Annotated in this window: 41 protein-coding genes (1 of these 41 only partly in view); 31 read left to right on the top strand and 10 right to left on the bottom strand. The window is 38.5% G+C overall.

Annotated features, from left to right (window positions below):
• Nucleotides 1–236 precede the first annotated feature (236 nt).
• The 6 genes from IPU53_RS09930 (at nucleotide 237) to IPU53_RS09905 (ending at nucleotide 9,258) form a co-directional block, all read left to right on the top strand.
• The gene (locus IPU53_RS09930) at nucleotides 237–1,004 is read left to right on the top strand and encodes a GntR family transcriptional regulator (RefSeq protein WP_207450317.1); all 768 of its coding nucleotides are present in this window, start codon (nucleotides 237–239) and stop codon (nucleotides 1,002–1,004) included.
• A 174-nt stretch (nucleotides 1,005–1,178) separates the two neighbouring features.
• The gene (locus IPU53_RS09925) at nucleotides 1,179–3,107 is read left to right on the top strand and encodes a CehA/McbA family metallohydrolase (RefSeq protein WP_207450315.1); all 1,929 of its coding nucleotides are present in this window, start codon (nucleotides 1,179–1,181) and stop codon (nucleotides 3,105–3,107) included.
• Nucleotides 3,108–3,251: 144 nt separating this feature from the next.
• Complete coding sequence (locus IPU53_RS09920; protein ID WP_207450313.1) at nucleotides 3,252–4,874, top strand: extracellular solute-binding protein; 1,623 nt, start codon at nucleotides 3,252–3,254, stop codon at nucleotides 4,872–4,874.
• A 763-nt stretch (nucleotides 4,875–5,637) separates the two neighbouring features.
• Nucleotides 5,638–6,435, top strand: a complete 798-nt coding sequence (locus IPU53_RS09915; protein WP_207450311.1) for an ABC transporter ATP-binding protein — start codon at nucleotides 5,638–5,640, stop codon at nucleotides 6,433–6,435.
• Nucleotides 6,436–6,494: 59 nt separating this feature from the next.
• Nucleotides 6,495–7,892 (top strand): protoporphyrinogen oxidase, encoded by a 1,398-nt coding sequence (hemG, locus tag IPU53_RS09910; protein ID WP_207450309.1) that lies wholly within the window; start codon nucleotides 6,495–6,497, stop codon nucleotides 7,890–7,892.
• A gap of 175 nt (nucleotides 7,893–8,067) precedes the next feature.
• Entirely contained in the window at nucleotides 8,068–9,258 is a 1,191-nt protein-coding gene (locus IPU53_RS09905) for an MFS transporter (RefSeq protein WP_207450307.1), read from the top strand.
• A gap of 278 nt (nucleotides 9,259–9,536) precedes the next feature.
• Here IPU53_RS09905 and IPU53_RS09900 read toward each other — a convergent pair whose 3' ends face one another.
• Both IPU53_RS09900 and IPU53_RS09895 read right to left on the bottom strand, forming a co-directional pair.
• Complete coding sequence (locus IPU53_RS09900) at nucleotides 9,537–11,021, bottom strand: cellulase family glycosylhydrolase (protein ID WP_207450306.1); 1,485 nt, start codon at nucleotides 11,019–11,021, stop codon at nucleotides 9,537–9,539.
• Nucleotides 11,022–11,100: 79 nt separating this feature from the next.
• Complete coding sequence (locus IPU53_RS09895) at nucleotides 11,101–11,718, bottom strand: YktB family protein (RefSeq protein ID WP_207450419.1); 618 nt, start codon at nucleotides 11,716–11,718, stop codon at nucleotides 11,101–11,103.
• A gap of 193 nt (nucleotides 11,719–11,911) precedes the next feature.
• Between IPU53_RS09895 and IPU53_RS09890 the strand changes: the two genes are divergently transcribed.
• Nucleotides 11,912–13,420: a DUF1846 domain-containing protein gene (locus IPU53_RS09890; RefSeq protein WP_207450303.1), complete on the top strand. Its 1,509-nt coding sequence runs from the start codon at nucleotides 11,912–11,914 to the stop codon at nucleotides 13,418–13,420.
• Nucleotides 13,421–13,860: 440 nt separating this feature from the next.
• On the opposite strand, the gene IPU53_RS09885 is transcribed toward IPU53_RS09890, so the two are convergent.
• A complete protein-coding gene (locus IPU53_RS09885; protein ID WP_207450301.1) occupies nucleotides 13,861–14,013 on the bottom strand; it encodes a hypothetical protein in 153 nt (50 codons plus the stop codon).
• 510 nt (nucleotides 14,014–14,523) lie between these two features.
• On the opposite strand from IPU53_RS09885, the gene IPU53_RS09880 reads away from it, so the two are divergent.
• The 11 genes from IPU53_RS09880 to IPU53_RS09830 all read left to right on the top strand — a co-directional run bounded on the left by IPU53_RS09880 (nucleotide 14,524) and on the right by IPU53_RS09830 (nucleotide 30,545).
• Nucleotides 14,524–15,489, top strand: a complete 966-nt coding sequence (locus tag IPU53_RS09880) for a 2-hydroxyacid dehydrogenase (protein WP_207450299.1) — start codon at nucleotides 14,524–14,526, stop codon at nucleotides 15,487–15,489.
• 44 nt (nucleotides 15,490–15,533) lie between these two features.
• The gene (locus IPU53_RS09875; RefSeq protein WP_207450297.1) at nucleotides 15,534–17,786 is read left to right on the top strand and encodes a helix-turn-helix domain-containing protein; all 2,253 of its coding nucleotides are present in this window, start codon (nucleotides 15,534–15,536) and stop codon (nucleotides 17,784–17,786) included.
• Between the two features lie 301 nt (nucleotides 17,787–18,087).
• Nucleotides 18,088–19,053 carry an ABC transporter permease gene (locus IPU53_RS09870; protein ID WP_207450295.1) on the top strand — a complete coding sequence of 322 codons (966 nt, stop codon included), beginning with the start codon at nucleotides 18,088–18,090 and terminating at the stop codon, nucleotides 19,051–19,053.
• Nucleotides 19,054–19,069: 16 nt separating this feature from the next.
• A complete protein-coding gene (locus IPU53_RS09865) occupies nucleotides 19,070–19,966 on the top strand; it encodes a carbohydrate ABC transporter permease (protein WP_207450293.1) in 897 nt (298 codons plus the stop codon).
• A 41-nt stretch (nucleotides 19,967–20,007) separates the two neighbouring features.
• Nucleotides 20,008–21,558 (top strand): extracellular solute-binding protein, encoded by a 1,551-nt coding sequence (locus IPU53_RS09860; RefSeq protein ID WP_207450291.1) that lies wholly within the window; start codon nucleotides 20,008–20,010, stop codon nucleotides 21,556–21,558.
• A gap of 202 nt (nucleotides 21,559–21,760) precedes the next feature.
• Nucleotides 21,761–23,245, top strand: coding sequence for a LamG-like jellyroll fold domain-containing protein (locus IPU53_RS09855; RefSeq protein ID WP_207450289.1), 1,485 nt, complete (start codon nucleotides 21,761–21,763; stop codon nucleotides 23,243–23,245).
• Between the two features lie 37 nt (nucleotides 23,246–23,282).
• Nucleotides 23,283–24,797, top strand: a complete 1,515-nt coding sequence (locus IPU53_RS09850; protein ID WP_207450287.1) for a sulfatase family protein — start codon at nucleotides 23,283–23,285, stop codon at nucleotides 24,795–24,797.
• A 59-nt stretch (nucleotides 24,798–24,856) separates the two neighbouring features.
• The gene (locus IPU53_RS09845) at nucleotides 24,857–26,323 is read left to right on the top strand and encodes an arylsulfatase (RefSeq protein WP_207450285.1); all 1,467 of its coding nucleotides are present in this window, start codon (nucleotides 24,857–24,859) and stop codon (nucleotides 26,321–26,323) included.
• A gap of 149 nt (nucleotides 26,324–26,472) precedes the next feature.
• Nucleotides 26,473–27,864: a sulfatase family protein gene (locus IPU53_RS09840; RefSeq protein WP_207450283.1), complete on the top strand. Its 1,392-nt coding sequence runs from the start codon at nucleotides 26,473–26,475 to the stop codon at nucleotides 27,862–27,864.
• A gap of 129 nt (nucleotides 27,865–27,993) precedes the next feature.
• Nucleotides 27,994–29,394 (top strand): sulfatase-like hydrolase/transferase, encoded by a 1,401-nt coding sequence (locus IPU53_RS09835; protein ID WP_207450281.1) that lies wholly within the window; start codon nucleotides 27,994–27,996, stop codon nucleotides 29,392–29,394.
• A gap of 53 nt (nucleotides 29,395–29,447) precedes the next feature.
• Nucleotides 29,448–30,545, top strand: coding sequence for a mandelate racemase/muconate lactonizing enzyme family protein (locus IPU53_RS09830; RefSeq protein WP_207450279.1), 1,098 nt, complete (start codon nucleotides 29,448–29,450; stop codon nucleotides 30,543–30,545).
• A 192-nt stretch (nucleotides 30,546–30,737) separates the two neighbouring features.
• Here the strand turns inward: IPU53_RS09830 and IPU53_RS09825 are convergent, their stop codons facing one another.
• Nucleotides 30,738–31,508 (bottom strand): YibE/F family protein, encoded by a 771-nt coding sequence (locus IPU53_RS09825; protein WP_207450278.1) that lies wholly within the window; start codon nucleotides 31,506–31,508, stop codon nucleotides 30,738–30,740.
• Complete coding sequence (locus IPU53_RS09820) at nucleotides 31,505–32,641, bottom strand: YibE/F family protein (RefSeq protein ID WP_207450277.1); 1,137 nt, start codon at nucleotides 32,639–32,641, stop codon at nucleotides 31,505–31,507. Before IPU53_RS09820 ends, IPU53_RS09825 begins: the two co-directional genes overlap by 4 nt.
• 272 nt (nucleotides 32,642–32,913) lie before the next feature.
• Between IPU53_RS09820 and IPU53_RS09815 the strand changes: the two genes are divergently transcribed.
• The 4 genes from IPU53_RS09815 (at nucleotide 32,914) to IPU53_RS09800 (ending at nucleotide 38,505) form a co-directional block, all read left to right on the top strand.
• Nucleotides 32,914–35,010 (top strand): phosphodiester glycosidase family protein, encoded by a 2,097-nt coding sequence (locus IPU53_RS09815; protein ID WP_207450276.1) that lies wholly within the window; start codon nucleotides 32,914–32,916, stop codon nucleotides 35,008–35,010.
• A 33-nt stretch (nucleotides 35,011–35,043) separates the two neighbouring features.
• On the top strand, nucleotides 35,044–35,865 hold the full coding sequence (locus tag IPU53_RS09810; RefSeq protein WP_207450275.1) for an amidohydrolase family protein: 822 nt from the start codon (nucleotides 35,044–35,046) through the stop codon (nucleotides 35,863–35,865).
• 313 nt (nucleotides 35,866–36,178) lie between these two features.
• The gene (locus IPU53_RS09805) at nucleotides 36,179–37,477 is read left to right on the top strand and encodes an ABC transporter substrate-binding protein (protein ID WP_207450274.1); all 1,299 of its coding nucleotides are present in this window, start codon (nucleotides 36,179–36,181) and stop codon (nucleotides 37,475–37,477) included.
• Between the two features lie 848 nt (nucleotides 37,478–38,325).
• Nucleotides 38,326–38,505 (top strand): hypothetical protein, encoded by a 180-nt coding sequence (locus IPU53_RS09800; RefSeq protein ID WP_207450273.1) that lies wholly within the window; start codon nucleotides 38,326–38,328, stop codon nucleotides 38,503–38,505.
• Between the two features lie 1,295 nt (nucleotides 38,506–39,800).
• Here the strand turns inward: IPU53_RS09800 and betB are convergent.
• The 3 genes from betB to IPU53_RS09785 form a co-directional block, all read right to left on the bottom strand.
• On the bottom strand, nucleotides 39,801–41,273 hold the full coding sequence (betB, locus tag IPU53_RS09795; RefSeq protein WP_207450271.1) for a betaine-aldehyde dehydrogenase: 1,473 nt from the start codon (nucleotides 41,271–41,273) through the stop codon (nucleotides 39,801–39,803).
• Nucleotides 41,274–41,324: 51 nt separating this feature from the next.
• Nucleotides 41,325–42,986, bottom strand: a complete 1,662-nt coding sequence (gene betA / locus IPU53_RS09790) for a choline dehydrogenase (RefSeq protein ID WP_207450269.1) — start codon at nucleotides 42,984–42,986, stop codon at nucleotides 41,325–41,327.
• A gap of 71 nt (nucleotides 42,987–43,057) precedes the next feature.
• The gene (locus IPU53_RS09785) at nucleotides 43,058–43,237 is read right to left on the bottom strand and encodes a hypothetical protein (protein ID WP_207450267.1); all 180 of its coding nucleotides are present in this window, start codon (nucleotides 43,235–43,237) and stop codon (nucleotides 43,058–43,060) included.
• A gap of 660 nt (nucleotides 43,238–43,897) precedes the next feature.
• Between IPU53_RS09785 and IPU53_RS09780 the strand changes: the two genes are divergently transcribed.
• The 7 genes from IPU53_RS09780 to cudC all read left to right on the top strand — a co-directional run bounded on the left by IPU53_RS09780 (nucleotide 43,898) and on the right by cudC (nucleotide 51,509).
• On the top strand, nucleotides 43,898–44,656 hold the full coding sequence (locus tag IPU53_RS09780; protein WP_207450264.1) for an HAD family hydrolase: 759 nt from the start codon (nucleotides 43,898–43,900) through the stop codon (nucleotides 44,654–44,656).
• 21 nt (nucleotides 44,657–44,677) lie between these two features.
• The gene (locus IPU53_RS09775) at nucleotides 44,678–45,763 is read left to right on the top strand and encodes an ABC transporter ATP-binding protein (protein ID WP_207450262.1); all 1,086 of its coding nucleotides are present in this window, start codon (nucleotides 44,678–44,680) and stop codon (nucleotides 45,761–45,763) included.
• Complete coding sequence (locus tag IPU53_RS09770; RefSeq protein WP_207450260.1) at nucleotides 45,760–46,632, top strand: carbohydrate ABC transporter permease; 873 nt, start codon at nucleotides 45,760–45,762, stop codon at nucleotides 46,630–46,632. Before IPU53_RS09775 ends, IPU53_RS09770 begins: the two co-directional genes overlap by 4 nt.
• A 16-nt stretch (nucleotides 46,633–46,648) precedes the next feature.
• A complete protein-coding gene (locus IPU53_RS09765; protein ID WP_313886472.1) occupies nucleotides 46,649–47,488 on the top strand; it encodes a carbohydrate ABC transporter permease in 840 nt (279 codons plus the stop codon).
• A gap of 65 nt (nucleotides 47,489–47,553) precedes the next feature.
• On the top strand, nucleotides 47,554–48,879 hold the full coding sequence (locus IPU53_RS09760; RefSeq protein ID WP_207450258.1) for an ABC transporter substrate-binding protein: 1,326 nt from the start codon (nucleotides 47,554–47,556) through the stop codon (nucleotides 48,877–48,879).
• A gap of 311 nt (nucleotides 48,880–49,190) precedes the next feature.
• On the top strand, nucleotides 49,191–50,642 hold the full coding sequence (locus IPU53_RS09755) for a CehA/McbA family metallohydrolase (protein WP_207450256.1): 1,452 nt from the start codon (nucleotides 49,191–49,193) through the stop codon (nucleotides 50,640–50,642).
• Nucleotides 50,643–50,933: 291 nt separating this feature from the next.
• Nucleotides 50,934–51,509 carry a choline uptake/conversion transcriptional regulator CudC gene (gene cudC / locus IPU53_RS09750; protein ID WP_207450254.1) on the top strand — a complete coding sequence of 192 codons (576 nt, stop codon included), beginning with the start codon at nucleotides 50,934–50,936 and terminating at the stop codon, nucleotides 51,507–51,509.
• Nucleotides 51,510–51,940: 431 nt separating this feature from the next.
• Here cudC and IPU53_RS09745 read toward each other — a convergent pair whose 3' ends face one another.
• A complete protein-coding gene (locus IPU53_RS09745) occupies nucleotides 51,941–52,957 on the bottom strand; it encodes a LacI family DNA-binding transcriptional regulator (protein WP_207450252.1) in 1,017 nt (338 codons plus the stop codon).
• 494 nt (nucleotides 52,958–53,451) lie between these two features.
• On the opposite strand from IPU53_RS09745, the gene IPU53_RS09740 reads away from it, so the two are divergent.
• Entirely contained in the window at nucleotides 53,452–54,810 is a 1,359-nt protein-coding gene (locus IPU53_RS09740; protein ID WP_207450250.1) for an ABC transporter substrate-binding protein, read from the top strand.
• Nucleotides 54,811–55,210: 400 nt separating this feature from the next.
• Nucleotides 55,211–56,029, top strand: coding sequence for a helix-turn-helix domain-containing protein (locus IPU53_RS09735; RefSeq protein ID WP_207450248.1), 819 nt, complete (start codon nucleotides 55,211–55,213; stop codon nucleotides 56,027–56,029).
• Between the two features lie 350 nt (nucleotides 56,030–56,379).
• On the opposite strand, the gene IPU53_RS09730 is transcribed toward IPU53_RS09735, so the two are convergent.
• Nucleotides 56,380–57,671 carry the 3' portion of an extracellular solute-binding protein gene (locus tag IPU53_RS09730; protein WP_207450246.1) on the bottom strand. It continues 22 nt past the right edge of the window, so 1,292 of the gene's 1,314 nt are visible here — the last part of the coding sequence; the start codon falls outside the window, past its right edge; its stop codon occupies nucleotides 56,380–56,382.

Here is a 57,671-nt window from a genome sequence, read left to right as displayed (position 1 = left end):
TGGGCGAAGGTTGAAAAACGCAAGGGTGTCCTGTCGACCTCTATGCACCCGTTTTAGAATTACTTGAAGATTTCGTTCTTCTTGATCTTTCTACATGCTGACAATTTTTTGAAAATTATATATTGACTTTCCTGTTATTATAATATAATGTTATAACCACTAAGAGAGATATTTATTTAACATGTAAAAATCCCCATACTGTCAAAAAGAAAATGATTATTTCTGGAGGAATAAACGTGCTAGATGATACTTTACCGGTTAGTTTGCAATATCAATTGCGAAATAAATTACTTGAGAAAATCACGGAAGGAATTTGGCCACCAAGCACCCAAATTCCGAGTGAAAGGGAATTGTGTGAGGAATACGGTGTTAGCCGTATGACTGTACGAGAGGTTCTAAAGGACTTAGCTCAAGAAGGCTATTTAATACGGAAACGAGGAAAAGGTACATTTGTAGCGTTGCCTGAATTTAAACATGAGTTGACAAGTACTTATAGCTTGTCTGAGGAAATAGAGAAGGAGGGCCTAGAGTCAAAATTTCAAATTCTGAGTTTCCGCTTACTTAATTCCACCACATTTTTACAACAAAATTTTGGAATATCTGCTAATGAAAAAGCTTATGAGCTTATCCGTCTGCGATTTATTGATGATGAATTGTTTGCTTGGGAGCGTGCTTATATCCCCTATTCCATTATGGAGGATACAACGGAAGAACAGATTGAGAAAGAGGGTTTATATCCTACCATTTTCCGACATTCGGGATTAATCGCTGAAAATGCAGAAGTCGAAGCAACTGCTATAAATTGTCCCGATGAAATTGCAGAGCTGCTTCACTTACAGAAAAATGCTGCCGTCTTTTACCTTACTAGGTTAACTATGGCAAAAAATCGCTGTATTGAATACTGTGAAAGTTATATTCGCAGTGAGAAATATAAATATAAATACAAGCAAACCTTGAAAAAGAAAGCAAATTTTGAGCGTGTAAAACAGGATACAATGAGTTAGGAATGCTGAGTACCTTAGTTAGGTTATAAGTGAGTGCTTCCTTGTTGAAATGGAAAAAATTTCTGAGGAAGTATATTTTACACGCGGAATGTAAACGGTTACTAAGAGGGGCTGGATCACAGAATCATATGATCCGTGTTTCTAATAAACAATTTTTAAAAAGGGTGTGAACAAATGATTAGTAATGACCAAAATAAAGTTTTGCAAGAACTCGTTTTGGTGAGCGAAGGAAAAAGAGCAACTGCAGAGGCACAAATGGCTGGTTTTGAAGCGGGAAAGGCGATTGATGGCAGAAGCGATACTTGCTGGGCAGCCACCCCTTATTATAAATGGTGGAAGATTGATTTATTACAAACTTGCCAGATTAGCAGAATGACTATTTGTACTAGTACAGAGATTAATAGTTATACTCACTATTTTATCGAGTACAGCCAAGATAATCTGAATTGGCAGACGGTTGCTGAAAAAATGGATGACACTGTAATTGTCAGTGGAGAAGAATATGAAGTATTATTTAAAGCCCGCTATATTCGGGTAACAATTACGTATTGCTCGTCCGGGGAGTCTGCACAAATTTATGATTTTAAGGTTTTTGGTCAAGAAGTGAGTGAATCAAAGTTCGTTCCTAGTAAAGTATCTCCTCATAAAATTCCAGCAATGGCTTATGATGAAGTATTTGGATTTTCTGAGATCGAAGTCTCCGATTTGGAGTCAGGCCAAACCGAACAAGTGCTGATAGGCGGGAGTGTTGAAAGCTATATAGTTTATCGTGGGATTGATTTTACCAAGGATGGTGTGGATCAGCTCCGCGGGTATTTTGGTTTTACCGATTCAGACAAAAGCAAGCGGATCACTATGGAAGTAAGAGTAGATGATGCGCATGGTGAAAAAGTCGGGGAAATCGTTCTCTTTAGACAATGGAAAGCTTGGTCAATCTTAGGTGGTCAGCTTGAACATTCAGATGCATCATTATTGACTGGAGTCCATGATGTCTACCTTATTATCAAGGAATCTGAACCTTCACAAAGATTAATGATTCACTGGTTAGCGTTTGTAAGAAAATCAGCATTACCGCCAGCAAAACCAAGATCAAAAGCTTTACGAGCACCGCTTAAAAGGGAGTATAAAATCTATTTTGGCAACTTACATAGTCATACCGATTTTTCGGATGGGGAAGGGGTCCCTGAGCATGCGTTTGATTATGCGAGGTATACGGCCGGTCTGGATTTCTTGGCAATTACCGAACACAGCAATCTTTATGATCATTATCTTGATTGGGACAAAAGCAGGAAATGGAAGGATATCCAGCTGATGGCCCAAAAGAAGACCGAAGAAGGAGCTTTTCTTGCACTAGTTGGTGCAGAAACGACTTGGTACAATCAGTTCGGTCATATGAATACCTTTAATCTAGAATTCTTCATCAATGCATATGAAACGAAATATAATGAAATTCCAGTTTACTACGAAGCGATAAAGCAATATCCTGATTCAATTCATCAATGGAATCATCCGTGGTCGAGCGGAAATCGACATTTGGATGGTTTTGAGCCATATGATGCAGAACTGGATGAAGTCCTTCATTTATTAGAGGTCAATCCGATCATCTCAAAGGAAAATGGGGGTCTCTATTATTATGTAATGGCTCTTGATAAGGGATGGCATTTGTCTCCTGCAGGTAATCAAGACAATCATCATGGACAGTGGGGTACTGCGAATACCCTTCGAACAGCGGTATTAGTTGACCAGCTGACACAAACAGATTTCTTTGACGCAGTGAGGCATCAACGAGTTTATTTTACTTCTGCCCTTCATTTGAAAGTTTGGTTTAAGATTAATGGCTCGATTATGGGTTCTAAAATAAAACGCTCAGAGACCTTAGAGTTTAACATGAAGGCTTTATATGGAATGGACACTGGGCATCGTTTGGTTAAGGCAGAAATATACGGGGAGCATGGGCGTGTTCTTCATACTATTCACATTGATAGGCAGGAATGGGAAGATACTTTTTCCCTCCCATGTAAGGAGCGCTATTACTTTGTGAAGATTTATCAGGATGACGGAGAATTTGCCGTTACCTCACCAATTTGGATCGAGGGGGAATAAACCATCTCGGATCATTTGAATGTGATGTGAGAAAGATCAGTATGGAAGGAGGTGATCCATACAGCATTCGTGGATAAACCAATCGAAATCAGGTTGTACTGACGCAGTTTCACATTATATTTTACTAAATAAGGAGGGGCAATATTGAAATATAAAAAAATAATCTTATTGTTACTGACGTCCTTTATATTAGTTTTAGCTGCATGTAATGGAAAGCAAGCATCCGAACCGCAAACATCTGAAGGGGATGATGAAGGATTAGAGAATTTCAATGAATCTGGCATGCCAGTTGTGAATGAGCCGATTACGCTTAAATTTATGGCAGGAAAAGGGAGCAAAAATGCGGACGATTATAATGAAACTTTGCTCTGGAAAACCTATGAAGAAATGACAAATATCCATATTGATTGGGAATTGGTTGCCGCTGACGGTCGGGAAGAAAAAAGAAATCTTGCTTTGGCTGGCGGGACACTACCTGATGTGTTTTATGCAATGGCCATCCCCAATGATGATTTATTAAAATATGGACAACAAGAAGTCTTTGTAAAGTTGAATGATCTGATTGAAGAATACATGCCCAATTTAACAGCGCTGTTGGAACAATACCCGGATATTCGTAAAGGTGCCACCTTTCCTGATGGCAATATATATTCAATTCCAACCATTTATGATCCTGAGTTTACTTCAGTGATCATGGGGCATAAGTTATGGATTAGACAGGATTGGTTAGACCAATTAGAGATGAAAATGCCTGAAACGATCGATGATTTTTATGCTTATTTAAAGGCAGTGAAGGAAACAGATTTGAACGGGAATGGAAAACAGGATGAAATTCCTTATGGTGCAGGCAATATTACCGGTTTAAGAGATGCTCTGAAAGGGGCATTTGGTGTTGGCAACAGGGGATATAAGCATTCTTATCTTGATCAAGATCCTGATACTGGAGAACTACGGTTTTATCCTATTTCGGATGGTTTTAAAGAAGAATTGACATTTTTAAATAAGCTCTACTCCGAAGGACTTATCCAGAAAAATATTTTTACGATTGACGCAAACCAAAGCTATGCCCTAGGGGCTGAAGGGGTATACGGTAGTACCGTTTTTACTAGTACTGAAAGTGTTTATGGAGAAATGGGTAAAAAATTTGTTGGCGCTTCTGCTCTTGAGGGACCAGGTGGCAAGGCATTTAATCGAGCAACATCTCCACTTGCTCATATGGGTGGCTTTGTGGTCACCAATGAAAACGAAAATATCCCGGCGACATTAAGATGGTTGGACTATTTCTACAGTGAGGAGGGCGCGACATTATTTTTTATGGGGGTCGAGGGCAAAACCTATGAAGTAGATGAAAATGGAGATTTGCAGTACTTAGATAAGATTACAAACAGTGCTGATGGTTTAACAATGGAACAAGAATTAGCCAAATATATTACCTATCTTGGTGGAGGATATCCGGGTCTTGTAAAAGAGGCGACATTTAAAGGGGCAGAAAGCTTACCATCCTCTATAGAAGCGGCTCAAAAGCTCGAACCATTTATGCCGGAAGAAATTTGGCCGGATTTTACGTATACTATTGAAGAAAACAATAAACTTTCTGCTTTACAGGCGGATATCCATAAATATGTCGATGAAATGCAGGATAAATTTATAACAGGTACTGAACCATTATCAAAATGGGATGATTACGTAAAAGAAGTAGAAAAGATGAAGCTAGATGAATACATGGAAATTCAAAAGGCGGCTTATGAACGATATAAAAATAACTAATTCTTCATTATCCAAATGAAGATGGTCATATGAACTATTCTCCTCTATATAAGATTGATTAGGAAATCAATAACATTTAGGGGAGATTTTTTATGAGGGATTAAGAATAATTCGCCTTTATAGAGGGCCAGTAATAAGAGTAACGGAGAAATTCCGAGTTCTTAGCGACTCTCAAGGACACCCTTTCCGTTAAGTACGTAGCATCATTCTCCGAACCACTTTCCAAGGATACGAGTGAAGTTTGAATGCGTAGAAGCGTTTATGAACCACTTTTCGAGATTTCGAGTGAATTATGAGTACGTAAAAGCATCTATGAACCATTTCGAAGAATACGAGTGAATTATAAGTGCATAGAAGCATCTATGAACCACTTTTTCAAGAATTTGAGTGAATGATGAGTGCGTAGAAGCATCTATGAACCACTTTCCAAGAATACGAGTGAGTTTTGAATGCGTAGAAGCGTTTATGAACCACTTTTCGAGATTTCGAGTGAATTATGAGTACGTAAAAGCATCTATGAACCATTTTCCAAGAATTCAAGTGAATTTCGTGTACGTAGCAACTTCTCCTGATCCCACCTTCCCTTCCGTAAGAGCCCAAGAATTGCCGCATTCTCTAACTTAATAATGTTGAAGCACAGATTCCTTTCGTTGCTCCGCAGCCAAGCTGATGATATCAACAGGTTTTTCTTCAAATAACTTAGTAAATTCGCTATAATGAGAACTATTACGTAATAGCTTGGTCAATGAAAGGGAGTTTTAAGATGGAAAATACATTGGTTTCTTTAAAAGATGTTTCCTGGCGTAGAGAAGGCAGGAAAATTTTAAATCAAATTGATTGGGAGATAAAAGCAGGGGAGCATTGGGCTGTTTTAGGTTTAAATGGGTCAGGTAAAACTTCCTTGTTAAATATTTTAGCAGGTTATCAATTTCCAACGACTGGTGATGTGAACGTTCTTGGGTACGAATTCGGCAATTCGTACATTCCTAACTTACGTAATGAATTAGGGATATTCAGCAGTTCACTCGAAAGATTTTCGGAAACACTAGATTTTGAAACGATTGAAGAAATTGTGGTGAGTGGTGAATTTGCTTCGATTGGATTGTATCAAGAAGTTCCGCTAGAAGTCTGGGAAAAAGCGGATGCGCTCATCTCAAAGTTCCGTCTAGATTACTTAAAAGGGAAGGAGTATCGCTACTTATCCCATGGAGAAAAACGAAGAGTGTTAATCGCAAGAGCCTTAATCAATGATCCAAAACTGTTGATTATCGATGAGCCGTGTTCGGGTCTCGACATTTTATCAAGGGAAGAGATTTTAATGTTGATCAAAGAGATCACCCAACAACAATGTCATGTTGTGTATGTCACACATCATATAGAGGAATTGACCGAAGAAATCACGCATGTATTACTCTTACGAGAAGGAGAGATCGTCGGAAAGGGGCCGAAAAAATCGGTATTAACAGATGAGCTATTATCTCAAACCTTTAAGTTAGGTTTGAATGTTCATTGGGCAGAGGGCCGTCCTTGGGTTTCCGTTAAAAAACCGTTAAATATCTGATTTCATCGATGAATATGGTACACTGATAGCAGAAAATCAACGCTAATGAGGTGTACGAGATGAAGACGGTTGTGATTATGGGTGGCGGTATAACAGGCTTATCTGCCGCATATTCTTTACATAAATGGAAAAAGGCTTCGCGGGCAAGGGTTCGATTGATTGTAGTGGAAGCGGAAGAGTCCTTGGGAGGAAAAATTCGTACGAGAATAGATCATAATTTCATTATGGAAACAGGGGCAGATTCAATTGTGACCCGTAAAATGGCGGAAATGGATTGGATTGATGAGCTTGGTTTAAAGGATGAAGTGGTCTATAACGCAACAGGCCAATCTTTTATTTATGTGGATGGTCAATTAGGGGCGATTCCGGCTGATTCTGTTTTCGGGATACCAGCTACCATAGAATCTTTGGCGAATAGTTCCTTAGTATCTGCTGCTGGAAAAGTGGAGGCGTTAAAGGATTTTTACTTACAAGATCGTACTTTCACAAAAGATGATTCCATAGGTGATTTTCTGCGTTATTATCTAGGGGATGAAATGGTGGAAAAGCAAGTTTCTCCTGTTTTATCAGGCGTTTACTCCGGAAAATTGGAGGATTTGTCAATTGCTTCTACCTTGCCGTATTTACTTGATTATAAAGAAAAATATGGCAGTATTATGAAGGGGCTTGAAGTTCATCGTGAAAACTTTAAGAGTAGTGGGGAGAAAAAATTCCTTTCTTTCCAAAATGGCCTAGGTACTTTTATAGAAGCGATATGGCAGTCATTGGAGGATGTAGAGATTCTTACTTCCTTTCAAGCCGAGCAGATTGAAAAGCAAGGCAAACGCTATCGAATTGCTTTCACCAATCATGAGGAAATTGAGGCAGATTATATCATTTCAGCTATTCCGGCTTCTGCTTCGCAGGCTTTATTTAGCGAAACCGACATTGGGCAAGAATTTGCTTCATTTAAAACCAGCTCCCTAATCAGTGTGTATATGGGGTATGATTTACCGGATGATCTTTTACCAGAAGAGGGAACAGGCTTTATTACAGCGAATAATAAGGAACTATCTTGTAATGCTTGTACGTGGACCAGTCGGAAATGGGATCATACCTCTCGACAAGGAAATTTACTTGTACGATTATTTTACAAGAGCAGTCATCCCGCCTTTTCAACAATAAAAAATTTATCCGGAACAGAGCTGATTGAAGTCGCTCAATTAGATATTCAAAAAAGCTTGCAGATTACAGCAACCCCTGTCACCTCGAATGTGACAAAATGGATGGGAAATATGCCGACCTATCAGATTGATCATCAACAAACTGTTGAGCGAGTTGAAAAGATTTTGGCTGCTACTTATCCGAACATTAAGCTTGCGGGCTGTTCTTATTTTGGGGTGGGAATTCCAGATTGTATAAATAGTGGGATTGAAACAGCCGAAAACGTCGTCCAGCAGCTGGAGGCACAGATATAAGCTGGGACATAAGTGTTTTACCAATGAAAAAATGAACGGCTAGGAGGGATATACTCTCGCTCCACGGGAGTCTCCTCAGTCTTTTGCCAAACTCTTACTGAGCTTAACGTCTTAATTATGTTCCGCCCCGAGCACTGTGTGTCAATTCTTATGGAAGAGAAGAAAAGGTGAGTCCATGAAAATTTTTAAAGATTTCCGTCATTTCTTGAAAATACAAGGAGCATGGTATTTAATCTTAGGGATTTTTCTTTATGGCATTGGTACAGGGATCCTATCGCCGATGAACGCGATTTATATGAGTGAAGGGATTGGGCTGTCGAAAGGGGAAATCGCAACTGTTTTCTCAGTTTCTGTTTTGTTAAATATGCTGATCACCATTTTGGTAGGGATGATGAGCGATAAGATGAAACAGAAAAAGCCATTACCCCTAATCGCTTTACTGCTTTGCATGACAGGTCTAATGATCTATATGCAAGCGGATACTTTTACCCAAGCCTTAATTGGCATGATTATTACTGTTGCACCATCAGGACTGATTATGGGGCAAATCTTTGCGATGGCTCGTAATCATTTTATCAAACTAGCGCCCGAGATCTTTGAAATTGCTCAGATCTGGTTAAGAGCAATGATGAGTGTTGGCTTTTTTACGGGATTATTGATTGGAGCCAATCTATATATATTTGCTGATTTTAAAGGTGTGTTGATTGGCAATCTATCAGGTTATTTGTTTTTATTTCTATTGCTTTTATTCTATAAGGAATATAAGCATGGTGAGGGAGAAGGGACCCAAACGACAAAAGGTGAGCGTTTTTCACTTATTATGCTTCTTGCTCTACTATTATTTGGGTGCGCCGACTCTTTAAGAGGATTATACCTGCCACTTGTGATCGTTGATTTATTCGAAAAACCTTATCTAATGTCTTATTTATGGAGTATTCAAGCGGTTTTTGAATTATTGTTTATGACCTTTGCGGGCTATTGGGCGATGAAATTTGGCAGTAGACGAGTGTTTGTGCTTGGTGGGGTTTGTGCGGCGATTACGTATACGATTTATAGCTCAAGTCCGCCTCTATTTGTATTTTTCCTCGTCCAACCGTTGTATTCCTTTTTTGTCTCTGTGCTTTATGGGGTAGCAATGGGGTATGTACAAAGGATGTTCCATACAAAGATTGGTTTTGGCTCAAGTCTATACGTTTTTTTATTCCAAATGGCTTCGTTAGTTGGTTATGTCTTACCTGTTTGGATTCAAGGGTATACACCAAAGATTTTTATGATTCCAGCGATTTTAGTGGGCACAGGGATCCTCTTAATGGTAAGCTATATGTTTTTCATCCGCTCGAAAAAAGAGCTTGTCACAATGGGATGATGTTATAATGAAGAGGCTGGAATAATGGTATTTTCATAAAGAAAAAAACGAACTAGTAGGTGTCTATACTCCGCTTCGGAAATATTCTTCGCTTTCCGCGGGTGAGTGGCAAGTCTCCTCAGGCTTCGCCTTCCGGGGTCTTGCCGAGCTCTCACTTCCCGCAGGACAGGAGTCTCCGAATATTTCCTCCGCTAAGATAATGAATGGTCGTCCTTGGGGCTTAACGTTTTCAAGGTGTCTCAGCCTCTATTTGAATGCGTTTCCCTATATTAATTTACTTATCCTTTCGTGATTACTAAATGACGAATTGTGTTCCCTGTAGCAGGAATTTCCAAATACCCTGCTGGCGAATCCGCTAATCGATGGATCAGGAAATTTGAACCGACTGGTGATAAAGAAACAGTTGCTTGTTCTACTTCTTGGATATTTGGGAAATAAAGGATCGTAGGTTTACTCAAGCTTTCTTTCCACCTCATTTGAAAGCTTCCTAATTCTTCCTCATGGCGATATTGATATAAGCTTCCAGAAACAGCCATCGGATAAGCACGTCTTACACTTGAAAATGGGGCATATTGATCCATATCTGCTGTATAGTCCCAATACGTATCACTACATAAATGGCGTTCTATTAATCGTTTTATGTGTAAAGCGATATGCGCCATATGATTCTGATTGTAAAAAGCTCCCCACTCTCCTAGAATCATGGGCACTCCCAAACGCTGTTTCGTCTGTTCATGTCTTTTAAAAATAAACTCTAAACGACGATCATTGGCTGTATGAGCGAGATCGGTATCAACGACTAGATCATAGGCATGGGGGGCGTATGCCTGTTGACTCTCTTTCTTTCCATTTTGACTCATTAAAGGTTGAATCATGCTACTCATACCCAAATTTGAAAAATAATTAGTTTCCAAAAATAAGATTCTCTGTGAATCAATTGTGCGAATGGCATCTGCTGCTTTTTGATAAAAAGACGATAAAATATCTTGTTCAAATCTCTGTACAATCGCGGCAGGGGCATCGATGACTTGTTGAAAAGCTTCAACATCCTCTAGAAAATAAAAGTAATCTTCTTTTGGATCGGGATCGATAAAGGCAGCCAAGATTTCTTTTTGTTCGATGCTTCCATTTTGAGATTGATAGATTTCTACATATTGATTCATCATTTTTTCCATTACATCAGTTGCAGCTTGACCAATAAAAGGCTCATTAATCAAGTCGTAACCGATTACATTCGGTTCAACATGTAGTTTCAGGACGAGATATTTCCATGCATCGATAAAATGGTCCTGAATCCCTTTGCCAATGGGGCCAGCAGTGTTATGCCAAAAATGGTCAAAAGCAGTTTGAACAGCTTTATTAAATAGATAAGCATCACTCCAAGTCGTGCCAGGCTCGTATTTTTCTCCATCTGTTAAAGTGGCCCAAGCCGGAGCGCCATCTCCGAATCTAGAGCTAAATAAATCCTGATGCATATCCAAAAATACCCAAATATCTTGCTGATGTGCTAAATGAATGAAATGACGAAGGTTTTCAATATACTCATCATGATATACATTTGGCTCAGGCTCTAGACCATCCCAAATTACGCCTAAGCGAATTACATTTAAGCCCCAGCTCTTTAAGTGCTTAAAATCCTGCTCGCTCCAATCGCCAATATAATGAGATTTCTTATCTTTGCAAACCATATTAACCCCGTGAAGCAAAATTTCTCTTCCATCTGCATCAACAAATCGATGACCCTGTGCTTTGATTTTGTTCATTTTGGTCATTCTCCTATTATTTTATTTTTACTCTTTGTAATCAGTGGGAGATAAAGCCCCCACTGATTGAAGTCCTGCTTTACTTAAAAGCCAATTGGTATAGTGGCACAAGTGATTTGAAAGTCTCTTTAACGTATTCTAAAAAGCGATCACCATCTTTGAGAAGTGGATCATTTGGAGCAAGATGCTGACCAATTAAAAATTCTGCCTTTTTCACGTCACGAAAACGAGTCAGTATTTTTTCTAAATCCAGCTCACGCAAGGGAAGCGCATCCTTTTTCATATGATCTTGGGAAATCATATAATCATTAGGGATTGTTTTCTTGACCTTATTCAGATGATCTAAGAAATTTTGCGCCATTTTATCTTTATTCGGTAATTCATAAATAAAAGCTAGCCAGATAAAAACATGATCATCAAACAATCCTACTTGAAAATGCGGATGTTTTTTATACCCCCGCTTATTGTCTGCGATCGCAAGCCATGTATCTTGAGGAGGGTTAACGGTTCTTCTAGCATGCCTAGCAATATGTAAAAACATTTCAGAACCAATCATTGCTGATAAGTCAGTTGCCAGAATCTCCCCTACCTCTTTAAATTTTGGTTGGATCCGTTCTTGGATGGCTGCCATCCGTTCATCAAGGCTATCAATCAAAAAGGTATCGAAGTCTTGTTGCTCAAATCCGTTAAATGCCATTTGACATGCTCCTTTCTTTACTCTCATTTGTTTTTAGCCTGCTCTGTGATTGCGCTTCTTAAACTTGGCACTTATACTATTATCAGTATACATGATCTAACTTTTATAGGAAAAGATTTCATTTAATTGTAGAACGGACGTAAGAAAGGTAAAATAGGCTTATTAGAAACATCGAAAGCAGGCTGAAGGAAAAATGAAAAAAATCGGATTTGATTCGGAGAAATATTTACAAGAACAATCATCTTATATCTTAGAACGGGTACAGCACTTTGATAAGCTGTATATGGAGTTCGGCGGAAAATTAATCGGCGATAAACATGCCAAGCGTGTTTTGCCGGGCTTTGATGAAGATGCAAAAATGAAATTGCTGGCTACACTGAAAGAGAAAGCAGAGATTATTATCTGTGTGTACGCCAGAGACATCGAGCAGAATAAAGTACGTGAAGATTATGGCATTACATATGACCAGGATGTCTTACGCTTAATTGATGAATATCGGGGATACGGCATTTCTGTTAACAGTGTATTGGTCACACGCTATCAAGAACAGCCAAATGCCAAAGTATTCATGGCAAAGCTGGAGCGGAATGGAGTTAATGTTTATACTCATCGTGCTATTGCAGGGTATCCAACAAATGTAGAAGCGGTCGTCGGCAAGAATGGTTTTGCCAAGAATCCCTATATTGAAACGACTAAGCCGATTGTAGTGGTGACAGCACCTGGTCCAGCAAGCGGAAAGCTCGCGACCTGTCTAAATCAGATGTACCACGAACATGAACGTGGAAAGAAAACAGGCTATGCCAAGTTCGAAACTTTCCCAGTTTGGAATTTACCATTGAAGCATCCGATAAATATTGCATATGAAGCTGCCACTGTTGATTTAAAAGATGTGAATATGATTGATAATTATCATTATGAAGCGCACGGAGAAGTGGCAATTAATTATAATCGTGATATTGAGACCTTTCCTGTTATTAAACGGATCATTGAAAAAATTACCGGTAGAGAATCAGTCTACAGTTCGCCTACTGATATGGGTGTCAATCGTCTTAAAACGGCTATAATTGATGACCAGGTCGTCCAAGAGGCCGCAAAACAGGAAATCATCCGGCGAAGTTTCGCCGTAGAAAATGATTATAAAAAAGGACTGGCCGACGAAGAGACTCTTCGCCGTATGGAAGTGATCTTAGAAGAAATCGACTTGAAAAAAGAGGATCGAGTCCCTGTATTGCATGCTCGCAACTATGCAAAAACAGTTGAGGAAAGGGGAGGTAGCACGAACCCGCAAGCGGTGATTGCCATCGAACTTCTGAATGGTGAGATCATCACCGGGCGAACCACATCTCTAATGGATGCTTCGGCAGCTGCGATTCTAAATGGATTGAAGTCACTGGCAAATATTGCCGACGAAATTGACCTATTAGCACCTATGATTTTAAAAACTATTCAGAGTCTAAAAACAGAAGGATTAAACAGCAGAATCCCGATATTAAGTGCTAATGAATTATTGATTGCATTAGCAATTAGTGCTGTCACCAATCCCACTGCTCAACTGGCTTATCACCAACTGGCGAATTTACAAGGCACACAAGCTCATTCAACGGTTATTTTGAACAGAGAAAACGAGCAAACCTTGAAAAAGCTTGGAATTGATATTACGAATGATCCAGTATACCCAACAGAGAATTTATATTACAATTAATGAACTGAAATTTTGCCATTAAGCATATCCAGGGATTCTTTATCGACCTGGAAGTTTCCATGGAGCTCTTCTGTTGGCTATTTAAGTCTGTATAGCCAACAAGAAGAGTCTGCAATGTGCAGTGACATTAATTGAAATAGACTCTCGGAATTTCAAGATGTAAATCCGCCGAATGACCAAAAGCTTACTGGGAATCGAGGCCCTTTTCAAAAAAAGCCATGCCAAAGAAGTGTCACAAGTGTATTTTTTAAAAAAAGAATGTTTTTGTAAACATCGTCTACCAAGATAGTGCGTGGTTGATTTCCGCTACAGTTGCTCGCTTTCCGCGGGGCGGGCGGTGAGCCTCCTCGGCGTAACGCCTGTGGGGTCTCACCTGTCCCGCTGATCCCGCAGGAGTCTCGCACTTTCGCTCCAATCAACCTTTACCAGATTTTGTTTTTCTAAGCAACAATCCCTTGGGGTTCATTAAAAAGAGTAGCTATTGAAGAGAAAATATGGCCTTCTAGGAATCCCAGTTTCTCTTCTTGATGTGCATACCAAGCATCGATATGCTTACACATCATGATTCCAAATATCCTGACGTACCACATCATGTTAAACACCTCAATCACCGTTCGTAAGGAAATAAATCCCTTCACCGGCGATTATTGTGGTGTTTTCAAAAAGTCAAGTGTTTTCGACAAATATGGGAACAAAATTTCATTGTGTATAAGATCTTAAGAATCAAAAGGGAAGATCGTGTAGAATATGGTATTGTCAGACTGACTTCCGTGAGCAAGAGAATATCTCAGTGATTGGAGTGGAAGGTGGCGACTCCTGGGGGATTAGCATGACAGGTGAGATCCCGCAGGAGCGTAGCGACGAGGAAGCTCACCGCATGCCCCCCGGAAAGCGTCCGCCTGGAACGGAAATCACCGTTGACAAGTAGACTCGCCATTTGTAGATGATGATCTTCTCAATAAAGAATGGACGTTCTACAAAAAAGTGAAATATCCCCTAAAAAATTTAGGAGGAGAATTAAAAAAATAGTACAAGACAAGAAAACTTTGTACCATCTAACTCGGTGAATGCCGGGAGTCTATTGAAAGAATAGGAGGCTAATAATGAAACCAAATATTTATTTAAGTCAATCTGTTTCAGAAAAAGTCAGGGAATATTTAAAGGAATATTGTGAAGTGAGAGAATGGCGTGGAGAAGATCGCATTCCACGGGAAACACTTTTGCAAGAAATCGCAAATGTAGAAGGTTTATTAACGGCTTGGCACAAAATAGATGAAGAATTACTAACAGCCGCGCCAAATTTAAAAGTTGTAAGTAATGTTTCTGTCGGCTATAACAATTTTGATATGCACGCTTTAAAAGAACGAAATGTAATCGGAACCAATACCCCATATGTTTTAGACGACACAGTGGCAGACCTGACGTTGGCCCTTATGTTGGCGACAGCAAGAAGGATTGCCGAACTTGATCATTATGTGAAAGAAAAGCAATGGGAGCCTGTGAAGGATGAAGATCAGTTCTTTGGATTGGATGTTCATCATGCGACAATCGGTATTATTGGGATGGGCCGAATTGGAGAAGCGGTTGCTCAACGTGCAAAGTTCGGATTTAATATGAATGTCTTATATCACAATCGGAGCCGAAAACTTGAAGCAGAGAAAAAATATGATGCGGAGTATTGTACATTGCCAAATCTTTTACAACGGGCTGACTTTGTTGTGATGCTTACACCTTTAACGCCAGAAACGCATCATTTGATTGGTGAACAAGAATTCAAACAAATGAAAAAGTCTGCTATTTTTGTAAACGTATCTCGTGGGCAAACGGTGGATGAACAAGCATTAATAACGGCTTTACAAAATGGTGAGATTCATGGAGCGGGGCTTGATGTCTTTCAAAAAGAGCCAGTGGAAACAGATAATCCATTACTGAGCATGCGGAATGTTGTAACGCTTCCTCATATTGGCTCTGCTACAGCTAAAACGCGTGAGGAGATGGCGATGCGTGCAGCTCAAAATATAGTTGCGGTGCTAGCCGGAAAAGGCGCTATTGATCCTGTAACAGACTAACCTTAGAGAATGCAGATGATGACAAAGTGGGAGGGGGGAGGTACTTGAAAAAAAGGCGTATAAGAATTCCGCTCAGTCTTCAATTTTTATCTTTTTATATCCTAATTTTAATTGTCCCAGTGCTTTTTCTTGGCTCGATTATTCATTTCTATTTACTTGCGAATATAAAGGGACAGGTAATGGAGTCGAATGAAAAAAAGCTGATCCAAATGAAGGATATCCTTGACACAAAATTATCGGAGTTTCATAGGATTTCGTTACAAGTATCCTCTCAGCATGAATTAACGCCTTATTATGTGAACAACTTTTTTGACGTCTTTAAAGCAAAAAAAATATTAAACTATAAGGTTGGTAATGATTCAATCTATGAGCTGTTTTATTATATTAGGGGCAATGATTATTTATTTTCTAGTGATTCCAGCTATTCGTTTCCTTCCTTTACAGATAGTTATTTTCAATTTGAAAATTGGTCATACGAAGATTTTTATCAGACCTTAAATGAAAGTCAAAAGCCTTTTCTACGGAATCCGGAAAAGGTAAGAATATTTAATGGTAAAACAGTTGATATGATTACGTACGGTGTACCAGTTCCTTTCAATAGTAAGCACCCTTATGGCACATTGCTTTTTTTTATTGATGAAAAAATGATCCAAGATATGTTGAAAAATGTGGTCAACACTTCGGCAGGAAATGCCTTTATTTTAGATGAGCAGTATCAGGTTGTGGCAGGATTGTATCATCGTCAACCCGAATTAAATGCTTTCATTAAGCAAGTCAATCAAGATGGAGTGGATGAGGTTAAAAGCATCATCATAGATCATGAAACATATTATGTATCTCATGTAAAATCCGAATTTCAAGATTGGAGTTTTTTTACTCTAACGCCTGAGTCAGAATTAATGAAAGATGTTAATAGCGTAAAGCATAATGTGTTGATAGCTTATGGGATCGTACTATTTATTGGAATCTTGTTGATCTATATTGGCATGCAAATAAATTATAAACCTCTAGGAAATTTGATCCGGCGAGTGGAGGAAAAATGGTCACGTGTAATCCAACAGCATCATGGTTTAGAAAAAATTTCGGAAGTAATGCATTATTCTGAGTTGAAGAACCAACACTTGAGTAAACATGTTGAAAAAAGCCGGCCAGTGATGCAACAGCATTTACTTATCCGTTTACTTCGAGGAGAAATTGCAGATTATCAGGAGTTAAATGCGTTAGGGGCGGAAATTCATTTACAATTAAAGGAATCAGACTATTATGTGATGTTGATGGAATTTCATCAGCAGAATATCCTCCATGATCCAATGAAAATCGGTGAAGTGAAGAAATGGCTTACATATCTACCAAATAAAGAAAAATACCAAATCGATCTAGGCGATTTGTTTGGAACATCTAAGCTTGTTTTTATCTTATCTGGTGAAGTCCACCATTCAATATTAAATGATTGGTATATAAAAATAAGTAAAGAGAGCGATATTTCGGTGACAATTGGGGTTGGAAATAGCTACCGTGATACAACCCAGATGGGTAAGTCTCATTTGGAAGCGGAAACAGCGCTTCATTACCAATTAATCAAAGGGATCAATCAGATTATTTTTTTCTCGGAAACGTCCGCGGAAAATTTGAATATGAATTGGTACGATCGGCAAATCGTCGACCAACTAGAGTTATGTATAAGACAGCGGAATATGGAGCAAGTTGAGAAGATTATGATGAAAATCACAGGAATCATCCAATCTTCTAACTCGAATTTATTTATGGCGAAGTGCTTGATGTTTGATGTGTCCAGCACGGTTATGAGAATTATTCAGGATATTCAGCCTGCTCAAGAAAAGCATGATGTGCTGCCAGATGTTTTACAAATCAATGATTTCCATTCTACCGAGGAAATGGAAGAAATGGTAACAAAAATAATTCGGAATGTTTTTGACATTCATGACCAGGCACAGCCTGATCTGCAATTATTGGATGATTTATTAATATATATACAAGATCATTATCATGAATACCAGTTTTCCATACAAGCTTTAGCAGAGCATTTCTCCCTATCAGAAGCTTATATTATGCGTTATTTTAAAAAGCACACAGGTGAGACAATCTTACAGCATTTAAATCGTATACGTATGGACCAAACGAAACTTCTGTTAAAAACAAGCGATTTACAGGTAAAAGAGATTGCAATGCAAGTTGGCTATAGTGATGTTTCCAGCTTTATAAGGAAATTTAAGCAACAAGAAAACATGACACCAGGGGAATTCAGAAAAAAACATACAGAAAAAAATGTAATTTAAACTTGGCATCTGCCAAGTTTTTTTGTTTCTTAATAGATAGACAATATCTTGTAAAATCGCATAAATCGTTGGTTTATCAAGGGTTAGACGAGGTTGTAAATGGCATATTGGTTTCGTTTTCACATACAGAGCCAAATAGAACAAAATTGGTTTTGGCATATATCGTGTGAAATAACTGATTGCGGAAAAACGAAAAAATATTTTAAGCTTAGGTCACTGAACGGATCACTTAATCGAAATGGTGAATCCGTTTGCAACAAGGCAATCAGATTTCTACATAGAAGAAAAGGAGGTACGAAATATGAAAGAACAAGGGGGAACAGCACTACAAAAGACGGAGCAAATCGTGTTGAGAAAAAGAACACCGAAGGAGAAAATAAAAAAACTTCTGCAAAATTATGATCTCTATCTCTTATTATTACCAACACTGCTCTATTTTTTAGTATTCCATTATTTTCCGATGTATGGTGTACAAATTGCCTTTAAAAATTTCAATGCAGCTTCAGGGATCTTAGGGAGCCCATGGATCGGCTTTGACCAATTTATCCGTTTCTTTCAATCTTATCAATTCTGGACAGTTTTAAAAAATACAATCGGATTGGCTCTTTTTGAATTTGCTGTATTTCCAATCCCAATTATTATGGCGCTATTATTAAATCAGCTTGTGAACCGTCGTTTTAAACGAATTGTACAAACCGTAACTTACGCGCCCCATTTTATTTCAGTTGTTGTTTTAGTCGGGATGCTTTACCTTTTTTTATCACCACGAAATGGAATTATTAATCAGGTCATTGCCCTATTTGGCGGGGATCCTATTTTCTTTTTTGGCATACCGGAATGGTTTAAACCATTATTTGTTTTCTCAGGTGTATGGCAAAGCCTTGGATGGGGGATGATTATTTATTTAGCAGCACTCACATCCATTAGTCCTGACTTGCATGAAGCAGCTGTGATGGATGGTGCGAGTAAGCTAAAAAGAATATGGCACATAGATATTCCGGGAATATTACCGACCGTGATTATTCTATTGATCCTTAATATGGGGAATTTACTAAATGTCGGGTTTGAAAAGGTATACCTAATGCAAAATTCCGTGAATATTTCTTCATCAGAGATTATCCAAACCCATGTATATAAGGCTGGACTTTTAGGAGCTCAATTTAGTTATGCAACGGCGGTTGGGCTATTTAATTCAGTTATCAATTTTATCCTACTCATTGTTGTCAATCAGACAGCTAAAAAGGCTGGACAGAACAGTCTATGGTAGAAGGGAGGCCATTTGAATGAATCTTACAGCGAGAACAAAAGGTGATAAGATATTTGATCTTTTTAATACACTCTTTTTTATGGTTGTATTATTTATCACCATCTATCCGCTTTATTTTATGGTGATTGCCTCTTTTAGCAGTCCTGATGCGGTTAATAATGGTGAAATCTGGTTATGGCCAAAGGATATTACCTTTAAAGGGTACGAAATGATTTTCGATCATGACAAGATCTGGACAGGCTATAAAAATTCAATTATTTACACAGTACTAGGAACGGCCATCAATGTTGTACTTACGATTACCGGTGGTTATGCCCTATCAAGGAAAGATCTAGCTGGTAGAAATATGTTTATGTTTTTTATCGTGTTCACCATGTTTTTTAGTGGCGGGATGATTCCGACCTATCTATTGGTAAAAGATCTTGGCATGGTGAATACGATTTGGGCGATGGTCATACCTAACGCCATTTCTGCCTACAATCTGATTATTGTTCGTACCTTTTTTCAAGGTACTATACCAGATGAATTATTAGAAGCAGGGAAGATAGATGGCTGTACAAACTTGAATTTCTTCTTGAAAATCGTTGTACCGCTATCAACACCGATTATTGCCGTTATGGTCCTTTTCCATGCTGTTGGTCATTGGAATACGTATTTTAACGCACTGATTTATTTGCGTGATTCTGCTTTGCATCCTCTTCAATTAGTGCTTCGGGAAGTTTTGGTTTTATCCCAAGCGAATGAAGTGACGGATTCAGGAGCCTTGGCTGGGATGGAATCTGAAATGCAAAACATCTCCGAATTAATAAAGTATGGAGTTGTAATTATTGCGAGTTTGCCAATGTTAGTCTTATATCCATTTGTACAAAAGCATTTTGTAAAAGGTGTTATGATCGGATCCATAAAAGGATAATGGATCTATTCATATATAATTAAACTGAAGGGGGAAAAGAAATGAGAAAAAGATGGCTGGTTTTTGTTGCACTGGTCCTACTTATATTAGGGGCATGTAGTGGAAAGGATAAAAACAGTTCGAGTGAAGCAATCGAAGATTCAGGAGAGGAGAAGGTTACGTTAAACGGGTTTGGAGTAAAGGCACCTGCGGCTACAACAGATTGGGCTGATATGGAATTTCTAGATGAATTAGCTGAAAATGTGAACACAGAAATTAAGTGGACGAACGCCACTCCCCAAACACAGCAGGAGCAAATTAACTTAATGTTTGCAAGTGATGATTTACCTGACTTTTTTTATTCTGCCTGGACCTTAGGGGCAAATGATATCGTCAAGTATGGAAGCAATGGTCAATTAATTGCTTTAGAGGATCTAATTGAAGAACATGCTCCAAATATCAAAACATTTTTTGAAAAGAGACCAGAAATCGAAAAAATGATCACAGCTCCAGATGGTCATATCTATGCATTACCACTCTATGTTGAAGATCTTTGGAGTACTTCAAATGACGCCTTGTTTGTAAATAAAAAGTGGTTAGATGAAGTTGGGATGGACATTCCCGAAACAACAGATGAATTTAAAGAAATGTTAACAGCATTTAAAGATAAAGATTTGAATGATAATGGAAAGAAAGATGAAATCCCGTTTAGCTTTACGTATAGTAACGAAATTCGTGGGCCCCATTCTTTAAGTGGTTCGTTTGGAGTCGTTGGTCGTAAGCTGGGTGTTGAAAACGGGGAAGTGTATTTGGCGCCTGTTAGAGATGAATATAAAGAATATGTGAAATGGATGCACGAATTGTACAAAGAAGGATTAATCGATCCAGAAGCGTTTACTCATGATATTAATGTGTATGATTCGAAAATAAAATCTGCAACTCCAGTATTGGGTGCCTATTTTGCTTGGTCGAAATTCTCTAGCTTTGGTACTCTCGATAAAGATTATGTGGCGATACCGCCATTAAAGGGGCCAGATGGAGAGCAAATGTGGAATCGCTCATCCGGTTCATTAAGCCTTTCAGGATTTTCCATTACATCCGCCAATGAGAACCCGGCACGATCAATGAAGTGGGTTGATCAAATGTTTGATCCAGAGATAGCTGTTCAAGTTTATGCAGGACCTTTTGGCGTCAATTTGGAAAAAGATGGCGAGAAGATTGTTAAGAGTGAAGTGCCAGAAGGAACGAGCTACGAAGAGTTTAGGCATCAACAATCTCCTGGTTCTTATGGAGTGTATGCGATCCTACAGGAGACATTTGAAAAATTTGAATTAGATACGGGAGAAAAAGAAAAAATGGAATATGCAGAAATGTATGGGCCATATCAACCAGAAGAAATATACCCCGATCTCTTGTATAGTGCTGAAGATGCTGAGCGTTTATCGATTTTAACGACCGATATTGACGGTTATATTGATGAAACGATCCCGAAATTCATTATTGAGGGAGATGTGGATTTGAAATGGGATAACTATATTGAACAATTGGAAAAAATGGGCCTAGATGAGTTGATAGATATTCATCAAAAGTATTATGATAGTTTTAAAGAATAATTAATGTAAGAAGATGTTCAAAAAGGCCGGTAAAAATGACATTGTTCCTTTTTGAACCCGCATTGTAAGCAGTTTTGAATAAAGCTAGTAAAGGGATTTCCAAAATGGCATTCATTCCATAATAGAGTGAGTGCCATTCCTTTAGTAGCGATCTACTAGATAGAATCAATAATCCTAACAAATAATTTTTAGGAGGGATAGGATGACGGAATTTGTAGCGGAGGTACCTCGTTGGCTCATAGATTACTCTCAGACAAAGGCCAGAAAAGTTGAAGGGAAATACGGGCAAGCGCTTGATCTGAGTGCCAGTGCTTCTTTACGGAAAGCTGTATGTGAGACGAATCCTTTACGAAATTATTCAGGTGATTTTACTGTCAGTGTATGGGTGAAAGGCGACCGATTAAATGGCTTATTTGAGAATCGTTCATTTGATCTGATCGCTGCGACACATGAGATCGAGGGCCGTAAGATAGGATGGAAAATCGGAGTTCAAGCAAATGGTGCCTGGTATTGGCAAGCAACTGAAGGGGCGGAAACGTATACATATGAACCTACAGCTAGTCGACAATCGATTCGTGATGGGCAGTGGCATTTTCTTTCCTTTACGTACTCTGCCACAAAACCGGAAATTCGCCTGTATTATAATGGGTTGAATGTAGGGATCTATAGTGTTACTTTACAGACAAAACAAATGTGGAATCAAGCTGAGTCGCTCTGGATTGGTGGAGAAACGAAAAATGAAAGCGATTGTGAATCCTTTCCAGGACTGATTGATGAGGTGTGGATAGATGATCAAGCACTTTCATCAAAACAGATTGCGAAACGTTTTTCTCAATATCGCCACCTTGGGCGGGTTCCAGATAGGCAGAGCAAACATCTCAAGGTGATGACGTTCAACATCTGGAATGGTGGACGTGAGACGGGAGCTGAGATCGGTGTTCAGCGTGTAATTGATGTGATAAAAGATAGTGATGCAGATCTGATTATGATGCAGGAGACATATGGCTCTGGCCCTATAATTGCAGATGCTCTTGGTTATTATTTCTATTTGAGGAGCTCGAATTTATCCATTTTAAGTCGCTATCCAATTATTGATACATATCCATACTATCAAGCATTTCACTGTGGTGGAGCGCGGATTCGCCTAAATGAGGAACGATATGTGAATGTATTCTCGATTTGGTTACATTATCTTAGCGATTATTTGGAGAAACTGCATCGAAATGCGAATCTCAGTCAAGCTCAGTTACTTGAAGGCGAGCAGGAACGGTTAAATGAATTGAGAGAGATACTTCAAGCACTTAAACCACTAACTGAAAAGTCAGAGCAAGAGCCTCTATTATTATGCGGCGATTTTAACAGTGGTTCTCATTTAGATTGGGTCGAAGCAACTCGATCACACCATAATGGCTATGCATTCCCGTTTCCACAGTCACTTATATTGGCTGAAGCAGGATATAGAGATACATATCGGGAAATTCATCCTGATCCGGTTGCGGACCCAGCCATTACATGGCCCGCCTGGGAGCAGGATGATTATATTAGTGATCGCATTGATTATATCTATCTGCATGGCACCCAGCTTGATCCACAGTTTGCGAGGAAGATTAATACACATCCTGTCCAATTTCCATCTGATCATGCGGCGGTTTTGGTTAATTTTCGGATTGAAGAACCGATGAAATGAAGGCTAGATAAAAAAATGTGAGATAGACGGAGGTATAATGATGAAAAAGCCAAATATATTACTCATTACAAGTGATCAACAGCATTGGGATACAATTGGTGCTTTTAACAGTGAGATTTCAACACCTAATTTAGATCGCTTGGTTCGCGAGGGAACTGTTTTCAATCGGGCCTATTGTCCAAATCCAACTTGCACACCGTCAAGAGCATCGATTATCACTGGTGCGTATCCAAGTCAACATGGTGCCTGGTCGCTTGGAACAAAATTACCTGAGGAGCAGGTAACGGTTGGGGAGGTGCTTCAGGAAAACGGATACAGAACCGGATTGATTGGCAAGGCCCACTTTCAACCACTAAAAGATACCGAAGAATATTCATCAATTGAATCCTACCCTTTGTTAACGGATTTGGATTATTGGAAAAAATTTAACGGCCCTTTTTATGGTTTTGAGCACATTGAACTCACAAGGAATCATACAAATGAACATTTGGTTGGTCAACATTATGCCTTATGGATGGAGGAAAAGGGCTGTAAGAATTGGCGGGACTATTATTTACCACCAACAGGAACAATGGATCCTGATGAAAAGTACAAATGGGCGATTCCGGAAAAATATCACTATAATACATGGATAGCTGAACGGACAAATGCAAAACTAACAGAGTATCAGGAAAAAGATGAGTCATTTTTCTTATGGGCTAGTTTTTTTGATCCGCATCCACCTTATCTTGTGCCAGAACCATGGGATACGATGTATGACCCAGAACAATTAACTTTACCAAAGATTGTACCGGGAGAGCATGATAAAAACCCGCCTCATTTTCAATTAACACAAGAAGAGAACCCAAATTTTTCCGCCTATCAGGAAACAGATATAGGCAATATTGGTTTTCGTTCCCATGCGCATATAACGGAACAAGAGGCCAGGCAAAATATGGCCGTCTATTATGGCATGATTAGTATGATGGACAAGTATATCGGAAAAATTTTAGATCGATTAGATGAGCTTGGACTGGCTGAAGATACGATTGTTGTCTTTACAACCGATCACGGACATTTTTTCGGACAACATGGTCTACATGACAAAGGTGGATTTCATTATGAAGATGTAATTAAGCTGCCTTTTATTGTGCGCTCTTCGGGGAGAGTTCCTGCTGGAAAAACGACAGAAGCAATGCAATCCCTTGTTGATTTGGCTCCGACATTTTTAAGCTTTGCTGACATCGCAATCCCCCATACGATGACAGGTAGAGATCAAAAAGAGGTATGGTTAGGGGAAGCAGAACAAGCAAGGGAGCATATTTTATGTGAGAATCGTACACAGCCAACTGCACTTCATATGAAGACATATGTAAATCAACGCTATAAACTAACGATCTATTATAATCAAACATATGGAGAGTTATTCGATTTACAAGAAGACCTAAGGGAGATGTATAACCGCTGGGATGATCCAGAATATGCCGGGATCAAAGCAGATTTACTATTAGAGTATGCGTGGGCAGAACTTGGTATAGAACCACTTTCGATGCCAAGGGTTTGGTGGGCATAATCTCTTATATAAAAAGTAGTGAAGACTCCTACCCCGACGAATAAAAGGAGAGAAAACAGTTGAAAAATTATAATGTCTTATTTATTATGACAGACCAACAACGTGGCGATTGCATAGGTGTTAATGATAATCCAGTGATAGAGACACCGAATCTGGATTGGTTAGCATCTGAGGGGGTGAATTTTTCCAATGCTTACACGCCTAGTCCATCTTGTGTCCCTGCAAGAGCTGCTTTACTAACCGGGATGGATCCGTGGAATACTGGGGTATTAGGGATGGGAGCGGGACAGAAGCCAATGGGCGTGGGATTTCCTCATACTCTACCAGGGGAATTATCGGCTGCGGGTTATCATACTCAACTAGTTGGCAAAGGGCATTTTTATCCACAAAGAGCTTTAAATGGTTTTCATCATACGGTTTTAGATGAATCTGGCCGGGAAGAAGATCCTGGTTTTACATCAGATTATAAGAAATGGTTTAATCAGCATAAGGATGGAGATTACGGAATAATCGATCATGGCGTAAATTGGAATTCATGGATGGCAAGGCCTTATCATGCGCCAGAACATCTTCATCCGACAAATTGGACGGTGAACGAGTCACTAGATTTTTTACAGAAACGTGATCCTAGTAAACCATTTTTTCTGATGACCTCTTTTGCCAGACCACATTCTCCTTATGATCCACCAAAATACTATTTTGATATGTACCATCATAAGGAATTGCCAAAACCATTTTCGGGAGACTGGAATTTGATTTACGGACCTAAACAGAAAGCTCTAGATCCGGACGCTTGGAGAGGCATGCGGAGTGAAGAGGAAACACAGCGTGCGCGAGCGGGATATTATGGATCTATTACCCATATAGATCATCAGATTGGTAGACTATTATTTTATCTCCGGAAGACAGGACAATGGGATAATACTTTGGTTATTTTCACTTCTGATCATGGTGATATGTTAGGCGATCATAGTCTTTGGAGGAAAACATACGCTTATGAAGGATCCGCTAAAATCCCACTGATTATCAAGCTTCCCAAGTCAATCGAGCGAAAAGGAGAAAGAGTGGATCAAGCAGTGCAGCTACAAGACTTGATGCCGACCATACTGGATACATTGGAAATAGATATTCCTGACTCTGTTGATGGAATAAGTTTAAAAGGTTTGCTGCAGGGAGATCAAGAGTTTTCTAGAAAGTATATTCACGGAGAGCACAGTGCTTGTTATGCAGAAGCGCAAGAAACACAATATTTGACTGATGGCAAAATAAAATATATTTGGTTGCCGAGGTTAAATAGGGAACAATTATTTGATCTTCAGTGCGATCCACAAGAGAGTAACGATTTAGCTAATCACAAAGAGTATCAAGCTTTATTACAAAAATGGAGAAGCCGGATGGTCAAAGTGTTAGAACCTAGGAAGGCAGGGCTAACGGATGGAGATAAGCTTGTAAACCAAGCTGGTAAAGCGCCATTGATTTCCCCGAAATATCAAGAGAGATATGAAAAATCCAAATATAAATGGTGATAGGCCAAATTCTATATATTTTCCATGATCGAGATAAGGAGTAACCCTATCAAGTTGACGGATCGATGTGAAATCATGCTTTAACCACGGTAGTGTGAAATGCCGATTTAATCTTACATTAAGGATGTATTATTTTTAGGAGTGAAGTCATGAGGAAACCCAATATTTTGTTTATAATGACTGATCAATTTCGGTGGGATGGATTGGGGAAAATTTCCCCATGGATGAACACTCCCGCCTTAAATAGAATAGCAGAAGAGGGAGTTCTATTTACAAATTGCATAACAAATTCTCCTGTATGTGTTCCTGCCCGTATTTCCTTAGCCACTGGATTATATCCTCATAATACAGGAGTATGGTCTTATGTAGACTATGATATGGAAAAGGGGACCCCTACTTGGATGAAGGCTATTCAGGAAGCAGGATACAGGACAAGTATTTTTGGTAAATCTCATCTCCATCGACATAAGGGAGATTTGCGAGATAGAGAATATTTAATGAAATCTTATGGGTTTGAGGACATTTATGAAATTGCTGGTCCAAGGGCGAACAGGTTGGCTAAAAGTTATATGACAGAAGAATGGGAGAAAAAAGGTTTATTAAGTGGGTATATAGATGATTTTGAGGAACGGTTTTTAAATAAAGAATATGTAGTAAGACCATCACCTCTTCCTTTAGAAGATTATGCTGATGTCCATATTGCACAAAAAGCAAAAAAATATTTGCAAGAATATAACGATACGAGACCATGGTTTTGCATGTTGAGTTTTGGCGGTCCACATGAGCCATGGGATACTCCGGAGCCATATGCAAGTATGTATGATCCTCAGTCGATGCCATCAGCAATTCCTAGACCTTTATCTAAGGGGGAGAGGAGTTCCAAGGGGTATCTAGATGACTTAATGGCAACCCCACGCAATTCTCCGCCATTAACAGAAGAGGAAATAAGTAGATTACGAGCGGATTATGCAGGTAATATATCATTAATTGATGAACAAATTGGTGGAATATTGGAAGTACTTGAGCAAAGGCAGCAGCTTGATCACACTGTTATCGTATTTACCTCAGATCACGGAGAAATGTTGGGTGATTATGGATTGCTATATAAGGAAAACTTTCTAAAAGGATCGGTGAATATTCCCCTTATGGTTCGCACACCTTATACAAAACAACAGAACGATTTGCGAACTGTTTACAATGGTGTGGTAGAATTAAATGATATCGGACCTACTCTGGTAGATTTAGCAGGTGGAAATTTAAAGCATCTACAATTTGGAAAATCTTTGATTCCTGTTTTGGATAATCAGAAAATAAGTCACCGAAACTCAGCTTTCTCTGAAATTAATGGTGAAGTAATGCTATTGACAGATGAGTGGAAAATTGCACTAAATAAAAATGGAGAATGTTATCTTCTTTTCAATGTTAGGGAGGATCCAGATGAACAAGTAAATTTAGCAGCTTCTTATTCGATGAAAGAGGTAATTGCTACTCTAAAAGAGATGATCTTACAGAGGATTTTATCTAGTCAAATAATATTTTGATTTTTTCTTGTCTTCCCAAAAAATATATAATCATTTGGAATCCGATATTCTAGTTTTTCAAGTTTGGAAAATGCTGAATGCGAATATAAATTTAAAAGAAATATATGGATACGAGGTGTGACTGAAAGGATGAAGAAGAAAATAATCAACAAACCAAATATTGTTTTTATTCTTAGTGATGATCAAGGAGCATGGGCACTTGGCAGTGCTGGGAATCATGAAATTCGTACTCCGCATTTAGATCATTTGGCTAAGGAGGGTATGCGTTTTTCTAATTTCTTTTGTACATCCCCTGTCTGTTCTCCCGCTCGGGCGTCCTTGCTGACAGGAAGAATCCCTTCCCAGCATGGGGTTCAAGACTGGATTAGAGAAGGGAATGTGGGAGAGGAAGCCATCGAATATTTGCAAGGTCAGAAAGCGTATACGGAATTTTTGGCTGAAAATCATTATGTATGTGGGTTAAGTGGAAAATGGCATTTAGGCGATAGCGTCAACCCGCAAAAAGGGTTTCAGCATTGGTTTGTCCATCAAAGGGGAGGTGGACCGTATTATAATGCTCCAATGATTCGAAACGGAGAATTGGTCCATGAAGCTGGTTATCTAACAGATGTGATTACAGATGATGCACTTGAATTTTTAGATCATCAAGATGGGGAACAACCTTTTTATCTAAGTGTTCATTATACGGCTCCTCACGATCCTTGGATCAATAGTCATCCGCAGGAAATTGTTGATTCATATGATGATTGCTCATTCGACTCCATTCCAAACGAACCGAAACACGACTGGCAAATTAACACGGCTCCTTGGGCAGATAATCGAAAGGAAAATTTAAAAGGCTATTTTGCTGCTGTCACGGCTATGGATGAGAATATTGGTAGAATCATAGAAAAAATTGAAACAATGGGCATCCGCGAAAATACACTTATTTGTTTTCTCAGTGATAATGGATTTAATTGCGGACATCATGGCATATGGGGGAAAGGGAATGGGACTTTCCCGCAAAATATGTATGATACTTCCGTAAAAGTTCCAGCAATTTTCTCACAGCCAGGGCTTATCCCAGAAGATAAAGTGTGCGAGGAATTGGTAAGTGGTTATGATTTTATGCCAACAATATTGGACTATGTTGGTATAGAAAACACCGAAGCAAACAAACTTCCTGGAAAAAGCTTTTACGGCTTATTAAAAGGGGGGCAAGCGGAGGCCCATGACCATGTTGTCATTTATGATGAATATGGACCAGTACGGATGATCCGAACGAAAGACTGGAAGTATATCCATCGTTATCCTTATGGACCGCATGAATTATATCATTTAGAGAAAGACCCGGATGAAAAAGAGAATCTAGTTGAAAATCCAGCCTGCGAAAATATCTTAATAGATATGAAAGGGAAACTGGAAAAATGGTTTGTTCAATATGTCGACCCTGCTTTTGACGGAACCCATGAAGCTGTCAAAGGCTATGGCCAGCTCCATTTAGTTGGTCCTGCGGGGAAAGGAAATCCAGCTTTTCGTGAAAAACCTTAAGGTAAACGAATACCAGATGATTTGTCAATTAATTATAAAGGCGGTGCTTGAAAATGAAAATAACCAAGGTTGAAACCTATTTATTGGATATTCCACTAAAGCAACGAGCGATCACAGATTCCCAAACAAGATTGGAATCAGTTGAATTTGTTGCGATACGAGTGGATACAGACGAAGGCATAAGCGGATGGGGATTTAACTGGAATTACACTAAGGGAACGCGAGCTGTTCAAGCAATTATTGATGATACGTATGCACCAAAACTTATTGGAAAAGACCCACTTATGTACAAAACACTTTTACGCGATCTTCACTATACCAATCATTTTATCGGACAAGTTGGGGTCACCCGTGTTGCTCTATGTGCAGTGGAACTAGCCCTCTGGGATATAAAACTAAAAGTAGCCAACCTGCCTTTATGGAAATATCTAGGTCCAGTTAAGGATAGAGTGAAGGCTTATAACACTGATGGTGGTTGGCTCCAAGTTACGACTGATCAACTTATTAAAGACATGCTCACTCTAGTGGAACGTGGTTATGATGCTGTAAAGATGAAATTAGGATTGCCTGATCCAAGAGAAGATTTTAAACGAGTCAAAGCGGTACGTAAAGCGATTGGCGATGATATAAAATTAATGGTTGATGTTAATACCGTTTGGGATTTAAAGACATCGAAAGTATGGGGGCGAAAATTGGAGGAATTAGATGTCTATTGGTTAGAAGAGCCGATGAATCCTTTCGATAAAAAAGCGCATGCAGAACTTGCACATTCGCTGGATTTACCGATTGCCATTGGGGAAACAGTCTATACAAAATACGATTTTCGGGATTATATTGAAATGGGCGCGGTCGATATTGTGCAAGCGGATGCGACAAAACTATCAGGAATCGACGAATGGCTGGATGTAGCGGCTCTTGCTCGTTGCTATAATTTAGAGGTGATCCCTCACACCAATGTTCAGCAGAAATTACACGCTCAATTGGCTGCTGCGACCCCGAATGTACCAATGGTCGAGCATTGTTATGAATCGATTGCGGACATTTGGGAAGATCCGATAAAAGTCGTGAATGGCTACTACACCTTACCGGAAGAACCCGGACTGGGCTGTAAATTAACGGATAAAATTTTGACAGAGTGTCGAATCGGATAAAGTGAAAGTTCAATTAGTGTGGATTCGGGATTCCCTCTGCAAACGGGCACAGTTGTTGAGGAAGCACTGTGCCTGATTTGGCTCAAGATTGTTAGAAGTAATTTAAAATTGAAGAGAGCCCGTTAATGCGGGATAAAGAGAAAACTCGGGTAATTGTAAGGTGCCCGAGTTTTTCAATTTATCAGTAGAAAGTTATTCTGCGACTTTGTCCCGAGTTTTCGTCAAGTAATAGGCGTTAAGCCAAGAGGCAATGGGGATAATTAAGGCAATACCAATACCAGAGCAAAAAATCGTGATCATTTCGTCACTAAATATTTTTGAATTGATAATTTCACTTAAAGAATAGGATAAGTCTTTAAACCATAAAAGCAAGGCAAGATAACCTCCGAAGAAGGCGAAAAATAATGTATTTGTATTGGTTCCTAAAATATCTCTTCCAATACTTAATCCAGAACGAAATAAATCTTTTCTGCTAATGGATGGGTGGTGAAGGAAAATTTCCCGCATCGGAGAAGTAATGGAGATGGCTACATCTGTAATGGCGCCGATAGTACTCATAATAATCACAGAGGCACCTATTTTGACAAAATCCACACCAATATAAAGAGAAAACATTCCTAATTCTTCCATTTCTTCCTCACCAAAGCCTTGAATCATCGATCTTTCAGATAAAATCGTAATGAAAACAATCAGAATCACAATCGTAATGATGGTGGCAATAAACGCAGTTGTCGTTTTACTATTCACCTCATTTATGAAAAACAGATTTATACAACTGATCACTGTACATCCGATCAATGTTAAAATAATCGGATTCGCACTTGGAGCCGTCATAAATAGGACAATCAGGAGGATCACAGCAAAATTTAAGAATAAAGACAGAAAAGATCTAGCGCCTTTTTTTCCACCGATCAGAATCATTAGAACGCCTAAAATGATAGCTAACCATAAGAAAACATTCATAAGTTTCTCCTCTTTCGTTGAACGAAATAAATGGACACATATAAACCAATCGGAATCGCTAATACGATCCCAATCCCGCCTGCCAAAGCTCGTGCTAGTTCCAATGAAAGATTCATAGAAAGGGAAAAGCCTAATGGTGAGGCGTTTTTTAAATATAAAATCAGCATTGGAATCGTACCACTAATATAGGCAAAAAATAGAATATTGGTCATCGTTCCCATAATATCCTTCCCAATATCTAAGCCGGAATTTTTCAAAGCTTTTACAGAAATATCGTTATTTTGCTCATATAAAGCAAAGATGGAGGCTGACATTGTAATCGCCACATCCATGACAGCACCTAAAGATCCAACAAATAGCCCAGCCATAAATACCATTTGGTAAGGGCGAGTTAAGAACTGCATTTCTTCATAGCGTAATCCGTTTTCGTTCGTTAACCACAGCACTATATAGGTGATGAAGAGCGAAAGAAGGGTGGCGAATAAGGTTGCAATAATAGCGGCATATGTTTTTTCATTAAAACCATTCACAAGTAACAATGAAATGGCTGTAAATAAAACGGCAGCCACTCCACATATCCAGACTAAACTGATATTAGGGTGCTGGATATATATATCCAAAGCATAGGAGAGCAACAGCGCGTTAACAGCCAAACTGATAATCGAAAACAATCCCTGCCTTTTTCCGACAATCAGCAAGATAAAGATAAACACCCATGCGGCGAATAAAATATAATGATCACGCTTTACATCCTGGATACTACCAGTAAGCTTTTGATTTTCGGTCAGGTTATGATCAATGGAAACAAATAATTCATTGCCCACACGATAAGGCTGGTCATAAGCACCGGAAATTGAATACTCATTGGTTAAATGGATGAGCTGTCCCTTTTCCTTTCCGTTTTTTAATTCTGCAATTATATGTTGTGTCGTGAGTTTGTCATGATTATCATTCATATCTATCAAATCAGTGGTCTCGACATGCTCGACCTCGATCACTTTTGCAATTGGTCGTTCAAACAAAGAGTGATTATGTTGAACAAATATAATGGAGGCAACAAAACAAAGAATTAACAGCGTATAAAACACCAATTTTTTAGGTGATATTGGTATCCTATTTAAAATGGCTCTCAAAGCATAACCTCCAGTATTATTTCTAGTATCATTTTATAAGAATAGAAGAACCATATACAATGGAGCTAGAATAACAATGATATATTCATTGGTCAAGTAGCAGGGAAGGATAGGGGGATTGATGAAAGAGGAAGATTATAGGAAGCTACTATAGTAAAATAAAGTGAAACTTCAATCACTGGGTTTTTTTCGACGCAGAGGATGTGCTAGTGCAGACGCGGAGGAATTATTGCCCGTTAATGCGGGATAAATAGCGGTAAGAGGGTGTGGAAATGCAGAATGTTAACCAAACTAAGATACAGACGATAGCTCCGGGCGTCAGACAGTTTTCAGAAGAGGTTTATAGTATTTCTGGCAAACAACATCTTCATATCATTGAAGCTAAGCTAGAAGCAGATAAAATTCGCTTTGAAGCTGGATTAACTTATGGAAACGTTGTAGGGATGCAAAAAGCAACGGAGCAGGCGGCCGCTGTTAATCGTTCAGAACATCGCATTGTTGCAGGAATCAATGCAGACTTTTATGATATGTCGAATGGTTTACCCGCTAATTTGATTGTTCATCAAGGGCAAATATTAACATCATCAAATGGGCGTACGGCGATAGGATTTAAGAAAGACGGTACAGCTGTAATTGGCACTCCAAATTTATCAATCACTGTAAAGGTCAATGATCAAGTACAGCAGCTCCCCTGTCCGATCGCATTGAACAAACAGCTGTTAGATTATCCACTTGTTTTATATACAAATGTTTTTGGTGAAATAAATGTAACCGTCGACAACGCAGTAAAGATTATTGTCGATACGACCAATGATGTGATCCAATCAGGGCAGTCTGTAGGAGGTCGAATTCAACATATTGTTGAAGAAGCAAGTATTACTTTAACGGAAGGGCAATTGCTCCTTGCAGGCCATGGGAGAGTTCGAGAATGGTTACAATCTATAAAAGCAGGAGACAAAGTAGAATTAGCTTTTACTTTTTCAGATGATTGGATGAATGTACAAGAAGCAGTTGGTGGGAATCATCTTCTGATTGATAAGGGGATGCTCATGAAGGAAACAATACCTTCAGATACGGGCATAGCACCTAGAACAGCTGTTGGAATAAAAGAGGATGGGACTGTTCTACTTATCGTAGTCGATGGTCGAAAAACGGGTTATAGTGTAGGTGTTTCGCTTAAAGAGCTAGCGGAGCTAATGCTTGCATATGGTGTTTATTCTGCCGTTAATCTTGATGGTGGAGGATCTTCAACAATGTTGGCTAGATTACCAGGTGAGCAAACACCGATCATAATCAATCAACCATCTGATGGGGCAGAAAGGGATGTGGCTAACACTCTTCTTCTTGTAAACTGTCAGAAAGAAGGAGAGTTAAAGAAACTTTTTGTTTATCCCGCAGAACTTGCCATCCTAGCAGGAAGTTCGTTTACTTTTAAAGTTAGAGGCACAGATGCTTTTTATCATGCCAAACAGATAACAGATAAGGTGGTGTGGTCCGTTGATAGCCATATTGGAGAAATGAATAGCAGCGGCTATTTTAAAGCTGGTTTCAAGCCAGGAAATGGAATGGTGTCAGCAAAGATAAATGGTGTCAAAAGTGGTGTTAGTAAAATTGAGGTAGTTGATACATGTACGAAACTCGCTTTCTTACAATCCGAGCTAACGGTTGAGCCAAAATCTGTATACCAAATAGGAGTGGAAGCCTATCATAAAGGGGGAAAGCTAATATTCGATCCCCTTTTATTGGAGTGGACATTCGATGGAACTGTGGGGGAGATCCATCCGGGAGGGAAATTCATTGTTTTCGATGAAAAGGGAAGTGGAAGCATTACGGTTCGCTATGGAGATATGTCCGCATCGCTAAAAGTTGAAGTCGGGAAAGAGCCCCATCTTATCGAGGATTTTGAAAATGGGGCAAATCATTGGGCTATAAAAGGTGACCGCTATACAGCCATTCATATGCGGTTAGCATCTGGACCTGATGACCCTATTCGTTTTGGGCATCATGCCTTAAGAATCGATTATAATTTTTTAAATCAAAAAGGGATATCAGGTGTCTATGTTACCCCGAAAAGAAGTATTGAATTGGAAGGGTATCCAGATAAAATAGGAATGTGGATTTATGGAGATGGACATGGTCACTGGTTAAGGGGACAATTACGAGATGGACATAGTCAGTTATTTTCCATCGATTATACGGAGAAGGAAATGGGGGTTTCATGGACAGGGTGGAAATATGTCGAGGCAAAAATACCGAAAGACCGGATTCTGCCTTTAAAAATGGAAGCACCTTTTCGGTATATGGCGACAAAGGGAGAGAATAAGACGACTGGAACATTATATATTGATCAAATCCGCTTGATTTATTAGAATACTTTTCAAATAGATATGGAGGTTACAGAAATGAGATTGGATGCCCATCAGCACTATTGGCAGCTAGAAAATCAGTGGACAAATTGGCCGACGGAGGATTTGCAAGCGATTTATAAAGACTTTTTACCAGAGAATTTAGCAGCACATTTGAAAAAACATCAGATCAAGCAATCAATCGTTGTGCAAGCAGCACCAACAGAGGAAGAGACAAAGTTTTTATTGGAACTAGCCGATAAAAATCAGACGATTGCGGGTGTTGTTGGCTGGCTTGATTTAGCCGACCCGTCATTTCCAGAACGATTCTTTCATTATAAGCAGCAAGCGAAATTTATTGGCATTCGTCCCATGTTACAGGATCTGTCAGATGACCGCTGGATTCTTCACCCAGATGTAAAAAGTAATCTAAAGATTTTAATTGAGGATGATTTTCCGATCGATCTCTTAATTTATCCGAAACACCTTCCTTCCATAATCGAATTATTATCAGAATTTCCGGGATTGCGTGCGGTGGTAAATCATTGTGCCAAGCCAAATATTAAAGATCAAGAGTGGGCGACATGGGCGGAAGGAATCACTAAGATTGCACAATATCCATCCACAATGTGTAAAATATCGGGGTTAATCACAGAAGCGGATCATCAAACATGGAAGCTAGCGGATCTTAAACCATACATTGAACATGTTTGCCATGTATTTGGGGAGAAACGGGTGATGTTTGGGAGCGATTGGCCTGTATGTCTTTTAGCTGGAACCTATGATGATGTAATTAAAATTGTTGAAGAGACAATACCTCAAGATCACGCAGCTTTTTTTGGTCAGAATGCACACACATTTTATAAATTAGCTAAATAACCAATGTCAACAGGCTTGGTCAGAAAGGCGCGACGGTCTCGTCACGCCTTTGTTATTATCAAGAAATTGAAATTATATTTTGTTGATTGTTTAATATATATGTAATATAGGTTTAAATCCCTCGTTAAATAGGTTAATATAAAATGTAAATGGGGAATTTTAGCATGTATGAGAGGAAATTCCTTATTTATTATCCTCCTGTTCACTGAGAAAATAAAAGTAGACAAGGGAGTTTTGCGAAGGAGGTCATAGAGGAGTTATATAAATGAAAGCGTTTTCTGTTTTGATGAAATGAATAAATAAGGGGGATTAGATGAATAAAAAATTTTGGTTATCTGTTCTCATTATAGGACTTTGTTCGATTATGTTTCTGAGTGGGTGTACGAAAAAAACGGGGAAAGAAAATGAAAACGATGATAAAGTTCACTTGAAGATGCTTATTGCAGTCGATGAAGAAGTCTTTAAAAATCGCTTTAAAGATCAAATTAGTGAGGCTTTTCCTGATATCAATTTAGAGTTGATGGAAGGGAATCCAGCGGATATTAATGGGCTTCAGGAACTATTTGCCAAAGGGGATGTTCCAGATATTATTACTGTTGCTCCCTCTGCTGAATATGTTGAAGATTTGGATTTACTAATGCCGATTGATGAGCTTATTGAAAAACATAAATTTGATTTAGGTATTTTCCGGGAAGGAATTGTAGATGATCTACGCACTTATGATCCCACTGGAGAAGGACATTTATATGGATTGCCGCTAGAAGTCGGAATGACGGCGATGTATTATAATAAAGATATTTTTGATAAGTTTGGAGAAGATTATCCAACTGATGGTATGACCTGGGATGAGGTGGTTGATCTCGCTCGGAAATTGACTGATGAACGTGAGGGGATTCAATACAAAGGTATGCAAATCCTCAATTGGGCGACAAATATCCCTTATAGACAATTGAGTATACCTGGGACCGATCCTGAAACGGGAGAAGTTTTATTCGCAGATGCTCCATTAACGAAACAGTATTTTGATTTATTAGCGAGCATTCGAGATATTCCTGGAATGCAAGAAAAGGATGAAGATAACCCGGATGGATTTCATGAAAACAAACAAAATATTGCTATGTGGATAGCGAATGCTACACATTTGCCACTTATTGCTCCCGTAGATGGCTTTCAATTTGATATGGTTACAACACCAGTTTGGAAGGAGCTTCCTAATATCGGCCCATCAGCTGTTGCTTTATCCTTTAATATTACCAAACACAGTAAGCATCCAGATGAAGCGTTTAAAGTGATGGCTCACTTGGCTAGTCCGGAGGGACAGAAGGTGCTGTCATATGTTGGCAGTCCACCGACAATTGAGGATACGACTATTTTTGACGAATTTGGCGGGCAAATTCTTGATCAATATGAAAGCGACTATAATGCAAGGGCTCCATTTACCCAAAAACTGGCACCTGTTCCACCCTATTCCAAATATGATGAACCTTTAAACGGATTTATGAATGGGAAGGCAAATGAGTTTTTGGAATCAAATGAAGACAGTGTGACATTTATTCGCAAATTGAAAGATGAATACGAAACGATTGTAAAAGAAATGCAAGGAAAAGAGTGATAGAAAAGTAGAATATTCTTTAAAATGCTAAACTGAATGCGAGTCCATTGACGTTGCTATAGGACGTGGTGCTTAGTTGATACTCCTGCACCTATGAAGGGAAAAAGTACCCTTTATAGGTGCAAAAACATTTACTTCCCAGAAAAAGTGATTTATCTCTCATTAACGGGCAGTAACGTCCTATAGTTCTCTAGTATCACAGTTATATATGATAAAAAGCAGACCAAAATACCTAATGATTCATTATGATACACTCATTTTCAATAACCATTAACATTGAACATATTTTGCCTAAAAAGGCATGTATTAGGTAAACGGGCAAAGGCTCAAAAGGTGAGCCGCCCCTCCTCTTATTCCAATAGACTCTCGGCATTTGCCAAGTCTTGTACCAATTTTTTATTTCTCCTCCTACATTTAATAGAGGATATTTCACTTTTTATTCATAATTGCCCCTTCTACATTGAATGAGATCATATCTATCTGCTAGTCACCGTTGATTTCCGTTCCAGGCGGACGCTTTCCGGGGGGGGGGGGGTGCGGTGAGCTTCCTCGTCGCTACGCTCCTGCGGGATCTCACCTGTCACGTTAATCCCCCTGGAGTCGCCGCCTTCCACTCCTCCAATCAACTAAGCTATTCTTTTGCTTCATGGAAAGCCATCTGACAATACCCCGTTCTAACCCATCTTCCTTTTGGACTATTTCCGTAAAATTTTTTTCGTTTTTATACAATGAACCACAATAAAATTTTGTTGCTATCTTTGTCGAAAACACTTGAATTTTTGAAAACACCACAATAATCGCCGGTGAAGGGATTGATTTCCTTCCTAACTGTGATTGAGGTGTTTAGGATGAAACCTGTTTTTGTTCCGCATGAAGCTTATCAAAATTTTGTCATAGAACAACTCCAGAAACACCATTCTGCAGGTATCTTAACGTTGGTCCATAAGGATTGGCCTGTCATCTCCAAATTATGGATTACGGATCTTTCTGAGATGACGACAAAACTACAGGACGTTTACGGAGCCTGAGGACCAGAACCGCGAGATCCTGCATCCATGGTGCGATCTTATCTGCTTTTGATTTTGACGAATCCTACCATGAGTATTACGAATTGGGTGGATGAACTCGTTCGTGTTCCTCTTTATGCCATACTTAGTGGATTTAAACCTGGAAATACGCCGGGTGTTGGCACATTTCACGACTTTTTTATTGTTAAGCGTACTATAAAATTCTTGGCTTGAGGATAAGTTGTAATTTTGAGTTTTGTCGTCTAGCTCCAGCGCCCAGCAAACTTTCGGTGCCTGCTTGCGTAAGTCAACATCCATTCTCTTTCCAAGCTTATGGCAGTTTCCTTATTAGTAAAGTTTGTACATCGTTAAACGGGCGATTACACTTTTCTTAGACTGTATTCATCAATAAAAACGAAGAGAGCTTCATTCTTTCTCTTCGTCCTTGTTGTTGTTGCTTATTGAACAGCTGCTTTTCTTTGTGCAGATTTCTCTTTTTTGCTTTAGTTACTTCTTGAAACAAGGAAAAGGATTGTCTATGAGAGCGCTACGCACCAAAAATCCAGTGAAAACGGAAAAAAAGGTACGTAGGAAGTTCTACGCACCAAAAATTCAGCGGAAACAAAGAATAGTGGTGCGTAGGACGGCTCGAATTTAGCTGTTCATCCTCATTATGAAAGTTTGTACGTTGCTAAACGGGCGCCTGCGCTTTTCTTCTTCGATTATGGGCTAGCGAAAAAAAGAATGTGACCCACAAAAAGAAACGATCCCGTAAGCGTAAGCCCCAAAAGGGGAAGAAAGGCGAAAAGGATCTCAAAACCCGGACGGATAAAACGATTGGTCGAATGGATCCTTCCGAGACTTGATCAGAAAAAGGAATGACCATCAGATCGCCTTTTCGACTTCTTTCAATCTCAAATTCTTACTGTTTCCGGAGTGTTGCTTTTAAAACAAAATCTGTTAAAGGTTGATTGGAGCGAAAGTGCGAGACTCCTGCGGAATTAGCGGGACAGGTGAGACCCCACAGGCGTTTACGCCGAGGAGGCTCACCGCCCGCCCCGCGGAAAGAGAGCAACTGTAGCGGAAATCAACCATGCACGATCTTGGTAGACAACCGTGTTTACAAAAACAACCTTTTTTTAAAAAAACTTCATTTGTGATGCTTCTTTGGCATGCCTTTTTTGAAAAGGTTTTGAAAATGAATACCAAAGGCTCAATTCTCAGTAAGGTTTTCGAAATCCTGCAAATTTACTCCTCGAAATTCCGAGAGTGTATTCCAATCTGCACATATGCGATCTTAATCAGTCTATTTATTTCTATTGAAACCAATGGATCGGTTGTGGATCAAGGTTTTGGAAAATATGCTTTGTTTCCGTGTATGCATCTAACCCAAGTTTACCTAATTCATAGCCAATACCTGATTGCTTAAATCCACCCCAAGGCGCTTGGGGGAAGTATACATTAAATTCATTAATCCAAACAGTGCCCATACGCATTTTTCTACTAAGGCGTTCTGCTCTTGTTAAATCATTTGTCCAAATTCCGCCAGATAATCCATAAATAGAGTCATTGGCTAATCTGATGGCTTCCTCTTCAGTAGAGAATTTCTCAATCGTAATGACTGGACCAAATCCTTCATTTTGGACAACACCCATTTCTGTAGAACAATTGGTTAAAATGGTAGGCAAATAGAAGAATCCATCTTGTAATGCTGGATCATCGGGTTGCTTACCACCTGTAGCAATGACTGCGCCTTCCTTAACACCGTCCTCCACGTAGGCTACGACCTTTTGTAAATGTTCTTTAGAAATTAGTGGGCCCATTTGTGTTTGTTCATCAAATCCATTTCCAAGGCGAATGTTTTTCACCTTTTCCACTAATGTTTGTACAAATTTATCATGAATATTTTCCTCTACAATAACCCTAGTACCAGCTGAACAGATTTGTCCCGCATGGAAGAATACGGCATTCATTGCTTGGTCTATCGCAGTATCAAAATCAGCATCAGCAAAGATAACATTTGGATTTTTTCCACCTAGTTCAAGGGCAATATTTTTCATATTATTACTCGCTGCCCGCATAATTTTTTTTCCGGTTTGTAGACCACCAGTAAAGGAAATCAAATCAACATCTTTATGATCAGCCAGGACAGCACCAACCTCAGCACCCGTACCTAATACAAGATTGACAACACCAGCAGGGATACCGGCTTCTTCCATTAATTCAAACACTTTAATCGTTGTTAACGGTGTAATTTCACTTGGCTTCATGATTAGCGTATTCCCAGTTGCAAGTGCTGGGGCTAATTTCCATGATGCTTGTAGTAAAGGATAATTCCAAGGGGTAATTTGTCCACAGACACCAACAGGCTCACGAACAATTTTACTAATAGAATTTGGAACAGGTGAATCAATGATTTCTCCACCATCTTTATCAGATAAATCAGCATAGTAACGAAAGACACCGGCAATGTCATCCATATCCCAACGGCTTTCTTCTACTGTTTTTCCGGTATCAAGTGATTCTAATTTCGCTAACTCTTCTTTATCACGTTCAACAAGGTCAGCAATTTTTCGAACTTTAGCACCACGTTCGATAGCAGGAGTTGTCGACCATATGCCATCATCAAAGGCTTTTCTTGCTGCCAGAATAGCGGCTTCAGTGTCTTCTTTCGTACTTTCGGGTACACGTGCAATAACTTCTTGATTAAAAGGATTGATAATATCTCTTGTACCTTTAGCAATAGCATCTATCCATTGACCATTGATATATTGTTTTTTAGTTTGCAAAAAAGTTCCTCCTCTTTTAGAATTATCCATTTATCGAATAATGAAATCGGACTATTTAACTAAACGTTCATGTTTATAATAATCTAAATATAGTGGTTCTAATGGTTTTTTACCACGAATCAAATCTGCCGCTTTTTCCGCTAACATAAGCACAGGTGCATGGATATTTCCATTTGTTACATACGGCATTGCAGAGGCATCAACAACACATACATTCTCAAGGCCATGTACTTTCATCGTATTAGGATCAACAACAGCCATTGGATCTGAAGCATCTCCTATTTTCGCTGTTCCACATGGGTGTAAAGCTGTTTCTGCATCATTTCTTACCCATTCTAGAATTTCTTCATCTGTTTGCACAGCAGGCCCTGGAGAAATTTCACCAGAGTTATAGGGTTTCAAAGCTTGCTGTGAAATAATATTCCTTGTTACTTTTACTGCCTCTACCCATTCTCGTCTATCTTGCTCAGTAGAAAGATAATTAAAAACCATACTTGGATGTTCAGTGGGGTCTGTTGATTTAATTTTTAAAGATCCGCGTGCATCTGAATACATTGGACCGACATGTACTTGGAATCCATGTTCAGTATCTGCTTTCTTACCATCATATCGAACAGCAAGTGGAAGGAAATGATACATTAGGTTTGGATAATCCACATCTTCATTGGAACGGACAAATCCACCACCTTCAAAATGGCTACTTGCTGCGGGTCCTTTTCTCGATAATATCCATTGCAAGCCAATCCAAGGCATTTTTAATTTATCTAGGCTTGGTTGTTCTGACACAGGTAATGGACAAGAGTGCTGAATATATACTTCAAGGTGGTCTTGCAGGTTTTCACCGACACCGGGTAGGTCAACAACCGTATTAATACCAAGCGCATTTAAATGTTTTGCATCCCCCACACCTGACAATTGCAGTAATTGTGGTGTATTAATCGCTCCACCCGCAAGGATAATTTCATCGCCATATACTTGTTTGAAATGTTTTCCTCTTCTATAGGTTACCCCTGTTGCTTTTGTACCTTCAAAATTGATTTTCGTAGCAAATGCCAATGTTTCAATATCTAGATTCTCGCGTTTTTTGATTGGATCTAAATAAGCATGTGCTGCAGATAGTCGTTTTCCATTATAAATATGGCGATCAAATGGCCCGAATCCTTCTTGTTTATAACTATTAACATCTAGTGTACGAGAATAGCCTGCTTCCTCTCCAGCCTTAAAAAAGGCATTAAATAATGGGTTTACAGCAGGACCCCTTGTTAATTTTATTGGCCCGTCATGTCCTCTGAATTCATCATCTGGTGAATCAAGCGCATTTTCCAAACGTTTAAAATAAGGTAAACAGTGTGCATAATCCCAAGATTCCATCCCAGTATCTGCACCCCAACGCTCATAATCCATTGGATTTCCACGTTGATAAATCATTCCATTGATGGAACTAGATCCGCCTAGTATCTTCCCGCGTGCATGTGCAATACGTCTGCCGTTCATATACGGCTCAGGATCAGATTTATATCCCCAATCATATAACGGGTTTCCAGACGGGTACATTAAAGCGGCAGGCATTTGAATAAATAAATCCCATGGGTAATCACTTCTTCCTGCCTCTAAAATGAGCACCCTTTTTGTTCCATCTTCACTAAGGCGATTTCCTAGTATTGAACCCGCACTACCACCGCCCACAACAATATAATCGTAATATTTTTCCATAGTATTGAACCTCCATATCAATGTCACAAATGCTATTTATAAAACTTGTATAACGAAATTTGCCTCTGTGTTTACTTGTATTCTGTGTCCCTGTTATTTCTTCTAAAATCAGACAAAATATTCCTCAGTTCATATGCCTTGTCAATCATATCCCCATCAATAGAATTAGAGATTGCTTTTCTGGAACGTGGTGAAAATATTAAAAAAGATATAAGCGTTACAACTCCAACTGTTACAATACTCTTCCTCATAAAAAACACTCCTTTATTTTATTTGCTACAATGAGATTTTCAATTCTAGGAATCTCTAGTATCACTAAAAAGAGACTTAACGATATCTTTCTATTACTTCGTTAAATTTGTTAAATAAAAATTTAATATTTAAAACACACATAACTTACCATAACAAGAAAACGATGTCAAAAAATGCCAGCAACTCTAAAGTGATAGCTAAATACTTTTACATTTAATTTACAATTAATTCATCGTTAATATATATAAGGAATGTATGGTAGTTATGAGGGAAATTAATTTGACTGAAAAAGGGCGCTAAAGTGAGGCGGTCATGGTAAGTAGGGGTATATACATAAACAGAGATTCATGATTTATAAGCATCGGCCTTATATTTCAAAAAAAGTTTATTCTCCAAAAACAGTAATATATCGTCATAATTGGGGATATAACATGGTTAATTAAATATATTTAGTTGTTTAAGCTTTATAAGGCGCTATAACTCTTCTTTAATAGCTATAACTAATGGAAAATGTAAAAATAAGGCGGAATTCCCGCTTTTAAGAAAAATGACCGGTTTGACATCATTTTTTATATTCGTTATGGTAACTACATAAAGTTTGTTAAATAAAAATTTAATAAATTAAATAAAATTACCGAAGAGGGGTAAGAGAAAATAATATGGCAAAAATTAATATTGATAATCAAACATACCATATTGATGGCATTCTGTTTGATAAAGATGGTACATTAATTAATTTTCGCTCCCTATGGGTCACTTGGGCTGATAAATTGATAGATAATATTGTTTCGGTCGCACAGTTATCCGCTAAGGATAAAGAGGTATTGGCACATTCGATCGGGTTTGATGTGAATAGTGAAAAATGGGATCCCAAAGGACCGTTATGTATCGGTTCATTAGATGATTTAATCGCGATTCTTTCTTTTCATCTTTATCAAAAAGGGATGCCATGGAATGAAGCTGTTGAAATAGTCATCAATACTTATGGCAAAGTGGATAAAAACCATCACTGGGATAAAGAAATTCAATCGATTACTGGTTTACGTCATTTCCTCGATCAGGCGAAAGAATGCGATGTCAAACTTGGGGTTATAACCTCGGATAACCATGATCAGGCAGTACAACATTTAAATGCATTACATATAGATTCCTATTTTGGTAGTGTGATAGGGCATGATCAGGTAGAACGTGGCAAGCCATTCCCAGATATGGCTGAATTGGCCTGTCATCAATTAGGAATAAGGTTAGATCAAACGATTGTTGTTGGTGATTCAGATGGGGATATGATACTGGGAAAAAAGGTAAATGCGGTAGCGAGTGTTGGTATTGTTGCTGAACCAAGTATTGGAACAGACCATCTTATCAATGCTGATCATATCATTAAAAGCTATCAAGATATCATCATCAATAAAAATTAATAGGAAAAGGAGAACTTCACTGTGTCGAAAATAGAAATGCTTAATATTACTAAGCAATTTGATGATAAAGGTGGCAAAGTCATCCATAATTTTAATCTAGAAATAAAGGAAAAGGAATTTATTGTCTTTGTTGGACCTTCTGGTTGTGGTAAATCCACGACATTACGAATGTTGGCTGGTTTAGAGAGTATTTCCGGTGGCGAGTTATGGATTGATAAGAAATTAGTGAACAAGCTACCACCTAAGGACAGGGATATTGCCATGGTTTTTCAAAACTATGCCCTATTTCCTCATTTAACCGTATTTGATAATATTGCTTTTGGTTTAAAGATTCGTAAGGAAGACCGTAAAGTTATCAAGGAAAAGGTGCACCAAACTGCTGAAATTTTAGGATTAACCCCGTATTTAAAACGTAAACCAAAAGCTCTCTCAGGTGGACAAAGACAACGGGTGGCATTGGGACGCGCGATCGTTCGTGATGTCAATATCTTTTTGATGGATGAACCATTATCAAATCTAGATGCAAAACTACGAATACATATGAGAAAGGAAATTATCAATTTACATCGGAGATTAGGAACAACCACGATTTACGTTACACATGATCAGACAGAGGCAATGACAATGGCATCAAGGATTGTTATTTTAAACAAAGGAAATATTGAACAAATTGGTACTCCTAAAGAGGTATATAATCATCCACATACAAAGTTTGTTGCTAGTTTTATTGGTGCTCCTCCGATGAACTTCTTAGATGGTCAGATTGAAGGGAATGAACTGACCCTTTTGGATGGCACATCATTAGGACAGATATCGAAGGATCTAGACCATACTGGAAATGTATCTATCGGCATTCGCCCAGAGGATATTTATTTAAGTAAATCTAGTAAGGGAATAGAAATGAAAGTAGAATATATTGAACTGATGGGGGCGGATCTAAATGTTCATGGTCAAATTAATAGTGCTGATGTCATATTTCGTTTAGATCCGGAGACTGATATAAAAGAAAATGATGTGGTACACTTGGAAATTCCCGCTCGAAAAATACATCTATTTGATCCGAAAACAGAACATTCTCTCTATTATAGCAAGGGAGTGAGCGAATGAGTCGTTTAAAAACTGCGGGAAAGTTATTTTTCTTTCTAGGAATACCACTATTGCCATTGCTAGTTTTCTGGTTTATTCCAATGATTGTTTCTATTTGGCTAAGTTTAACAAATTGGGATTATATTAGCCCTTCCTTCGATTATGTTGGTATTGACAATTATACAAGTGCATTTACAAGTGAGGATTTTTATCAGGCATTATATAATACAATCTTTTTTGGATTCTGGACGGTAATTCCAACAGTTGTTATAGGGCTATTATTGGCACTGCTATTAAGGGAAACATTAAAAGGAATCACCTTCTTTAGATCCCTTTTATTCTCTCCATGGATTACACCGATGGTAGCGATGTCGATTGTTTGGACATGGATTTATGAGCCGGAAATTGGCCTCTTAAATCAAATACTAGGTTGGTTTAATCTACCACAGCCAGAATGGCTAATGAGCTCAGATACAGCAATGTGGGCGGTCATTATTGTGACTATTTGGAAAAATGCCGGATGGGCGATGTTATTCTATTCGGATTCACTAACAAAGATCCCGAAGGAATTATATGAGGTAAGTGATATTGTAGGTTCGTCTTGGTTTCAGAAATTAAGAACCATTGTGATTCCACTCGTATCACCAACAACATTGTTCCTAGTCATCATGTCAACCATTGAGTCGATCAAAGCCTATGACCAGATACAGGTGATGACACAAGGTGGGCCAGCAGGAGCAACAAGAACCCTGTTGTATTTATATTACCAGATGGCATTTGAACAATTTGATATGGGACAAGCAACTGCAATTGCCAATATTATTGTTGTATTAACAGGCATACTTGCATTATCGATGTTCTATGTATCTAAACGTTGGACCCATTATTAAGGAGGGAGATCATTAAGTGTTCAGTTCTGGAATAAAGACAAAAAATTTTTTTAACTATATAGCATTGGCCATACTTGGAATTCTTATGGTATTCCCTTTAATATGGATGTTTTTAAGTGCCATAAAATCACCAGATGAGATATTCGCGATACCATTAAAATGGTTACCTGAAGTAGCACAATGGGGAAACTTTGCGGCGGCATTGGAACTTGCCCCTTTTGGGCTGTATATTTTTAATAGTACGATTACAGCATTAGTGATTGTTGTGTTTCAGTTAGTATTATCAAGTATGATTGCTTATGCATTAACACAAATGCATTTTAAAGGAAGAACATTATTATTTAATTTGATTTTGATTACTTATATGTTACCGCCTGCCGTAACCTATGTACCTAGTTATGTCATAGTAGCAAAAATGGGTTTATTAGATACACTTTCAGGGATTATCGTCTCTAATATTGCAAATGTCTTTGTCATCTTTTTGTTAAGGCAAGCATTCATGCAAGTACCAAAGGAGATGATTGAAGCGGCCCGGGCAGAGGGTGCAGGTGATTTTGGAGTATTACGCAGAGTTATGATTCCGATGAGTAAATCCACACTATTCACAGTGGCTTTGATTAGTTTTGTTGAAATGTACAATAACTATTTATGGCCGTCCTTAATTGTGAAAAGTCAGGAGAAATATTTAATTACTGTCGGGCTGAATAAATTCTTTATGTCCCAGGGAGCCTTTGCTGAACAATGGCCATTGATCATGGGGGCGAATGTGTTATCTGTTATTCCATTGTTAATCTTGTTTGTTATTTTATACAAATGGTTCATCAAGGGAATTGGTGATACAGGTCTTAAAGGATAGCGTTTTTACCTAGGTATTAAATAAAGCCAATTAAAATAAAAATATTATAGACAGGTGGAGAAAAAATGAAAAAGAGTAATATATTAACTGTGTTTATTGCCATGCTGGCACTTGTACTTGCGGCATGTTCGGGAGGGTCAAATAATAATGCGAGTGGATCTGGTGATACTTCAAACAATTCTCAAGGCGAAGTAACAAAAATTGAATTCTGGTATGGTCTTGGAAGTGAAGCAGATAGCAAAATGAAAGAAATCATCCAGGAATTTAATGATTCCCAGGATGAAGTTGTTGTTACACCAGTACCACAGGCAGATTATGATGAAACATTTCAAAAGGTTCAGGCCGCAATCGCCTCAGGTACTGCACCAGGAGTATTTGTCGCGGAACTTATATCTGTAAATAACTTAGGTGCTAAGGGAGTATTGGCCCCATTAAACGAATTTACTGATGAGGATCCTGATTTTAACCAAAGTGATTTCTTAGACAAACTAATGGAACCGGGAATTATTGATGAAGAAATATATGGTATTCCAGGGTATGGAACAACACAAGTGATGTATTACCGTAAAGATATTTATGAAGAAGCAGGCATTGATCCAGAGGAAGCCTATTCATCATGGGAGAACTTAGCAAAGGCATCGAAAGAATTGCAAGATCAGGGCCTTGTTGACTATGGTCATCTTCCAATGTGGAAATTGGGGAACTTAATAGATCTAGCTTTAAGTAATGGTGGTACGATTTTTAATGATGATGAAACAGAAGTACTGATTGATAGTCCCGAATGGGTTGAAGCATGGGAATTCATCCGTAAACAAGTCCATGAAGAAAAAACAATGAAGATAAACTCTGGCGGTCAGGGTTGGGAATATTGGTATAAAACGATTGACCAAGTGATGAATGGATCGGCGGCAGGCTATACTGGTTCATCTGGTGATAAAGGTAATTTAGATTTCGATATTATTGAATCATTACCACAACCGGGTCTAAATGGTAATCCAGGTAAGCCAATTGTCAATGCTTTATACATGGCGGTACCTGAAGCAATAAGTGATGCGGAAAAAGAGGCAGCATACAAATGGATCAGCTATTTCACAAGCTCAGAAGTAAATGCAGATTGGGCACAAAATATTGGCTATATTCCAGTACGCGAATCTGTGATGGATGTAACGGAATATGCGGAATTTACTAAAGAACACCCATATGCGGCAGTGCCATATGAACAAGCACAAACAGCAAGTTTAGATTGGGTTGACCCAACAGGTGGAAAAATTGTGGATGCATTAGAAATTGCTACTGATATGGTTGAATTACAAAATGTACCCGCTGAGGAGGCTTTAAAACAGGCAAAAGAGAAGGCACAAAAAGAGTTAGACAAAGTAAATAATAAATAATATTTTTTATAAAGAGGATGTTCAAAAAGCCCGGTAAAAATGACATTGCGAGGGTAAAAGATCTTCGACTAAGTACCGACACGTCCTGTGTCGAACGTCGAAGTCACCACATCCTGTGGTAGCTCGTTGGCTTGCCTTCCCGCTGCTCATTGTATCGGGATAAGGTTCTTCTGCTAAAACGGCCCACGTCCTGTGGGCAACTCGGAAGTCAGTACATCTTGTACAAGTTGCTGACAGGACGTCAGCACCTTTATCCGACGGGTCCTTTGTATCCTCCTTTTTGAACATGGACATAAAAAGAGGTGAAATTGATGTTAAAAGAAACATTGAAATTCGAAGTGAATCAATCATCATCAAGCAATCAACTTGCCCAACAACAATCATTTCAAGTACCTAAAAATGTTCAATCTATTTCAATTGAAATAACAACAGATAGACCATTATGGTTAAATTACATGGTTTACGATGATCGAAATGAATTACGGGCGCAATTTATGAAGATAAATGCGCCCCAACCGCTTGTGATTCATCAGGAAAAAGGAAAAACAAGCCCATACGCCATATCAGGAGAGATCCATGAAGGTGAATGGATGATTGATATTGTAATTATTAGTAATGAAGAGATTGAAGCTAATATTAATTGGTGTGAATGTAAGATTACTTTTAATGACACTTCAGTGGAATATACACAGGCTGATGCCGCAAACTGGCAAACGAGTGAACAAGCAGCATTTCAATTAAGTGAGTTTGATGAAAATAAAGTATTTAATCAGGATCATAAATGGTATAAAGGGGATTTCCATACCCATACAATTTATACTGATGGAGAAATGACAAGGGAAGAGAATATGGTTAGTGCTAAAAATCAAAACTTGGATTTCTTTGTGGCAACAGATCATAATCTTGTCCCAACATCATGGGTAGATGGAAAAGGTATCCTAGTGATACCCGGTGTTGAAGTCACCTCTATGCTTGGTCATTTCAATATTCTAAATACCAATACGTCCCCATTTTTAAGAAATAGAATGACAGACATGATGACAGAAGAAGGCATGAATAATATCTTATCGGATGACTATGGAAATAGTATTGTCTCCATTAACCATCCTTTTCTAACGGAATGGAAATGGCTTTTGCGAGAAACACCACTTGATAAGGTCGACACAATAGAGATCTGGAATGATCCAACATACAAATATAATCCACAAGCAACAGAATGGGCGTTAATTGCGTGGAATTATCTGTTGAATGATGGATATAAAATCACTGGTATCGGTGGTTCAGATTCCCACTTAAAACCCGATGATGCATATGAAGGCAGTACAGAACCATCCTTAATTGGGGATCCTGGGACATATGTTTATTGTGAGCAACTATCAGCTGCCAATGTGGTAACTGGATTAAGAAAAGGGAATGTTACTGTATCTAGAGGTGAATTCGTCCAATTTCGACTAGGCGATTTAATCGCCGGATCTACTAGTAAAGGTGTAACTGGCTTAATTCATGCACAGGTAGATACAGAAGAAGCCATTTACTTTGAATGGATTGTTGATGGAGAAAAAGTGAAGAAAGATATGACAAACCAGTCTGATTTTCTCATTAATTTTACAGATCCAGATGCTTACCATTGGATTAGGGTAGATGTCAGACATGAGGATGGCCGTTTATACGGCTTTTCCAACCCAATTTACTTCGGTGAAAAACAACCAACAATAAAAAAATGGGGACAAATACTTGATATAATGAGTGATTACGTGGAATAGAAGCCTAAGGGCTTCTATTCTATTATTTGAATGGTTATAATGAAATTATTAAATGCTATATTGTCACAAATCAGGCTATGAAGTGAGTTTTAGTAAATAAGATAATGTTTACTTTTTTGAAATTATAGGTAAATGAGTATATGTCATTATTAGGCTAGAATATTTACGAATGATAATAGGGAATTTTGTAAATTGGTTTAGTTAATCTACATTTCGGACTATCAATGACATTACATCCTATTTAAAGAATTCACCCAGGATAGAATAAATAAGGCATAGAGGTGAAAAGGGTTGAATAGTCAAGATGATCAGGCAAGGGAAAAAATAGCAGATATAAAAAACAAAGTCATTGGAGCCATTTCAGAAACGATGGATTTATATGGTGTCGCTCCTTCAGCTGGCACACTATATGCAACAATGTATTTTAACAACGAAATGAATTTAGATGAAATGCGAGAAGAGTTGAATATGAGTAAGCCTAGCATGAGTACAGGTGTCCGTAAACTCCAGGAAAATGGGATGGTAAAACGAATCTATCAACGAGGATCAAGGAAACATTTATACGTTGCTGAAAAGGACTTTTTTGAATCATTTGTGACATTCTATAAGAAAATGTGGGATCGTGAAGTCAGAACAAATCTGAATGTGATTATAGATGGCGAAAAGATCCTAAATGACATTATAGCATCAGACGATGTGTCAGCTGAGACTAAGGATATAGCCAAAGAATATATCGAGCTATTTGAGGAGTCAAAGATATATTATAAATGGTTAGGACGATTATCAGATACGATTCGGTCAGGGGAAATATTTGAATTTCTGCCGAAAGAGGAAAAACAGGATAAAGATGAGCAGCAAGAGAAATAAATAAAGTATCTTGATAAATCTTATATACCCTTTTGCTACATGTTCTTTTGTAAGAATTTAACGGGGAAAGTATTCCCATAATTGACACAACTGCAGATTCAGAAGTTAGGAATACGGAAAAGCTGGTCTGTTTACGGTTGAAATTATGGTGAAAAACTAAAACTGCGCTCGTAAAGGAAATCAATAATTTCCAAAGTATTGTTTTAGATATGGAATAAAAGAAAGGGCCGAGATCTTTTCTATCTAGAAGATTATCGGCTTTCTATTTGTTATCGAAAATTGCTCAACACCATCATCTAGCGGCCCTAGTGATAGCTTATGCTCAATCCGCAATGGCTAGAGGTTAGGATTCAATGACTTGAACTTCGTCCACCATAGTTCATAGTCCGCATTCAATAGTCCAAGTCATCGCACAAAGACGGTACCTTTGCTTATCTCTTGAAAGCCGATGATTCCCTAAGATGAATTTCAGATGGAAGCACAATTTTTCTTGGTATTTCTGGTGCGGTATTTTCAATTCGTTCAATCAGTAATTGTGCACCTAAATAGCCAAAATTATAAGAAGGTTGCTCCGCAGCGGTTAAAAAAGGTTCATTTCCTAAATAATTAGGAATGCTATCATAACAAACAACAGCAATGTCTTGTGGTATTTTGATCGCATTTACCTTTAAAAATTTAACCGCATTCATCCCAATGAAATTACTAGTCGCAAAAATGGCTGTCGGACGTTCTGCTTCAGGTAATTCAAGTAATTTTTTGATAGTCTCTGAAATATCGCTATCCTGCAAAAAATGACTCTGATGAATCCATTTTTCATTTATTGGTAATTCATGCAGGCTCAATGTATCAAGATATGCATGATGCCGTTCCCTTGCAGTCGCAATATCTAAAGGTCCGTTGATAATCGCTATTTTTCGATGGCCTTGTTTAATTAAATGCTCCAATAATCTCCGAGTCGTCATCTCATTATCACTTAAAATTTGGTCAGAGGCTACATCATCGATATATCGGTCAAGCAAAACATAAGGAATTTTATACTTAGCCAATTTCTGTAAGTTTTTCTTCGAAGAATCATTTGCAGGAGCTGCTAAAACTCCATCAGTCCCTGTTGAGATCAACATATCAATATACTTGGATTCCTTTTCAACATTTTCATCACTATTACATAACATAAGCTGGTAGCCCATTTGCATCGCTTTATCTTCAGCCCCTCTGGCGATATTGGTAAAGAATGGATTGGTAATATCTGTCACCATTAAGGAGAGTATTTTTGTTTTTTTCGAGGTTAAACTTCTTGCTGAGCTATTTGGAATATAGCCTAGCTCTTTGATAACAGCTTCTACTTTTTCTCTCGTTTTTTGGCTAATGCTCCCAGAATTATTAATCACGCGAGACACCGTCATCGCAGAAACATTTGCCTTTTTGGCTATATCATAAATCGTGACCAATTCTCGCCCCCCCCTCATCCATGTTGCAAAAAAGAGATAAACCATTATATATCATTCGGTCATCATCCGTATATATCATACCAATTATAGGTGAAAATGTGCAACATTTCATTATGATCTATAGAAAAAAGCACTTTTGATAAATTGAATAACCGAATTTCGTCATGAAAAAATGGTTAATAGGGACCCGTTTTTCGCTTATTGTGTTCCCAATAAAAAATTATTTGAATGTTCTAAATACCAATTGACAATTATCATGAGGTTTGTTACGGTAAGATTACCGGTAACAGAAAGGCGTTCGAATGACCTGTAATGCTTTACATTTTATTCAGTTACGAAATTGGCAGATTCCCATTTTGCGTAGAACATTTTGGGACAGACGCCGTAGGAACTCTGTAGTAGGAACAGTAAAATTTGATGAATAATCATTTCGGTTTTCTATCTTTTTTAAATGTAAACGTTTTAAAAAATGCATTATATGAGGGGGAATGGCTATGAAACTATCTAAAAAAGGGATTGTTTTTTTTGCAATATTATTATTGCTATTACTTTCAGCTTGCAGTAGTAACACAGGGGGAAAAGAGGAGAGTAAAGAAAAAGAGGAATCTGAAGAAAAGACAAATGTAGAAGCAAATGAAGAGGATTCAGATGAAGAGGTTACACTAACGTTTGTTGCACCATGGAGTGAAGAACAGGTAGAGAGTCGATTCAAGGCTGATTTCGAGGCTCAATATCCGAATATTAAAATTGAGCCAATCTCCGCCTGGACAGATACAGAGGCATTTGAGGAACTATTTTCAAAGAATATTGTACCTGATGTTTCTCTCGTTTTAGGTGACTTTGAGGAAATGAATGAGCTTGATATGGTATATCCGCTCGATGATTTGGTAGAAAAGAATAATATGGATTTGAATAAATTTCGTGAGGGTGCCATTGAAGCAATTCGTTCACGTGACCCTGAAGGAGAAGGACACTTATTAGGGATTCCAGTGGAAGATGTTGTAATTGGTTTATTTTACAATAAAGAAATCTTTGATAAATTTGGTGTGAATTACCCGACAGATGGGATGACTTGGGATGAAGTAATTGATCTTGCAACGAAAGTAACTGGAGAAAGAGATGGAACGCAATATTATGGACTTGAAACTCACAGCCTTTCACAAGCGATTCTACAACTTTCGGTGACGGGGACAGATCCTGAGACTGGTGAGGTTTTATTTGACCAAAAACCCGAATATGCCCAGTATTTTAATTTAATAAAAAAAATCCACGATATCCCTGGAAATATTCCGGATAATCCTGACGATAAGTCTGGATTGGAAGGCAGAAATGTTGCTATGAATTTAAGAACAGTCTCGAATATTCCAGTTTTTCTAGAGACAGAAGGATTAGATTTTGATGTAGTCTCTTTTCCAAGCTGGCCCGATAATCCGAATGTTGCTCCAAACAATTTACCTTTAACACTAGCAATTAGTCCGGAAAGTGAACATAAAGAAGCGGCATTTAAATTGTTAGAATTTATCACTTCCAAGGAGCAGCAAATTAATATGGCGAAAATTGGAGTAGCTCCTGTATTAGGTGATGCAGAAATACGTTCTTATTTAGCCTATAAAGATGGTGAAAAAGTAGAAGGACTTAATATTGAAGGTATTTACTCGGGAACCCCCGCTGAACCAGCCGAATATTCTCCATATGGTCCAGATGTTTTGTTATATGGAGGTAACTTTATTGGAGAGATGACAACGGAGTTCGTCGAGGAGTATAGGGAATCAGGTACAGATGTCAACACATTTATTCGTGAAATGCAGGAAAAATATGAAGCCAAGATAGAAGAAGAGAAAAATAAGAAGTAAATGAAAAAGTAAATGTAGCTTATAAAAAATGCTGTTTTACAATGGACTAAAAAGTGGCATCAAAGCATGGGTGTCACTTATTTGTTTTATTTGTACTAATTTTTTTTCGCAGTTGTCACATGAGATTTTTCGTTTAATGCCAATGGAAGTTGAAACTTCTATCCTTTAATGTTACTGTAATATTAATGGTAACATATTTAATTTAGCAGAAGTCGACTATTTTCATAAACGAGAATAGATGCAATTTTATATTTTAAATTATGCTAGAGACAATCCTCAACAATTCGATCTACACGTTCCTTACCATTAGAATTTGTGTCTCGATCTAGATTCCAATATATTATATATTCATGTAATTGTATCAATTTTGTCATTCTCAAAACTTTAATAGGGTGAAATAATGAAGGCACAATCACTTGAGATGATGATTCAATACATTGAAAATTTACAAGTTCATATGATCGCCGGAAACCTGACAAAAGTGAAACCGAATTGGCAAAAGAAACTATCCCTGGAACCGTTTAATCGCCTTTACTTTATTTTGGAAGGAGAAGGACGGATAAAAATCGATGAAACGGTTTATACTCCCCTACCGGGACAATTGTTCATTATGCCATCCGGGACAAGGCACTCCTATTCCACCATAAGCGACGACACTTATTTAAAATTCTGGTGTCATTTCACAGCTACGATTGGCGAGATGGACCTATTTAAAGCAATTCATGTTCCCCATTTTTTAGACGTGCAGGAAAAACAAAAAACAGCCAAACAATTTAATATGCTGATCGACCTTTATCATAGCGATCAGCTTTCGGCACCAATTAAAATAAAATCTATTTTGTTCGATTTCATTTCGCAGTTTATTGAGCAATCGGTGTTAAAAACTGACTTTTCTTCTGTCCATAATATTAACACAGTATTAAAGTATATTGATCAACATCTATCTGAAAAAATTAAAGTAGAAACACTTGCGGAACTTGCAAATCTCCACCCTAATTACTTTATGCACTACTTTAAATCTATTCTCGGTCTCTCTCCTATTGCCTTCATTAATCAAAAAAAAATGAAGCAAGCGCAATACCTGCTTCAAAACACTGATCAAACGATAGCAGAGGTCGCAGAGCAAGTTGGGTTGGACATTTATTATTTTTCGAAAGTATTTAAGCGATTCACAGGCTTTTCGCCAACAAAATATCGACAGATGAATAGGGAGCCATAATGTTGTAAAAGGATGTCAAGAGAATAGCTAATACCTGATCAGTACGTGGTATTTAATCTAACTGAACCATCCTTTGAAAAAAGGGTTCTATGAAAATCACCGTTAAAGATATGCAATTAAGCTTACATCCCATGTGTCAGTTATTTGAGCAATCTTTCATAAAAGAGGCATTTAGTTTACATTCTTGTTCATCGCATTCTCCAACATCCCTTCGTATGCATCTTGAGGGCTTCGCAAAGGTTAGCGTATTCCGGTAGATTGAAAATACCTCGTATTTCCTAGAGATAAAATCAGTAGGTTGTGACACCCAGGACAATTGGCATTCTATATTATTTTGCTTACTCGATTATTTATTGGTTCGCTTTAAGATCCTTGACTAGCGCTTCCGCCTTCTCCTGCGTTTCCCGCAAGACCGTGTTCACGTCTTTCTGAGTGTAAGCTATCTCAGTGATCATTTCAGGGATTAATTCATTCATGACGGTCAACTCGTATTTGGAACGTTTCGCCGGTCCTTTGGCAAAGGGATGTTTGGACAGGGCCTCCAAGTGCAAATCCTGATATATTGGATCTACTTCATATTCATTGATCAAGGATTGGTCTGAAAATGGTAAACGGGCAGGTGCTTCAAAGTCCGTTTTGTTCATTAAATACTCATCGGATACTAGGTAGGACAGCACCTCAAAGGCCAAATCAGGATCTTGAGCAGTCGAGGTAATACCGATACTGTGGGAACGCGATTCGGGCTGGGTATTCGGGAATTCGTCCCAGCTTGGGTAAGTGGCAATATCGACATTCCCCGGATTTTCTGTCATTCCTGTTATACTAGACCAGATCGGCATCATTGCCAGCTGGCCATTCACGAAAAGACTCCGGGGATCTAAAAGATCCTTCTCATTTTCAGGTAAGTTATCTGGAATAGCATAAATATTTTGAAACGTTTCCATAAATGTTTTGATAAATGAGGTACTGTCAATGATCGGCTCATCAGTATCCGGATCTAACAAAGTATAATTGATTAAGGCTCGATCATGTGCCCTTGGCAGCAATCCATAATAATGAACACCGTTTCGCTCGCCCGTCACCTGACGCGCTAGATCAGCCACTTCCGTCCAAGTCATGTCATCAGACGGATAATCTACGCCGAATTCGTCAAAAATCGTTTTGTTATAATGCAAGGCGTAAGGTGATGTCTGCTTGGGCAAAGCGTACAACTCCGAATTGTCCGTAAAACTACGTAATGTTTCAATAATTTCCGGTTGAAATCGACTAAGATCATAATTGTGTTTTTCTATTAATGGATCCAGATCCATAGGCAATTCCAGTTCACTTGCTTCAAGGAATCTCCTCGGTCCTTCATACCAAATCAAATCAGGAAAAACCCCTTGGGCGATTTTCTCCTTCCATTCATCCGGTGCGACACGAATATGTTCAACAGTAATAAAAGGAAACTCTTCCTCGATATCTTCTTTAATATATTCCCAGTCGAATTGTAAAAATAAATTCATTGTGATCGGTTCGCGATCTTTTTCCAATTCTGTAGCTGTATTTTTAACATCACCATCTGCTGGCCCTTTTGCTCCTTTCGTTGTACAAGCCCCTAACAATAGTACAGAAACCACAAAAACTACCCATACCGCGCGAC

Source organism: Bacillus sp. SD088 (assembly GCF_017355205.1).
Taxonomy (GTDB): Bacteria; Bacillota; Bacilli; order Bacillales; family Bacillaceae_C; genus Lederbergia.
This window is presented reverse-complemented; position numbering and strand designations above follow the sequence as displayed.

Bases quoted from the DNA above. Each gene is read 5' to 3' on its own strand.
- IPU53_RS09915 (WP_207450311.1), top strand. From the start codon at position 5,638: ATGGAAAATACATTGGTTTCTTTAAAAGATGTTTCCTGGCGTAGAGAA.
- IPU53_RS09905 (WP_207450307.1), top strand. From the start codon at position 8,068: ATGAAAATTTTTAAAGATTTCCGTCATTTCTTGAAAATACAAGGAGCA.
- IPU53_RS09825 (WP_207450278.1), bottom strand. From the start codon at position 31,508: ATGAATGTTTTCTTATGGTTAGCTATCATTTTAGGCGTTCTAATGATT.
- IPU53_RS09785 (WP_207450267.1), bottom strand. From the start codon at position 43,237: ATGAGGAAGAGTATTGTAACAGTTGGAGTTGTAACGCTTATATCTTTT.
- IPU53_RS09865 (WP_207450293.1), top strand. From the start codon at position 19,070: ATGAATCTTACAGCGAGAACAAAAGGTGATAAGATATTTGATCTTTTT.
- IPU53_RS09800 (WP_207450273.1), top strand. From the start codon at position 38,326: ATGAAACCTGTTTTTGTTCCGCATGAAGCTTATCAAAATTTTGTCATA.
- IPU53_RS09890 (WP_207450303.1), top strand. From the start codon at position 11,912: ATGAAAAAAATCGGATTTGATTCGGAGAAATATTTACAAGAACAATCA.
- IPU53_RS09855 (WP_207450289.1), top strand. From the start codon at position 21,761: ATGACGGAATTTGTAGCGGAGGTACCTCGTTGGCTCATAGATTACTCT.
- IPU53_RS09925 (WP_207450315.1), top strand. From the start codon at position 1,179: ATGATTAGTAATGACCAAAATAAAGTTTTGCAAGAACTCGTTTTGGTG.
- IPU53_RS09805 (WP_207450274.1), top strand. From the start codon at position 36,179: ATGAATAAAAAATTTTGGTTATCTGTTCTCATTATAGGACTTTGTTCG.
- IPU53_RS09815 (WP_207450276.1), top strand. From the start codon at position 32,914: ATGCAGAATGTTAACCAAACTAAGATACAGACGATAGCTCCGGGCGTC.
- IPU53_RS09780 (WP_207450264.1), top strand. From the start codon at position 43,898: ATGGCAAAAATTAATATTGATAATCAAACATACCATATTGATGGCATT.
- IPU53_RS09840 (WP_207450283.1), top strand. From the start codon at position 26,473: ATGAGGAAACCCAATATTTTGTTTATAATGACTGATCAATTTCGGTGG.
- IPU53_RS09755 (WP_207450256.1), top strand. From the start codon at position 49,191: ATGTTAAAAGAAACATTGAAATTCGAAGTGAATCAATCATCATCAAGC.
- IPU53_RS09850 (WP_207450287.1), top strand. From the start codon at position 23,283: ATGATGAAAAAGCCAAATATATTACTCATTACAAGTGATCAACAGCAT.
- IPU53_RS09880 (WP_207450299.1), top strand. From the start codon at position 14,524: ATGAAACCAAATATTTATTTAAGTCAATCTGTTTCAGAAAAAGTCAGG.
- IPU53_RS09870 (WP_207450295.1), top strand. From the start codon at position 18,088: ATGAAAGAACAAGGGGGAACAGCACTACAAAAGACGGAGCAAATCGTG.
- IPU53_RS09760 (WP_207450258.1), top strand. From the start codon at position 47,554: ATGAAAAAGAGTAATATATTAACTGTGTTTATTGCCATGCTGGCACTT.
- IPU53_RS09735 (WP_207450248.1), top strand. From the start codon at position 55,211: ATGAAGGCACAATCACTTGAGATGATGATTCAATACATTGAAAATTTA.
- IPU53_RS09885 (WP_207450301.1), bottom strand. From the start codon at position 14,013: ATGATGTGGTACGTCAGGATATTTGGAATCATGATGTGTAAGCATATC.
- hemG (WP_207450309.1), top strand. From the start codon at position 6,495: ATGAAGACGGTTGTGATTATGGGTGGCGGTATAACAGGCTTATCTGCC.
- IPU53_RS09770 (WP_207450260.1), top strand. From the start codon at position 45,760: ATGAGTCGTTTAAAAACTGCGGGAAAGTTATTTTTCTTTCTAGGAATA.
- IPU53_RS09895 (WP_207450419.1), bottom strand. From the start codon at position 11,718: ATGGCATTTAACGGATTTGAGCAACAAGACTTCGATACCTTTTTGATT.
- IPU53_RS09835 (WP_207450281.1), top strand. From the start codon at position 27,994: ATGAAGAAGAAAATAATCAACAAACCAAATATTGTTTTTATTCTTAGT.
- IPU53_RS09740 (WP_207450250.1), top strand. From the start codon at position 53,452: ATGAAACTATCTAAAAAAGGGATTGTTTTTTTTGCAATATTATTATTG.
- IPU53_RS09860 (WP_207450291.1), top strand. From the start codon at position 20,008: ATGAGAAAAAGATGGCTGGTTTTTGTTGCACTGGTCCTACTTATATTA.
- IPU53_RS09900 (WP_207450306.1), bottom strand. From the start codon at position 11,021: ATGAACAAAATCAAAGCACAGGGTCATCGATTTGTTGATGCAGATGGA.
- IPU53_RS09810 (WP_207450275.1), top strand. From the start codon at position 35,044: ATGAGATTGGATGCCCATCAGCACTATTGGCAGCTAGAAAATCAGTGG.
- betA (WP_207450269.1), bottom strand. From the start codon at position 42,986: ATGGAAAAATATTACGATTATATTGTTGTGGGCGGTGGTAGTGCGGGT.
- IPU53_RS09830 (WP_207450279.1), top strand. From the start codon at position 29,448: ATGAAAATAACCAAGGTTGAAACCTATTTATTGGATATTCCACTAAAG.